Here is a 57,671-nt window from a genome sequence, read left to right as displayed (position 1 = left end):
CGCACACCGTGCGGGTCTTCGGGGCGGGACTCCTCGACCCGTTGCCGCTGGTCACGCACGAGCTGCCGCTGGAGGAGTTCCCGCAGGCCATCGAGTTGGTGGGGTCCGGCGACCCGAAGGTCGGAAAGGTCCTGCTGCGGCCATGACACACCCCTGAGCCGTACGCCGGTACGGGGTACCTGACGACTTCGTACCGGCGTACACCCAAAGCCCCGCACGACCAGAGCCGCGACCCTCGTCCGATATATCGAACATGAAGGACAGCTTGTGACCGACACCAACGCTCAGACGCCGCGCCGCCCCGGCGAGCAGGCGCTCGCCGCACTCGGTCTGGGGGCGCCCGCCCTCGACCCCTCCGACGCCTCTCCGCACACCTTCCCCGGCGGCGGCCGCTGGCGCACCGAGGTTCCCTCCGTGGAAGGCCCCGAGGCGCTCGCCGTGGTCCTCAAGGAGTCCTCGCGACTCGATGTGCCGATCCACCGGATCAGCCAGGGCAGCGGCATCTGGATGCTGACCGACGCCGAGATCACCGAGATGGTGGAGGCGACCGCCGAGCGCGACATCGAGCTCTGCCTGTTCACCGGCCCGCGCGGCACCTGGGACATCGGCGGCTCCACCCGCACCGACTCCAAGGGCGGCGGACTGCGCGCCCGGGGCCACGACGCGGTCGCCGGGTGCGTCGAGGACGCCGTACGCGCCACCGAGCTGGGCGTGAAGTGCCTCCTCGTCGCCGACGAGGGTGTGCTGTGGACGCTGCACCGGGCGCGGGCCGCGGGGGTCCTGCCGGCCGACACGACGCTGAAGGTGTCGGCGCTGATCGGTCCGGTCAACCCGATGGCGTACGCCGTGTACGAGAACCTCGGCGGCGACTCGATCAACGTGCCCAGCGACCTGACGCTGGATCACCTCACCGAGATCCGCCGCGTCTCCGCCGCCCCCATGGACATGTACATCGAGGCCCCCGACGACCTCGGCGGTTACATCCGGATGTACGAGGTCGCCGAGCTGATCCGGCGCGGCGCACCGCTCTACCTGAAGTTCGGGCTCTCCAAGGCTCCCGGGATCTACCCCTACGGCCACCACATGCGGGACCTGACGCTGGCCACCGCCAAGGAACGCGTACGGCGCGGACGCCTGGCGCTGGACCTGCTCGCACGGCACGGAGCTGACGGCGACATGGCGCCTCTCGGTTCACGGCTGCCCGGGACGCTGAAGCGTTTCGAAACTCCCGCATAACGTTCCGGACAAACCCCCTTCACAGAAGAAGACGCAGTCGAACACAATCCCACACACAGTCGGTCGACACCGTTCAACCCTCGAAGCGTCTTCGCTCCGCCAGACGGAGCCCTGCTCACACACATCAAGGATGATGACCATGCGCACTCGCAGAGCCGCACTCGCCGCCATAGCCGGAGCCGCCTCCCTCGCCCTGACCCTGTCCGCCTGCGGCCAGAGCGGCGAGGGCGGCAGCAAGCAGGAGGCCGGCGACACCAAGGGCGCGACCATCGGCATCGCGATGCCGACCAAGTCCTCCGAGCGCTGGATCGCCGACGGCAACAACGTCGTCAAGGACCTGGAGTCCAAGGGCTACAAGACCAGGCTGGTCTACGGCGAGGACGACACGGACCAGCAGGTCGGGCAGATCGAGAACCTGATCACGCAGGGCGTGAAGGCGCTGATCGTCGCGGCCATCGACAACAAGTCGATGAACAGCGTGCTCCAGCAGGCCAAGGACGCGAACATCCCGGTGATCTCCTACGACCGCCTGATCCTGGGCACGGAGAACGTCGACTACTACGCGTCGTTCGACAACGAGAAGGTCGGCGAGCTCCAGGGCAACTACATCGTCGAGAAGCTCGGTCTGAAGGACGGCTCCAAGAAGGGCCCGTTCAACATCGAGCTGTTCGCCGGCTCCAACGACGACAACAACACGCGCTACTTCTTCCAGGGCGCGATGAACGTCCTGCAGCCGTACATCGACAAGAAGCAGCTCGTCGTCCGCTCCGGCCAGACCAAGCTCAACCAGGTCACCACCCTGCGCTGGGACGGTGGCAAGGCCCAGAACCGCATGGACGAGATCCTGACCTCGGCGTACAAGAGCGAGCGCGTCGACGCGGTCCTCTCGCCGTACGACGGAATCTCCATCGGCATCCTCTCGGCGCTGAAGTCGGACAGCTACGGCACCAAGAACAAGCCGTGGCCGATCGTCACCGGCCAGGACGCCGAGGTCGCCTCGGTGAAGTCGATCATCGCCGACCAGCAGGCGATGACCGTCTACAAGGACACCCGTGAGCTCGCCAAGGTCGCCTCGAACATGGTCGACGCGGCGCTCAAGGGCAAGAAGCCCGAGGTCAACGACACCAAGACGTACGACAACGGCTCCAAGGTCGTCCCGGCCTACCTGCTCACTCCGGTCAGCGTCGACAAGACCAACTACAAGAAGGAGGTCGTCGACACCGGCTACATCAAGGAAAGCGACCTCAACTAACCGCCGGCACACTCTGATTGGAAGGCACGACCATGGCGGGACCCGTCCTGGAAATGCGCTCGATCGTCAAGACCTTTCCCGGCGTCAAGGCGCTGTCGGACGTCACACTGACCGTCCAGCAGGGCGAGGTCCACGCCATCTGCGGTGAGAACGGCGCCGGTAAGTCGACCCTGATGAAGGTCCTCTCCGGCGTCCACCCGCACGGCACCTACGAGGGAGACATCCTCTTCGAGGGGGAGGTCTGCGAGTTCAAGGACATCCGGGCGAGCGAGCACCGCGGCATCGTCATCATCCACCAGGAACTGGCGCTGTCACCGTTCCTCTCCCTCGCGGAGAACATCTTCCTCGGCAATGAGCACGCCAAGGGCGGGTTCATCGACTGGCGGGAGACCCTACGGCACGGCTCCGAGCTGCTGCGCCGGGTCGGTCTCAGCGACCACCCCGACACCCGCGTCGCCGACATCGGCGTGGGCAAGCAGCAGCTGGTGGAGATCGCGAAGGCGCTGTCGAAGAAGGTGAAGCTGCTCATCCTGGATGAGCCGACCGCGGCCCTGAACGACGAGGACAGCGGCAAACTCCTGGATCTGATCCTGGAGTTGAAGAAGCAGGGCATCACCTCGATCATCATCTCCCACAAGCTCAACGAGATCCGCAAGGTCGCCGACTCGGTGACGATCCTGCGCGACGGCAAGACCATCGAGACCCTCGATGTGAAGGCGCCGGAGACCACCGAGGACCGGATCATCAGCGGGATGGTCGGCCGCGACCTGGAGAACCGCTTCCCGGACCGCACGCCGCACGAGCCGGAGGAGGGCGCCCACCCGGCGCTTGAGATCCGCAACTGGACCGTGCACCACCCGATCGACCAACAGCGCAAGGTCGTCGACGACGTGTCGATCGAGGTGCGGCGCGGCGAGATCGTCGGCATCGCGGGCCTGATGGGCGCCGGCCGCACCGAGCTGGCGATGAGCGTCTTCGGGCGGACGTACGGCCGCCATGCGGGCGGCACGGTCCTCAAGGACGGCACGGAGATCCGTACCAAGACCGTCCCCGAGGCGGTCAAGCACGGCATCGCGTACGTCACCGAGGACCGCAAGCACTACGGCCTCAACCTCATCGACACCGTCAACCGCAACATCTCGCTCAGCGCGCTGGGCAAGGTCGCCAAGCGGGGCGTGGTCGACGAGCACGAGGAGCGGCAGGTCGCCGAGGGCTTCCGCAAGTCCATGAACATCAAGGCGCCGACCGTCTTCGAGCCGGTGGGCAAGCTGTCCGGCGGCAACCAGCAGAAGGTCGTCCTCAGCAAGTGGATCTTCGCGGGTCCCGATGTGCTGATCCTGGACGAGCCGACGCGTGGCATCGACGTCGGTGCCAAGTACGAGATCTACACGGTCATCGACCAGCTGGCCGCCCAGGGCAAGGCGGTCGTCTTCATCTCCTCCGAGCTGCCGGAACTGCTCGGCATGTGCGACCGCATCTACACGATGGCCGCGGGGCGGCTGACCGGTGAGTTCTCGCGGGCAGAGGCCTCGCAGGAATCGCTGATGCGTCAGATGACAAAGGACAAAGAGGTATCCCGATGAGCACGGATGTGACCGCCAAGACCCCGGCCCCCGCGCCGCCGGGCAAGAGCGGAGGGGCCGCGGGCGACGGTCTGCTCCAGCTGGTGCTGGACGGCATGCGCCGCAACATGCGGCAGTACGGCATGCTGATCGCCCTCGGCCTGATCGTGGCGCTGTTCGCCGTGTGGACCGACGGTGACCTGCTGCTGCCGCGCAACGTCTCCAACCTGGTGCTGCAGAACAGCTACATCCTCATCCTCGCGATGGGCATGATGCTGGTGATCATCGCGGGCCATATCGACCTGTCGGTCGGCTCGTTGACGGCGTTCATCGGATCGATGGCGGCCGTGTTCATGGTCAAGAACGACCTGCCATGGCCGGTCGCCGTCATCCTCTGCCTGGCGGTGGGCGCGATCGCGGGCGCCATCCAAGGGTTCTTCATCGCGTACGGCGGCATACCATCGTTCATCGTGACCCTCGCGGGCATGCTGATCTGGCGCGGTCTGACCGAGATCTTCCTTGAGGGCCAGACCCTCGGCCCGTTCCCGGAGGGCCTGCAGAAGGTCGCCAACGGCTTCCTGCCCGAGGTCGGTCCGAACACGAACTACCACAACCTCACACTGCTGCTCGGCTTCGCGATGATCGCGTTCGTGGTCTTCCAGGAGTTCCGTGACCGCCGCCGCCAGCAGGAGTTCCACCTCGACGTCCCGCCCCTCAACCTGTTCCTGCTGAAGCTGGTCGCGCTCGGCGCCGCCATCCTCACGCTGACGATGCTGCTGGCCAGCTACAAGGGCGCCCCGATCGTGCTGCTCATCCTGGGCGTGCTGCTCGTCGGCTTCGGCTACGTGATGCGCAACGCGATCATCGGCCGCCACATCTACGCGATCGGCGGCAACCTGCCCGCGGCCAAGCTGTCGGGTGTGAAGGACAAGAAGGTCACCTTCCTGATCTTCGTGAACATGGGCATGCTCGCGGCCCTGGCGGGTCTGGTCTTCGCCGCCCGCTTCAACGCGGCCTCGCCCAAGGCCGGCCTCAACTTCGAGCTGGAGGCGATCGCGGCCTCGTTCATCGGCGGCGCGTCGATGAGCGGCGGCGTCGGCACCGTCCTCGGCGCGATCATCGGTGGCCTGGTCCTGGGCGTGCTGAACAACGGCATGAACCTCGTCGGCATCGGCACCGACTGGCAGCAGGTCATCAAGGGCCTGGTGCTGCTGGCGGCGGTCGGGTTCGACGTGTGGAACAAGCGCAAGGTCGGTAGCTGACAGCACCGGAAAAGGGGCCTCGCCGACGGGCGGGGCCCCTTTCACGTGAGAAGGGCGGGGAGCACCCGTGAAGGAACTCTTCGGCAAGCTCGCCGACGGCACCGAGGTCCACAGCTGGTCGCTGGCCAACGGCGGCACGCGGATGAAGGTCCTCTCCTACGGCGGCATCGTGCAGTCGCTGGAGGTCCCGGACCGCCGCGGCCGGTTCGCCAACATCTCCCTGGGCTTCGACAACATCGAGGACTACGTCGCCAAGAGCCCGTACTTCGGCGCCCTGATCGGCCGGTACGGCAACCGCATCGGCAAGGGCCGGTTCACCCTCGACGGCAAGGCCTGCCAGGTCGACGTCGACGAAGGCGTGAACAGCCTGCACGGCGGTGCCAAGGGCTTCGACAAGCACGTGTGGGACATCGAGCCGTTCACCAAGGGCTCGGACGTCGGCCTGTACCTGCACTGCACGTCGGCCGACGGCGAGATGGGCTACCCGGGCACGCTCAAGGTGAAGGTGACGTACACCCTCACCAAGCACGGCGACTGGGGCATCGACTACGAGGCCACCACCGACAAGGCCACCGTCGTCAACCTCACCAGCCACATGTACTGGAACCTCGCCGGCGAGGGCAGCGGCACGATCGAGAACCACGAGCTGAAGATCGCCGCATCCCGCTACACCCCCGTCGACTCGGGCCTCATCCCCACCGGTGAGCTGGCCCCCGTCGCGGGCACCCCCTTCGACTTCCGCCGCACCAAGCGAATAGGCGAGGACCTCCGCGAGGCCCACCAGCAGCTGCTGTACGCCAAGGGCATCGACCACAACTGGGTGCTCGACAAGGGCATCTCGCCGCGCCCCGAGTGGATCGCGACCCTGAAGGACCCGTCCTCCGGCCGCACCCTGCGGATGGCGACCACCGAGCCGGGCCTGCAGTTCTACTCCGGCAACTTCCTCGACGGCACCCTCGTCGGCCCGTCCGGCCGCACCTACCGGCAGGGCGACGCGCTGTGCCTGGAGACGCAGCACTTCCCGGACTCGCCGAACAAGCCGTCGTTCCCGTCGACGGTGCTGCGACCTGGGCAGACGTACCGTTCGACGACGGTGCACTCGTTCAGCTGCTGAGCCCGTCACGACCGTCCCTGACGGTCCTTCACAGGTGGCACACAAGTTCTCACCGATTTCTCAGTGGTTGAACAGCGCCACCCCGGCCTCCGTATGTATGGGCGGCCCGTGCTCCCCCGCGCGGGCCACCCAAACACGGAGGTTCCATGGCCGACAACGTCACCTCGCTGTTCCGCAGCACCGCGGCACACAGCCCGTCGATGGCGGCGCTGACGCGTGAGGGCGGCGACGGAGCCGGTCCGGTCGACTTCTGCATTCCCTGCAACCCGTACTTCCCGACGCCGGAGATGTTCCAGGACATGGGGGCGCGGCTGCGGGACATCATCACGTACTACCCGAGCAGTGCCGACACGATCACGGCCGAGCTGTGCAGCCTGCTGCAACTCCCGCCGCAGTGCGTGGCGATGGGCAACGGCTCCACGGAGCTGATCACCTGGATCGACCACCTCCTGGTCCGTGAGTCCCTCGCCATCCCCGTCCCCACCTTCGGCCGCTGGACCGACCAGCCGATGGAGACCGGCAAGCGGGTCGACATGTTCCCGCTCCAGGAGTCCAGCGGATTCGCCCTGGACCTCGCGCAGTACGCCGAGTTCATCCGGGCCCGGGGCACGCGGGTCGCGGTGATCTGCAACCCGAACAACCCCGACGGCGGCTACCTCCACAAGCACGCGCTCGTGCAGTTCATGGACGCGATGGCCGACCTGGACCTGGTCATCGTCGACGAGTCCTTCCTGGAGTTCGCCGACGCCGAGCAGGACCCGTCGGTGGTCCAGGAGGCGATGCTGCGCCCGAACGTCATCGTCCTGCGCTCCCTCGGCAAGAACTTCGGCCTGCACGGCATCCGCTTCGGCTACCTCGTCGCCAACCCGGCACTGGCCGGGATGGTCCGCTCGATGCTGCCGAAGTGGAACCTCAACGCCTTCGCCGAGCACGTGGTGTTCATGCTCAAGAACCACGGCGCCGAGTACGCGCAGAGCCTCCACCAGGTGCGCAAGGACCGCCTCGACATGGCCAGCCAGCTCTCCGCGCTGCCCGGCCTGACGGTCTACCCCTCGCAGGGCAACTTCCTCTTCGTGCGCCTCCCCGTGGGCGCGGAAGGCACCGTGGTCCGGGACCGGCTGCTCACCGAGCACCGGATCCTGGTCCGCGAGTGCGGCAACAAGATCGGTTCGTCCAGCCGCTTCCTGCGACTCGTGGTGCGCCCCCAGGTGGACGTGCGTCGCCTGGTGTCCGGCCTGGAGCAGGTGCTCTACGGGTCCAGGAGGGGAGCCGCCGTGCCCGAGCTGGCAACAGGGAACAACTACAGCTCGGGTACGGCGGCCGTGGACCGGTTGGTCAGCTCCACGAACGGTTCGGGAATGCCGCTTGCTGCGCAGGCCATGGCCGCGGGGGTGCCTGCGGCGGCTCAGCCGCAGGCGATGCCCGGGGCCGGTATGCCGATGCCGGCACCGGCTCCGGTGGCACCGGCTCCGGTGGCACCGGCTCCGGTGGCACCGGCTCCGATGCCGGCCCCCGCGCCCGTCGCCCCCGCACCGATGCCGTTCCCGTCGCCCGTGGCGCCGGCCGCGGCGATGGCGCCCGGACCCACGCCGCCGGGGATGCCGGCCCGGGGTGGGCTCACGGCGGCGCAGGTGCGGGGTACGACTGGACCAGCTCCCGGGCTGACCCCGGCCCCGGCGACCGGGTGGCCCAACAGTCAGAGTTGGCCGAACGCTGCGGGGATGGGGCAGACCGGGTAGCGCCTAGTCGCCGTAGGGGGGACGGGTGCTTGTGCGACTGCGGGAGCGTTGTGGCTGGTCGCGCCCACGCGGCGGAGCCGCATATCGATACAGCCCCGCGCCCCTGGGTCGGCCGCATTACGCCGGCGTCAAACGCCACTGCTGGCAGTTGTTGCCCAACCAGGTCCACTGGCGTACGTCCGTGCCGTCTGTCGTGCCGCAGTTCGTCGCGTCGGCCACCTTGCCTGTGGCCTGGTTGACGATGCGGACGTGACCGCCGTCCGTGGCGATGAAGCGGAACCGCTGGCAGGTGTTGTTCAGCCATGACCACTGCCTCAGGTCGGCGCCGTCGGCGGTGGAGCAGCTCTCCGTGTCGAGGGCCTTGCCGGTGGCGACGTTGACCAGGCGGTGGGTGTCGTCGCCCAGGTCCTCCAGGCGCCACTTCTGGTTGTTGCCGCCGTTGCACGCCCACTGCTGGACGTTGGGGCCGTCGGCGGTCGAACTCCCGGCCACTTCAAGGCACTTGGCGCTGTTGCGGTTGACGACCGTGTACGTCGTGGAGGTGCTGGACGGCTCCCCGGAGGGGCCCGCGAGGGATGCGCCGAGGCGGACCGGGGTGCCGAGGTTCGGGGTGCCGTCGGAGTTCCAGGTGAACTTCTGGGCCCGGGTCGTACGGCCGTTGTCGCAGCCGTCGCTCGCGCTGTCGTTGGCGTGGTAGACGATCCAGTTCTCGGTGCCGTCGGGGGACGTGAAGAAGCCGTTGTGACCGGGGCCGTACACGCCGTTCGCGTCACTGCGCTGGAAGACCGGCGTGGACTTCTTGGTCCAGGAGGAGGCCGACAGGGGGTCGGATCCGGTCAGGGTCAGCTGGCCGAGCTTGTAGTCGGGGGTCCAGCAGCCGCTGCCCGAGTAGATGAGGAAGGTCCTGCCGCCGCGCTGGAGGATCTCCGGGCCCTCGTTGACGGTGCCGTTGCGCTCCCAGTCGTAGGTCGGCGTGGAGACGGTGGAGAAGCCGGTGGCGAGGGTGTACGGGTTCGACATCCGGGCCGCGACGATGTTCTGCGTGCCGCCGCCGGTCGCGCTGCCGAAGAGGTACAGCTGGTTGTTGATGGTCGCCACCGTCGCGTCCAGCATCCAGCCGGAGTTGAGCTGGTTCTTGTAGGTGTACGGGCCCATCGGGTCGGACCCGGCGCTCTCCAGCACATGGGTGCGCTGGGTCGGGTTGTAGTCGGAGATGTTCTGCCCGGCGACGTAGTACAGGTACCAGCGGCCGTTGAGGAAGTGGATCTCCGGCGCCCAGATGTTGCAGCAGCGGCTGGCCGCGTCCCCCTTCCACACCTGCACGCTGGGCGCGGTGGCGAGGCCGGCCAGGGTGGTGGACTTGCGCATGGTGATGACGTCGGTCCAACTCGTCGTCACCATGTAGTAGTTGCCGTTGTGGTACGAGATCCAGGGGTCGGCACCCTTGACCGACTTGACGGGGTTCGAGAACGATGCGGCACTCGCGGAGGGCTGGCCGATCGAGAGGGCCAGCAGCAGGGCTGCCAGCAGGGTCAGTAGGCGACGGGCCATCCGGTGCTCCAGTTCAAGAGGTTGATGCCCAGCTTGGGCGTGCCGTTGTCGTTGCCGTCGTAGTAGTGGTAGACGATCAGGTCGCCGTCGGCGTCGTTCATGATCGACTGGCCGCCGGGGCCGATGACGCTGCCGTGCGACTCCAGGACGGGGGTACCGCCGTTGTTCATCATCGAGACGCCGTTCTTGTCGGTGTACGGCCCGGTGATGCTGGTGGCGCGGCCGACCTTGACCTTGTAGGTGGAACTGGTGCCTTCGCAGCAGGTGTCGTAAGAGGCGAAGAGGTAGTAGTAGCTGCCGCGTTTCACGATGTACGGAGCCTCGACGGCGTTGGGACCGGTCCGGCGGGAGGCGAGCGAGTACCGCGTGGTGTTGGAGGAGAGCTGTTTCCCGGTGGACGGGTTGAGCTGGATCATCTTGATCCCGGTCCAAAAACTGCCGAAGGACAGCCACCACTTGCCGTCGCCGTCGACGAAGAGGTTCGGATCGATGGCGTTGTAGTCGCTGGAGGAGTTGGACGTGTAGACCGCGCCCTGGTCGGTCCAGCTGCCCGGCTGGCCGGTGGTGGAGGTGGCGAGGCCGATGGCGGACGTGTTCGAGCGGAACTTCGAGACGGAGTAGTACATCAGGTACTTGCCACCGTGATACGAGATGTCCGGCGCCCAGGCCTCCGGCACGGAGGAGTAGTTCGACCACCAGCCGGGACGGCCGGCGAAGGCGTCGCGGCCGTTCCTGAAGGCGCTGCGGTCACTGGAGGTCTTGTTGGCGATGCCGCCGCCGGTGGCGTAGAGCAGGTACTGACCTGACGAGGTGCGGATCATCGTCGGGTCGTGGGTGACGACGTCGCCGGTGACGCGGCCGGGGTTGGGGTACGCGGACGCGGTGGAGGGGATCAGGGCGAGCAGGGCGGCGGCGGGGAGGGTGAGCAGGGCGGTTCGCCTGCGGAGGGTGCGGGAGGTGCGGCTCATGCGGGTCCTCCTTGCGGTGGGGGGACAGGTCGGCAGATATCTGGCCGACATCTGACCGATATATCGAACAGTGCTCGCAAGTTCGAACGGACCGTAGAATCGAACCACTTGCGCGTCAATGGTCCGCGCAGCAACAGATGTTCGATCTCGATCTCTGGTTACCCTGCTGACTACATCCATGGCACGCGGACCGTGTCGGGCCGGACGACCACCGGGGGGATCGTGCGCTACTACGCGTATGTGTCCGAGGCGAAACTGGACATGCTGTTCGGGCAGATTCCGCCCAAGCTGTTGTCCGTCCTGCGGGCCGAGGTGAAGGTCGACCTGAAGGTCGTCGGCCTGACGGTCCAGAAGGACCGCACCGAGGCGGACATGTACGGCCGCTTGGCGATCGTCGAGACGTACCTGGACCGCAACCACGACATCTCGTGGATGAGCGAGCCCTCGGCCTGGTTCCGCGGCGAGTGCGAGCTGCGGACGTCGGCGTACGGGGCGTCCCCCGACGGGCCGGTCTTCATGATGGGGCAGGAGGGCGACACCGTCGTCGCCCTCATCGGCTCGGCGCGTCACCTCCACGGACAGCGGGTGTCGCCGGAGTCCTCGGTCGTGGGCCACTCCATGCTCCCCGCCCTCTTCCGCCTGGTGCAGCAGGCCGTCGACGACCGGCTGCTCACCGCCCCGGGCGGCATCCCCCGCCGCGAGTCGCCGTCGGAGACGGAGCAGATGCTGCGCCAGGTCGTGCAGCTCGGCCGGGGGCTGCGGGGGCCGGGCGAACCCAGTGAGTTCCTGGCGCGACGACTGCTGTCGGGCGTGGTCACCGACGCGCAGGGGCGACAGCTGAACGTGGTCGTGGGCACGCCGCTGTTCGTGGCGCTCGCGGGCGAGTGACGCCTGCCCGCCGGCACCGATCGACGATGTCCCCGGGGGTGGGCAGTGGACAGGTGGAAGTGGCGCCGCGGCAAGAAGACGCCCGAGCCCGCCGGGCGCGTTGATCCCCGCAGGACGGTCGCGGCGAGCTATCCCGTCCCGGACGCGGACGGAGCGGCGCCGGACGGGTCCGCGGACGACGCGAGCGCCGTGTGGTCCCCGGGCGACACCGTCGCCGGTCTGTACGAGGTGAGAGCCGTCCTCGGCCAGGGGATGATGGGCGTCGTCCACCGGGTCCGGCACCTGGCCTGGGACACCGACCTGGCCGTCAAGACCCCGCTCCCGGATGTGCTCGTGAGCCAGGCGGACAAGGAGCGGTTCGTCCGCGAGGCCGAGACGTGGGTGTCCCTCGGTCTGCACCCGCACGTGTGCAACTGCTACTACGTGCGCACCCTCGGCGGTGTCCCCCGCGTCTTCACCGAGTACCTCTACGGCGGCAGCCTGCGCGACTGGATCGACGACCGCAGGCTCTATCGCGGCAGCTCCCGCAAGGTGCTGGCCCGGGTGCTCGACATCGCGATCCAGATGGCGTGGGGCCTGGAGCACTCGCACCGCCACGGTGTGGTCCACCAGGACGTCAAGCCCGCGAACGTCATCCTCGACACCGAAGGCACCGCGCGAGTCACGGACTTCGGTCTCGCGCGGACGGGGCGGGGCGGAGCTGTGCCGTGGCCGGCCGTGCCGGGACCGGGCGCACCGGCGTCACAAGCCTCCACTCTCCTGGTCACCGTGGGCGGCCTGACCCCTGCCTACGCCTCGCCCGAGCAGGTGGCGGGCGAGGCGCTGGACCGGCGCACCGACGTGTGGAGCTTCGCGGTCACCGTGCTGGAGATGTTCCTCGGCGAGATCACCTGGTTCGCCGGCCCGGACGCCGCGGCGAAGCTGGCCGAACACCGTCGACGCGGCCGTGCCGGGGGCGGCCTGCCGGACCTGCCGGACCGGCTGGCCGAGCTGCTGGCGCACTGTCTGCTGGAGGATCCCGCGGACCGGCCGCGCGACATGTCCGAGATCGTCGCCCGGCTCTTCTTCGTCTACTCGATGGAACTGGGCCGCCCCTACCCGCGCCCCGCCCCGAAGGAGGTGCAGCTACGCGCCGACGAGCTGAACAACCGCGGTCTGTCCCTGCTCGACCTCGGCCGGTTCGAGGAAGCGGAGGCGGCGTTCGCCGAGGCGCTCGCGACGGATCCACGGCACCTGGAGGCGACCTACGACTCCGGGCTGCTGCGCTGGCGGGCGGGGCGCCTGACCGACGACGCGCTGGTCCACGGCATCGAGGGCGCTCCCGCGCGTCCGGGAGCCTCCTCACGTGCGAAGCAGCAACTGCTCGCCCAGGTGCACCTGGAACGCGGCTCCCTCGCAGAGGCCCTGCCCCTGCTGGAGGAGGCGGCGCGGGCCGAGCCGGAGAACACCGAGATCCGGACGGCACTGCTGCACGCCCGCGCCGAGGGCCTGGCTACCGGTCGCCCGCTGCACACCTTCCGGCACGCCGCACCGGTCACCGCCGATCTCAGTGCCGACGGACGCCTGGCCGTGACCGGCGACCCGGAAGGAACGATCCGGCTGTGGGACGTGGACGCCAACCGGATCCTCGTCGGGTTCCGCGCCCACGAGACCGACGTGCACTCGATCTGTCTGAGCGACGACGGGCTCCTCATCCTTTCCGCGGGGATGGACTACTCGAACCAGAACTGGCCCTACACCGTGCGCCTGTGGGACACGCAGACGGGCGAGTGCGTCTGGGAGCACGCGACGGACACGGGTGTGCAGTCCGTGCGGCTGAGCCCCGGGAGCCGGCTGCTGCTGTTCGGGAGCCACGACTCGACGGTGCGCGTGTGGGACGCCGACGGCCGCTGGGGTGCCCTCGGTCAGCCCCTGAGCCGGTTCACCCTGGGCACGTTTCCCGTCTGGCCGAGCCCGGACGGGCGCGCGGCCCTGTCCGGATTCGGGAGCAAGCCGCAGCTGTGGGACGTGGAGACCGGCGCCTGTCTGCGCACCTTCGAGGGGCACGCCCAGTCCGTCGTGGCGGTCTGCATGAGCGCCGACGGCAGCATGGCCGTCTCGGGCGGCACCGACAACACCGTACGGCTGTGGGACGTGGCCACGGGCCGCTGCCTGCGCGTGTTACAGGGGCACACCGGCTCGGTGAGGTCGGTCCGGATCAGCGATGACGCTCGTACCGTCGTCTCGGGGGGCGCGGACAACGCCGTACGGCTGTGGGACGTGGCCACGGGGCGCTGCCTGCGCACCTTCGAAGGACACACCGGTGCCGTGAACGCGATCGGCCTGACCGGGGACGGCCGACGGGTGCTGTCCGCCGGTGCGGACGGCGAGGTGCGGCTGTGGCAGCTGCAGGGGGACAGCCGCTATGTGTGTCCGCTCAGACCGAGCCGGCCGCGGTCGCACGCCGAGCTGGCCCAGCTCGACCTGCGCGTGGAAGCCCTGCTGGACGCGGCCGAACGGCACCTCTCGAAGGGGCGCACGGTGGCGGCTCGGGTACGGCTGGAGAAGGTCAGGTCGTTGCCGCGACACGACCGGTACCCACGGGCGCTCGCAGCCTGGCACACCCTGGCGCTGTCCTCGGTGCGGGTGGGAGCGAGGGCGGTCTGGCAGTCCGGCTCCCTGGAGGGGCACACCGGCAACGTGCACACCGTGTCGGTGAGTGCCGACGGACGGCTGGTGCTGTCGGGGAGCTGGGACGAGACCGTACGGCTGTGGGAGGCGCCGACCGGCCGTTGTCTACGGGTGTTCGAGGGCCCCAACGGCCTGCGGTCGAGCTGTCTGAGCGGCGACGGCCGCCTCGCCCTGATCAGAACCGAGGACGGCGTCGTACAGCTGTGGGAGACGGAGAGCGGCCGTGTCCTCCAGCGGCTGGAGACGCCCCCGGGCCGCGTCGGCACGGTGTGCATGGGGGGCGGCGACCGCCTGGCCCTCATCGGCGGATCCGGCGGCGAGAGCGCGACGACGACGGTGTGGGACCTGGAGACCGGACGCGTCCTGCACACCCTCGAAGGGGAGATGCGCGGCGGCCGCGGCTGGCTGAGTACCGACGGCCGGCTCGCTCTCACCTCGGGCCGGAGCAGAACCCTGCAGGCGTGGGATCTGGAGTCCGGCCTCAGCCTGCCCAAGCGCAAGCTGAAGTACCTTGGCTCGGTGGGCGCGGTCAGTCTGAGCGCCGACGGCCGGTCCGTCCTCGTCGGCGGCGCGGACCGCGGGCTGGCGCTGTGGAATCTGGCCACGGGACAGAGCGGGCCCTCCTTCAAGGGGCACACCGGAGAGGTCTACTCGGTGTGCCTGAGTTCGGACGGCCGCTTCGCGCTCTCCGGCAGCTGGGACAGCACGTTGCGGCTGTGGGACGTGGAGAGCGGCCGCTGCCTGCACGTCCTCAAAGGCCATACGGGCGAGGTGTCTTCGGCGGTCCTGAGCGCCGACGGCCGCTTCGCCGTCTCGGCGGGCGGGGACAGCACGGTGCGGCTGTGGGAGATCGACTGGGAACTCGACGCCCGCCGGCCCGCCGACTGGGACGAGGCGGCGCGTCCGCACCTCGAAGCGTTCCTCACTCTGCACACTCCCCCCTACGAGGACGGGAGCACGTACCGGCGTGGCACCCCGACGTGGTCCGAGGAGGACTTCGACGGCCTGTACCGGACTCTCCAGTACGCCGGTCTCGGCTGGCTCCGCCCGTCCGGCGTCAGGGCCGAACTGAGCCGGATGGCAAGCGACTGGTGGGAGCCCCCGCCTCTCTGACAGCGCCCCCGCGCCCCCTTACCAGGGCCAGCCACCCCGGCAGTTCGACCTCGGCACACACGGTCTTGCCGGGCGACCCGTCCCGCTCCACCACCTCCCACCGGTCGGCCAGCGCCTCGACCAGCACGAGACCCCGGCCGTGTTCGTCGAGGGGGTGCGGAGGCGGTACGTCGCCCGGCTTCGGGGGGCCGGATTCCGTACGGGTGTCACTGACCTCGACGCGGATGCTGCCCGTCGGCAGCGACAACCGCACCTCGAAGTCCCGCCCGGCCACACGGCCGTGGGTCACGGCGTTGGCCGCCAACTCGGCGACGATCACCGCGACGGCGTCGGAGGCGGCACTGCCGTGCGGGATGCCCCAGGCGTGCAGCTGGTTCACGACGAGGTGCCGGGCGAGGCGGGCGCCGCGCGGGGTGGCGCTGAGGCGCTGGGTGAGCGGATCTGGCATGCGCTCAATCTGGCGGCCCTGCGGGGCAGTTCACCAGGTGAGGGCCGCGTACGGTGCGGGAGCGTACGCGGTTACGGGCTGGACAGTACGCGTGACGGACCGTGACCATGTGCGCGGGAGGTGACCAATGGTGGTCGATGGTGCGGGTGCGGGCACGGGTGCGGGTACGGGTACGGGTGGCGAGCCGGAGTCGTCGGACAGTCTGCGGACGTTCGGGGCGGTTGTACAGGCCCTGCGGGAGCATGCGGGGCTGAGTCGGGAGGAGTTCGGGGATCTGGTGGGGCTGTCCAAACACACCGTGGCTTCGGTGGAGTTGGGGCGGCGGATGCCGGATCCGACGTTCGCGGCACGGGCGGAGGGGGTGACGGGGAACACGGGGGCGTTGCAGAAGTCGGTTGCGCATCTGGCTCGGCAGCAAGGGTTGGCGGCGTGGTTCCGTCAGTGGGCGCGGCTGGAGGCAACGGCAATCAGCCTCTACACCTACGAATGCCGCGTCATCCCCGGCCTGTTGCAGACCAGGGCGTACGCGCGGGCCGTGTCGCTGAGCGCGCCGCCAATCCCGAGCGACGAAGAGCTCGACCAGCGGATCAAAGCGCGCCTCGACCGGCAGGATCTGCTGTCGACGCAGCGGACACCCCCATGCGCGTTCAGCTTCATCATCGAGCAGGCAGTACTAGAGCGGCACACAGGCGGGGACGAGGTCACACGCGCCCTGCTCGATCACCTACTGGACCTGATCGACCGGCACTGGAACGTCGAAGTACAGGTCATGCCGCTGCGGCAGCCCGTACACGCAGGCTTGGACGGCCCGTTGCAGCTGCTTGAGACGCCCGAGAACAAGTGGTTCGCCTACTCCGAAGGTCAGGAGAACGGCCGTCTCATCTCCGACCCGAAAGCGATCAGCCTCCTGCACCAGCGGTATGCCAAACTGCGCTCGCAGGCCCTCACCCCCGAGGACTCCAGGAGCCTGCTGAAGCGAATGCGAGGAGCGCTATGAGCACGTCCGAACTGGCCTGGTTCAAGAGCAGCTACAGCAGCGGCAGCCAGGGCGACTGCGTCGAAGTGGCCCTCGCCTGGCACAAGTCCAGCTACAGCAGCGGCGGCTCCGGCGACTGCGTAGAGGTCGCCGCCTGCCCCCACACCATCCACATCCGCGACTCCAAGAACCCCCACGGCCCTCAACTCACCCTCTCCCCCACCACCTGGGCCGGCTTCCTCTCAAGGGTCATGCCTGAGTCGCTCGCCGAAGGCCTCCGCCCCGAGGATGCGTGAGGGGACCGGGACGTCACCCCAGAAGTCGAGTTCCAGGTCGGGCATCTCCGCCAGCTCACGGAGGTCGAGCACCGCGTTGGGGCCGCCGTCCACCAGGCCGATCTCCAGTCTTCTGAGGTGGGGAAAGACCTGGCGCAGCAGACCCATGTGCGCGTAGTCGCGCAGCCCTGTGAATCTGAGGTGCCGGATCCGCGGGTTCGGGGCGAGGGAGGCCAGGTCGGCGAGGGAGTCGATGCCCAGGACGACATCGGTGAGCAGGGGTGCGCGCAGCGCGGCGCGGAGGATTCCCGAGGCGTCCCGGTTGTAGCCGGAGACCGTCAGGGTCCGCAGGTTCGCCCAGTCCTCCAGGGTTTCGAGCCCTTCGGCGTGGTCGAACTCCACCAACAGGTCGCGGACGCTCGGTAGCGTGGGGAAGTCCCGCAGGGCCGGGCAGCCCCGCACTTGCAGTCGGGTCAGGTCCGGCCTGCTGCGGAGGAAGGCGAGGTCGTCGATCACGTCGTTGCCGTACAGGCCGAGCGACACGAGGTGCCGCGTCGGCAGGTGGGCTGCCACGTCCGCCGCCTCGTACGAGCCGGTCAGCGAGAGTTTCTCGACCGACGCCAGCAGGCCCAGTCGTACGAGCTTCTCGGGCCGGTTGACGATGAGTTGGGGCACGTGCATCCCGGCCAGCACCTCGTCGGCGTACGCCGCCAACGGACGCAGGTCCCAGGCCCTCACCACCTCGTTGCGGACGACCGGGTCGGGATGCGACGCGTACCCCTTGAGCTTCCGGTTCGCCTCGCCGCCGCGGATCAGGCCCAGGAGCCGGACCGTGTTGACGGTCCAGGGGCCGGTCGCCTGCTCGGCGTCCGGCTGCACTCCGACGGCCCATTCGCCGAGGCTCGCGAGGTCCTCGGCCTGTCCCACGTGCTCCGGCGGCATCAACGCCGCCACCCGGCTGCGGACCGCCTCCATCAGCACGGGGTCCAACTGCCGCAGACTGACCACGCACCGGGCGGCCAGTACGTGCCGGTTGTACCGCGCAAGGTCGTTGGCGTCCCCGAGATCGGTGATCTGCTTGATGAGACTCTCGGCGAAGGGACGTGTGGTGTGGCCCACGGCCAGCACGATCACGTCTCGCCATGCCTCGTTGTCCACGTGCTCCAGCAGTTCGGGGACGTAGCCGCTCTCGTGGAACTCCTTGGCCGCCAGGAAGTCCTGGAACGTACGGTGGATGAACTGGATCGCGTCGTCCCCGCGTTCCTGGAGCAGTCCGCTGCGGTCCAGCAGGAAACGCAGGATGCGCTCCGGGTTCCCCTGCTTGGCGACCTGGGGCATGTCCCGTACGGCCAGGCCGAGTTGCTGGACGGCCTGCTCGTAGGTCATCTGCTGTTGCCCGGTCCGTACCAGCCAGATGGCGAGCCGCTGGAGCAGCGCGTGCTGGTCGTCGGAGTCCAGGGTGACGGGATCGGCGTGGCGGACGCCGCGGCCCATGTCGCGCCCGCCGAGGAGCATGGCGAGGGCGGCCCTGAAGAGCGACCAGCGGGTGGTGGGCAGCAGGCCGCGGCGGCGCCGGTGCAGTGCGCAGATCACGGCGCACAGCAGCGGGGTGCGGGCGAGGTCCCGTAGCGCGTTGTTCTGCTCCAGCTGGTGCAGCAGGTCCTCTTCCAGGGAGGCGAGGAGCTGCTTCTCCTCGCCGCTGCGGCGGGTGTCGTAGAAGTGGTCGCATTCGAGGCGGGCGGCCTTGTGCCAGGCGCGTACGAAGGTGCGGATGTCCTCGTCGCTCATGGGCAACAGCGTGAGTTCGACGAAGTGCTCCGCCTTGAGCCAGTCCTTGTCGACCGCGTTGGGGCGGACGGTCGCCAGGCACCGGGTGCGCGGGTAGCGGTCGAGGAGGGTGGAGAGCCAGCGCCGGGCCTCCTCGCGCTCCGCCGCGGGTACTTCGTCGAGGCCGTCCACCAGGAGCAGTCCCCGGCCCGCCTCCATGACGCGGCGGCACCAGCCGTCGGGCGGGTCCTCCGTGAGGGACCGGCCCGCGCAGAGCAGCTCGGCGACCGACGGGTACCCCCTGCCGCGCGCGTGCACCTCGCGCAGCGGGATGACGAAGGGGACCAGCCCGTTCAGCTCGGTGAGCTCCGTGCCCAGGGTGTCGGCGGCGGCGTGTGCCGCGAGCCACCACACCAGGGTGGTCTTGCCCGCCCCGGCTTCGCCGCGCAGCAGCGCCCGGGGCCGGTTGACCAGCAGGTTCTCTATGCGCTGGACGGCGTCCCGGTCCTCCGGAGTGCCGGTCCAGGGGGCACCGGACCAGGGGTCACCGGACCACGGGTCCGGGGCGCCGGGACGCACGTTCTCCACGTACGGGGCGGCCTCGGCCCGCAGACTCAGGTAGGCGGTGTCGAGGTCCCAGCGGGACTCGCTCCTGCCGAGTTCCTCGATGCCGAAGATCTCCGTCTTGCGGTACTGGGAGCTGAGATCCTTCGCGTACTGGGCCTCGAAGCGCTCGTCCCGGGGGTGGAAGTCGGTGATCTCCTCCAGCCTGATCCTCTCCCGGAGCGGCACGAAGCGGTCCTTGTCCCGCTGCGCCACAGCCGTGACCGGTACCGCCTCGATCCTGAGGTGGTGCCGGTCCCGGGGCACCTGGGTGACCACACCGAGCAGCACCCGGCCGGCCAGGACCGGTGCGCCGGAAAGCCCGCTCAGGGGAGAGGCGGCGTGCCCGCGCTCGTCGGCCGCCGGCCGGTCGAGTTCGCAGACCAGCATGTCCCGCATCCGTCCGGCCATCGGCAGCACGGTCGCGCGGTACTGGTCGTACTCAAGGTCCTCGCCCCGCTCCCCGTACCGCTGGACCTGGGGGAAGCCGACGATCTGGCAGTGCGGCAGCGGGTCACGGGTTCTGACGTCGCCGCATCTGATGCGGCCCAGGGGCACGGCGTGCTCGGCGCCGAGCACGTCCGCCGCCAGGGTCAGCAGGGCCACGTCCAGTGTCTCGTCTACCCGGTCGACGAAGCACTGCACCGGCTTGCCCGACGCGGGGTGGATCACCTCGACGGACGGGCTGCCCGCCACCACGTGCCAGGCCGTGAGCACCTCCCGCCGGTCGAGCAGCACACCGCTGCCCTGTCCGTTCCCCCACACCACGACCACGCGGTCCAGGACGCTCCCCCCGATCACCGCGCGTCATCACCCCCGCCGAACCGCCCGACGCTCCCCCTGCTCTCGTTCCGCACCTTCCACGGTTCCCCGGTCCGCGCGTCCCGCGCCCTGAGCGTGAGCGCCACGCGATGCGTCCGGGTCGTACCGCCGCCCCGGTCGGCCCCGCCCTCCACGACCCACGCCTTCACCTTGACGCCGCCCGTGGTCTCCTTGCGCAGTTCGACACTGAACTCCAGCTCGATGTCGCCCACTTCGAAGGTCACGTCGCGGCCGGACGAACGGGCCGCCGCGGTGATCAGTTCGTCCCGTACCGCCTGCACGGCGTCGGCCAGCTCGATCCGGTTGTCGTCGGTCATGTGCCCAACGCTAGAGAGACCTCGGTGTCGACCGCCATCGGTTCACGCCAACCACCCCGGCGAGGTGGCGCGGTCCATCGTCCTTGACCGGCAACGAACTTGACGGTCGCTCACTTTGCCCAACTGACAGCCCATCAACAGCATCCCTTCCTACGGTGCCGTGCTCATGACAGACACTTCAGGCACCTCGAAGGCAACCCCCACCACGATCGGCCGCCGCACCGTGCTGATCGCCGGCGGCGCCGCGGCCGCCACCCTGGCCGTCACCGCCGCCGCGCCCGAAGCCCCCACAGCCGAGGCGGCCGGCACGGTCCCCGTCGCCGCCGCGGCCGTCTGCACCCTCACGAAGGAGATGACCGAAGGCCCCTACTACCTCGACGGACAGCTCGTCCGCGCCGACATCAGCGAGGACAAGACCGGCATCCCGCTGAAGCTCACCCTCACCGTCGTCGACGACGACACCTGCGCACCGCTGAACAACGCCCTGGTGGAGATCTGGCACTGCGACGCCCTCGGCGAGTACTCCGGCTTCGTCGGCAACAACGGCCACGACGAGCCCGACAACGGCACGTTCCTGCGCGGCGGCGTGCTCACCGGCTCGGACGGCGTCGCGCGCATCACCGCCGTGTACCCCGGCTGGTACCGCGGCCGCTGCGTCCACATCCACGTCAAGGTGCACACCGACGTCACCCTGACCGACGACGGCTCCTTCACCGGCGGCCAGGAACTCCACACCGGCCAGCTCTTCTTCGACGAGACGACCACGACCCGGGTCGCCGCGCTCGCCGCCTACGCCGCCAACACCGTCCCGCGCACCACCCTCGCCCAGGACGGCATCTACGACGACGGAGGCGCCGCGTCCGGGCTGCTGACCCTGACCGCGCTGGGCACTTCGCCCTCCGCGGGGTACGCGGGTGCGCTGACCCTCGGGGTGGAGAGCAGCTGACCCGACCGACCGCGGAAGGCCGCGCCCGGCTCCCCGCCGGGCGCGGCCTCAGCCATGTGCGGGCCTACTTCTCCGGGCACTCCTTCCACGCCAGGTGGTACACCGTGCTGATGTCGCCGTCCGTCGAGTCCATGGTCATGAAGCTGACCTTGCTCGGCGAGGACGAGCCCAGGTTCACCCGCAACTCGGTGTTGATGTTGAAGTTGCGCTGAACTCCGCAGGGCGCCCAGACCAGTTGGGCCCAGTCCGTCTCGTCGGTGGCCTGCCAGTTGTCGTTGAGGGGGCCGCTGTAGGAGTGGTTGCGGTACTGCGTGTTCGGTGAGCCCTGGAAGTAGTACGAGGCTCTCTGTATGGCGCTCGCGCCGGACTGGAGGGCGGCGAAGCCGCGGTAGTCGGCGCTGGCGATGGCGTAGGTGAAGCCGCCGGGGACGTGCACGACCAGGCTGAGCTGACAGTTCTTGCGGAACGCCGTGGGGTCGGAGTTGCCGCCGACCTGGGCGAGGTAGTCGCTGTAGGTCACCGTGAAGGCGGTGTTGTCCTCGGAGACGGCGACGGCGGTGGTGCCCTGGGGGCAGCCGGAGCCGTTCACCGTGGCGACCTTGATGACGATCTTGTCCGGCGGCGGGTTCTCGAACGCGGGGGCCGCCTGCGCGGGCAGCGTCGCGGTGAGCAGAGCGGCGAGTCCGCCGCCGGTCAGCAGGAATCGCAGGAGTCCACGTGCCATGGAGCTCTCCTTGGGGATGGGGGGTGGCTGCGCTCCCGGCCCGCACTCCACGGTTGAATCTTTGAAGAAACAGTGGGGTTTCTGTGAAGGTCGGAGGCGTTGGAATCGTAGGGAGCCACACGAGAGGCAGCCAGGGTGAACTCCAGCCATTCACAACCGAGTTGGGGGATGGGTCCCCAGGTCATTCACAGCCGCACATTCAGCTTCTCCTCAGCTGCCCCCCAATTGGCCGTGTCGCCGCGGCCGGCGGGCCGGCCGTCGCCGGGATCGCCTCGGCCGACGCCGGCACCGAGGAGAGCGAGACGTCGACCACCGCCGCGACGGAGGCCGCCGCCTCCGCCACCGTCGGCGTCCGCGTCCTCAACGCCGAGGTCACCGAGGGTCCGTACGCCCTCGAAGGCGCCCTCGTACGTGAGGACATCCGGGAGGACACGGAGGGCTTCGAGGTCCGGTACACCTTCACCGTCGCCGACACCGCGAGCGACTGCGCGGCGGCCAGATGACCGACGACAGCGGCCAGTGCGACATCACGTCCATCTGGCCGGGGCACCACGTCTCGCGCGCGGTGCACGTCCATATGCGGGTGCACACGGATGTGACGCTCACCGACGACTCGTACACAGGCGGCGAGATCGTTCACACCGGACAGCTCTTCTTCGACCCGGACATCAACACGGAGATCCAGGCGACCTCGCCGTACTCGGAAAACACCACGCGGGAGACCCAGTTGCCGGACGACGGCATCTACGACGACGGGGGCGCGTCATCCGGTCTGCTGACCCTGACGGCACCCGGTGACAGCGTGTCCGACGGCTACAAGGCGACCTTGACAGTAGGCGTCAGCACCGCCTGACACCCGGTCGGTCAGGTGCTGACGGGCTGCCGCTCCTCGACGGGCTCGGTCGCGGCCGCCTTCCCCTCCTTCAGGTGGGCGCGGATCGAGTACGTCAGGGCGGCGGCCCACAGGGCGTACAGGGCGACGTACACCGCCACGGCCGTCACCCCGGAGACCGCGAGCCAGTCGCTGTTCAGCAGGGTGCGGACGTTGGTGACGAGGATGACGCCGCCCACCGCGGAGCCCAGGACCCGGGGCGGCAGGACACGCACCAGCCAGGCGGCGACCGGGGCGGCGACCAGGCCGCCGGCGAGGAAGGCGGCGACCCATACGAAGTCGATGCCCTGCGAGCCCAGCGAGAACAGGAAGCCGAGACTCGCGGCGACCGCGACCAGGAACTCACTGGTGTCGATGGAGCCGATGACCTTGCGCGGCTCCATCCGGCCGGAGGCGAGCAGCGCGGGAGTCCCGACCGGGCCCCAGCCGCCACCGCCCGTCGCGTCCAGGAACCCGGCGACCAGACCGAGCGGGGTCAGGAACCGGCGCCGCAACGGCAGGCCCACCCGGTCCTTGGGCAGGCCGCGGAAGGTGAAGCGGGACATGACGTACACGCCGAGGCCGAGCAGGATCAGCGACATCAGCGGCGCCGCCACCTCGGTGGACAGCTTGGACAGCACGGTCGCGCCGAGGAAGGCACCGACCGCCCCGGGCACACCGATCTTCCCGACGACCTTCCAGTCGACGTTCCCGAAGCGCCAGTGCGAGGCGCCGGACATCAGCGTCGTACCGATCTCGGCGAGGTGGACGGTCGCGGAGGCGGCGGCCGGATTCGTACCCAGCGCCAGCAGCAGCGTCGTCGAGGTCACCCCGTACGCCATGCCGAGGCTGCCGTCCACCAGCTGGGCCCCCAGACCCGCGAGGGCGAGCAGTATCAGCGTGCGCATGCGGCCGGTCCCGTCTTTCCGAGGTTCCCTACCGGGTTGGTAGGGATGGACGGGACCGGACTTTAGGGCATCCGGCTGGGGGCGAGCTGTGAGTGTCCGAGGTGTGGGACGGATGTCCGAGGCGTGGACCGCGGACCTTGGCCGACCTCAGCCCAGCCGGATCACGTTCCAGGACAGCGGTTCCAGTACGGCGGTGAGGCGGCCGTCCTTCAGCTCCGTGCCCTCGACCGGGTGCGGGGCGACGCGCTCGGGGTCGTCGAGGGTGTTCCGCGCGTCCGGGTCGGCGTCCGCGAGGGCGCTGTGCTCGACGACGTTCGTCAAGTCCAGCCCGCTCAGGGCGACTTCGAGCGGGAGGGCCTCGGTACGGCTGCGGTTGACCGCGAAGACGGTGACCGTACCGTCCTCGGCGCGCACGGCCGTGGCGTGCAGGAGATCGGCCTCGCCGTACTTCTTCGTCTGGTACGTCGGGGAGTCCACGCGAACGTCCAGAACCTGGCCGCGGCCGTACTGGGCGGCCTGCGCGAAGGGGAAGAACGTCGTCTGCCGCCAGGCCGCGCCGCCGGGCTCGGTCATGATCGGGGCGATCACGTTGACCAGCTGGGCGAGGCAGGCGACGGTGACGCGGTCGGCGTGCCGCAGCAGCGCGATGAGGAGCGAGCCGAAGACGACGGCGTCCGTGACGCTGTAGTTGTCCTCCAGCAGGCGCGGTGCCTCCGGCCAGTCCTTCAGCGTCTTGGCGTGCGCCTCCCACTCCGGCAGGTACCAGACGTTCCACTCGTCGAAGGAGAGGTTGATCTTCTTCTTCGACTTCAGCCGGGCGCCCACGTGGTCCGCGGTCGCGACCACGTTCTCGATGAAGGACTCCATGTCGACGGCCGAGGCGAGGAAGGAGTCGACGTCACCGTCCTCCGGCCAGTAGTAGGCGTGCAGTGAGATGTAGTCGACCAGGTCGTACGTCTCCTGGAGGACCGTGGCCTCCCACTCGGCGAAGGTCGGCATGGACTGGCCGGAGCTGCCGCAGGCGACCAGTTCGACGTTCGGGTCCTGCTGGCGCATCGCCCGGGCCGTCTCGGCGGCGATCCGGCCGTACTCCTCGGCCGTCTTGTGGCCGGTCTGCCAGGGGCCGTCCATCTCGTTGCCGAGGCACCACAGCCTGATGCCGAAGGGGTCCTTGTCGCCGTGGGAGACACGCAGGTCGGACAGGGCGGTGCCCTCGGCGTGGTTGGCGTACTCCTGGAGCTCCAGGGCTTCGGCGACGCCGCGCGTGCCGAGGTTGACGGCCATCATCGGCTCGGCCTGCGGGCCGACCTTGCGCAGGAAGTCGATGTACTCGGAGAGGCCGAATCGGTTGGTCTCCGTCGAGTGCCAGGCGAGGTCCAGACGGCGGGGGCGGTTTTCCGCGGGGCCGACCGAGTCCTCCCACTTGTAGCCCGAGACGAAGTTGCCGCCGGGGTAGCGGATGGCGGTGACGCCGAGTTCGCGGACCAGTTCCAGGACGTCGGTGCGGATGCCTTCGGCGTCGGCTGTGGGGTGGCCGGGTTCGAAGATGCCGGTGTAGACGCAGCGGCCGAGGTGTTCGACGAAGGAGCCGAAGAGGCGGGGGTTGACCTCGCCGATGGTGAAGGCGGGGTCGAGGGTGAAGCGGGCGGTGCTCATGTTTGCCTTTCGAGGTTGCGTTTCGTCTGCGGGTCTGTGGGGGCTTGTCGCGCAGTTCCCCGCGCCCCTAAAGGACGATTGGCCAGCCGTTTTTTGTCCAGTGCAGTCTGTTCAGGCCCAGCTTCGGCGTGCCCTCGTCCGCTGCGTCGTAGTAGTGGTACGCCAGCCAATCTTGACCCCGGTCCCTGAAGACCGACTGGCCGCCTGTGCCGATGTACCTGCCGTGGCCCTCCAGCAAGAGGTCGCCGCCGCCTTCCAGCAACGGCTTGCCCGTGCTGTCGGTGTACGGGCCCGTGACGGACGTCGAGCGGCCCACCCTGATCTTGTACGTCGAGTTCACGCCCGCGCAGCACTGGTCGTAGGACGCGAAGAGGTAGTAGTGGCGGCCGTGCTTCACGATGTACGGGCCCTCTACCGCGTACGGCGCGTCGGGGCGGGTCGCCAGGTGGTGGACCGTCGCTCCCGGTACCGCCTTGCCTGTGACCGGGTTCAGCTCGACCATGCGGATGCCGGTCCAGTACGAGCCGAACGACATCCAGAGTCTGCCGTCGGCCTGGATGAGCGCGGGGTCGATGGCGTTCCAGGTGTCGGTCGTCTCGGACGTGAACACCTTGCCGTGGTCGTCCCAGGTGCCGGGGAGGCCGGAGCGGGACGTCGCGACGCCGATCGCGGAGTGGTTGGTGCCCCAGGAGGAGACGGCGTAGTAGAGCCAGTACCTGCCCTGGCGGTAGGAGATGTCGGGGGCCCAGGGATCGCCCGTGTCGTTGTACTCGTACCACCAGCTCGGGGGCTCGGCGAAGGCGTTGCCCGAGTCGGTCCAGTGCTTGCGGTCCTTGGACAGGCGGGCGCCGATCACACCGCCCGTCGAATAGGCCACGTAGCCGCCGGACTTGAGGCGGATGACGGTGGGGTCATGGATGATCTGCTGGCCGGTGACGGGCTGCGGGTCCGGGTAACTCTGCTCCGCGTGAGCCGTGTTGGGGAGGAACGCGAGGAACGCCGCCGCGATCACGGCCGTCAGCGCTCTGGGTGCTCTCACTGTCCCGCCAATCCCGTGTGGGCGACGCCCGCCACGATCTGCCGCTGGAAGAAGACGAACACGACGATCAGCGGCAGGCCCGCCATCAGGCCGCCGGCCATGAGCTGGGCCCACTGGATGCCGTACGAGTTCATGACGGTCGCGATGCCGTTCGGCATGGTCATCAGGTCGGGGTTGTTGGTCACCATGTACGGCCACAGGAAGTTGTTCCACGACGCGATGAAGGTGAAGATGCCGACCGCCGCGAGGGACGGGCGGGCGAGCGGGACCACGATGGTGAAGAAGACGCGCCAGCGGCCGGCGCCGTCGATGAACGCGGCTTCCTCAAGTTCGCGCGGGATGCCCTGGAAGAACTTGTAGAGGATGTAGACCATCGCGGCGGGCGCGCACTGCGGCAGGATCATGCCCCAGTAGGTGTCGACCATGCCCATCTGCTGGACGGTGGTGAAGAGCGGGACGCCGAGGACCGCCGGGGAGATCATCAGGCCCGCCATGACGAGGCCCAGCAGAACGTTCTTGCCGCGGAACTCGGTGCGGGCGAAGCCGTAGCCGGCGAGGGCGCTCACCAGCAGGACGACGGACGTCACGCAGACCGACACCACCAGGGAGTTCACGAACCAGTCGGTGACGTTGCCGGTCTCGTAGAGGGCCTTCCACGCCTGGCCCGTCCAGACCTCAGGCAGCCAGTGCGGCGGGATCTCGGCCGCCTCGGCCTCGGACTTGAGCGAGGTGAGCAGGGCGGCGACGATCGGTGCCAGGAAGACGGCGGAGACGGTGGCACCGCCGATCGTGAGGATGATCTGGCTGGGCGTCCAGGGCTTGCGGGACTTGGTGCGTACGGTACGTGCGGTGCGTACGGGCGTCTCGGCGGTGGTCATCGGCCGCCCTCCTCACGGTTGCGCAGCAGCCACATCCGCGCCAGGGCGACGAATGCGATGATCACGAAGAAGATGATGGACATCGCGGAGGCGTAGCCCACGCGGTAGCTGGTGAAGCCCTGTTCGAGGGTGTACTGCACGAACGACCTGGTGCTGAGCTCCGGCCCCGGGCTGAAGTCCATCATCACGACGGCCTGGTCGAAGAGCTGGAGCGAGGCGAGGATCTGGAGCGCGATCACCAGGCCGGTGATGTTGCGCAGCATCGGCAGCGTGATGTGGACCATGCGGTGCCAGGCATTGGCGCCGTCGAGCTTGGCGGCCTCGTACAGGTGGCCGGGGATGCCCTGGAGCGCGGCGAGGTAGAGCAGGAAGCTGAAGCCGACCGTCCACCACAGGGTCTGGATGACGATGGCGAGCATCGCGTACGACTTGTCGGTCAGCCAGGGCGTGTCGAGCCCGAGGGTCTCGTTGAACAGGCCGATGCCCTGGGTGAACAGCCACTGCCACATGTTGGCGGCGACGGTCGACGGCAGCAGGAACGGCACGAAGAAGCACAACCGCCACAGCCACTTCCCGCGCTCGATGTGGTGCGCGAGCATCGCGAGCAGGAAGGCGAGCACGGTGATGCACGGCACGACGAGGAGCGTGAAGTACGCGCTGTGGCCGAGGGCGTCCCACATCGCCTGGTCGCGCAGGGCCTCGCGGTAGTTGTCGAATCCGACGAAGCTCGCGCCCTCGCCGGAGATGTTGGCGTCCGTGAAGCTGAGGTAGACGCCGCGCAGCAGCGGCCAGATCACGAACAGCGCGAAGAGCAGCAGGAACGGGGCGATGAACCAGCCGCCGTGCTGGAAGCCCTGCTTGCGGCGGACGGTCAGGGCGGCGGTCGCGGTCTTCGCGCGGGCCGGCGCGACGACGGTCTGAGCACTGGTCGTCATGCGACCGCACCTCCCTGCGCGGCGGTCCTGCCGTCCATCGGGTTCTTCGAGGCGAGGAGCTTGGTGAGGCGGTTCTTCATCGTCCGCGCGACGGCGGCGGGTTTGGCGGAGCCCATCGTCGAGGAGACGACGACCGGGCCGAGATCCTGGGCGAGCACGCCGGTGGAGCCCGCGAACCACACCTTGGGCTCGGTGGCCTGGTGGTCCATGGCGCTCACGTACTCGTTCTGCGGGGTGAGCTTCCGGTACGCGGGCGTGGAGAGCGTCGGCCGGTAGGCGGGGATGTGGCCGCCGGCCGCCCACTGCTGGGCGTGCGTGACGACGTACGCGGCCAGCTCGTGCGCGGCCTCGTTGGTGGCGCCGCCGCGGCCGGCCTGGTGGGGCAGGACGAAGGCGTGCGACTCGGCGTGGGTGGCCTGTTTGCCGAAGACGGGCGGCAGGGGGGTCGCGCCGTAGTCCAGCTTGGCGCCGGAGAAGACCGGCACGGACCAGTTGCCCTCCCAGGTGAAGGGGGCGCCGTTGACGAACTGCTCGCCGGTGGGGGCACCGGGGATGACGTAGCCGTCGGTGACGTGCTGCCGGAGGAACTCCAGGACCTGGGTCGCCTTGTCGGCGTCGAAGAGGACCTCGGTGCGGGCGTCGTTGAACCACCCGCCGCCGAGCTGGGTGTAGAAGGCGACGAAGAACCACCACTGGAAGTTCTGGTCGTTGGTCCACAGACCGATCGTCTGCAGGCCCTTCTTCTGGACCTGCTTGGCCTTCTTCAGGACGTCGAACCACTCGTCGGTGGAGGTGACCGGGATCATTCGGCCGTCGTCGCCGAGCAGTTCCGCCTTCTTCAGGACGTCCTTGCGGTAGAAGCAGAGCTGGACGTGGATGTCGAGCGGGAGGGCGTAGAGCTTGCCGTCGATGACACCACGGTTCCACAGCGCGGGGTTGAAGTCCTTCTGCCGCACGCCGTACTTGGCGAGCAGGTCGACGTCCCAGGGGTCGAGGAGGCGGCCCGGCGAGAAGCCCGCGACCCGGCCCACGTGCATGACGCCGAGCTCGGGGGCGCGGTTGCCCGCGGCGGCCATGGCGAGCTTGGTGTAGAAGGGGTTGCCCCACTGGAGGGTCGAGTCCTTCACGTCGATGTCGGGGTTGGCCTTACGGAAGGCGTCCAGCATCGCGATCATGTTGGCACCGTCGCCGCCGCTGAAGAGGTTCCAGTACCGCACCCTCGTACGCGCGTTGGAGGCGAGCGCGTCGGCGCCGGTGCCCAGTGCCGCGAAGCCGAAGCTGCCGGCCACCGCCAGCCCTCCGGCGGCGGCCAGAAGGTGCCTGCGATTCAGGCCAGGTCGTCCCATTCCCTGCCCTAACTGTTCGAGATATCGAATTGTGCACGTAACTTCGAACGGACCGTAGGCGGTAAGCGCTTTCTCGTCAATGGGTCCTGCACGAAGTCGCTCCGCGGGTAGTGCCGGGGTGGGGGGGTGTGGGGTTGTGGGTGGCTGGTCGTCCGCAGGTTCGTTGTGCCTGGTCGCGCAGTTCCCCGCGCCCCTGACCGCGCGGCCGGAGTCGCATGTCGATACGGTCCCGCGTGCCTCAGGGGCGCCGCCGAAGCGGTCGTTCTCGGCTGAACAACGGTCGCTGGATCGCATGACGCGGACACGGCGTGCGGCGTAGGCTCGAACGGCCCGCCGAGCGGCGGGGGAACAGGGGGTGCGATGGACATCGCGGGCGCGCGCAAGAGGGCGGCCCGGGTCGCTTCGGTGCTGCGGCCACGGCTGCGGCGCTCTCGCTCCGCTTCCGGAATGCGCGACCTGGCCTCCGATCTGAGCGCCGCCCTGCGTGCCAGACCCCACCCCCCGGCCGACGTACGGGAGCTGTGCCGCGCGCTGTGCGCGGAGATGAGCGGCCGGCGCGGCGGACGGCCCGTCGAGCTGCGGTTCGAGCGGTTCCCCGACGAGATCGAAGTGACCGGGCTGTGGGTGGAGTTCCAGGACTTCGACCTGGTCATCGTCGAGGAGCGGGCCGAGGCGATGCAGCAACTGGTCATCCTCGGCCATGAGTTGTGGCACCTGCACGCCGGGCACGGCCACCACCACACGGACGGTACGGCCGCCGCGCGCGCACTCGTTGGCACGCCCGGCTGGAAGGACGGCGCCCTCACGGTGGCCGCCCGCAACGGCTCCCGGGAGCGGGACGAGGCCGAGGCCGACGACTTCGGACACCGGCTGGCCGCCGCGTTCCGTCCGCTGCTGTCGGAGCGGGGGGCGGATGCGCCGCTCGGGCCGGTGCAGCGTTCGCTGGGATATCGCGGCGGCAGCAGCAGCGGGCGGGCGAGCGGCAGTGGGCGGGCGAGCGGGAGCGGGCAGGTGACGCGGTGACGCTCGCGGCCGGACCGGCGACCGGGCTCGCGGCCGGACTGGCGGCCGGCCCGACCGGGCTGGCGTCGGACTCGTCGACGCTCTTCGGTGACGTCCAGGTCTCCTTCTGGATCCCGACCGTCGCCCTCACCGCCGCCCTGGCGATCAAGCTGCCCAGCATCGTCAGGCTGTGGCGGGACCCGCTGCTGCGCGCCGTCGGCGGCCTGCTGCTGTTCGCCTGCGCCGTGTTCGTCTTCGCCGCCCCGAGCACCATCGCCTGGACCAACCGCGTCACCGGCGTACCGAACATCTCGGCGCCCTGGGTGTACTCGCTCATCACCGCGCTGTGCGCGTCGTGGCTGCTGCTCATCATCGCCTGGCGCAACGGCCTGACCAACCGCTCGGCCGCCACCCGCCGTGCGACCCGCTGGGTCGTCTCCGTCTACGTGGGCGTGGTCGTCGCCCTATGGGTGCTGTTCGCACTCGCCGACGCCCCCGTGGAACGGCTCCGGGACCTGGACACGTACTACGCCACGACGCCCTTCATGCGCGAGCAGATCCTGCTCTACCTGCTCGCGCACACCGTGGCCTGCGCGATCACGGCCCGGCTGATCTGGAACTGGATCCGCACCGACGGCCTGGACGCCTGGCTGCGCTGGGGCCTGCGGTTCCTGGGCGTCGGCTATGCGACGAACCTGCTCTTCGACGCGTCCAAGCTCACCGCCGTGTTCGCCCGCTGGACGGGCCACGACCTGGACTGGCTGAGCACCGACCTGGCGCCGTCGGCGGCCTGCGTCTCCGCGTCCCTGGTCGCCGTGGGCTTCATCATCCCGCACGCGGGCCAGTACCTGCACGAGCACTGGCGGATCCGGCTGCGCCACCGCCATCTGCGTACGCTCTCCGCGCTGATGCGCTCGGTGACCGGCGGACGCGAGCCCTTCACCCTGCGCGGCACCGCGGAACTGCGGCTGATCCGCCGGGAGACCTTCATCCGTGACGCGCTCCTCCAGGTGTCCCGGCACCTCGACGAGAACCTGCGCGGACGGTCGTACGACGCGGCCCTCGCCCTGGGCGCCGAGCCCGCCCGGGCGGAGGCCCTCGCCGCGGCCGTGATGCTCCTGGACGCCATCGACACCAGGCAGCGCTCCCCGGAGGCCGACGCCTCCCCGTCCGGCCCCGACACCGCATATCTGCTGCGGGAGATCCAGGCCGTGTCCCAAGCCCTCCGTCAGCCCGACGACATCGAGGCGGTACGCGCCCGAGCGACCGCCCCCGCAGAGAGTGCCCCCGCTTGACTTCCTCCTCCTCGGCGAACGAGGGGGATTCCTACAGCTCGCGCCGTGGGGCTTTCTGCTTCGTCGCCGACTGCCCGCCCGGAGTTCTCCGTTGAGGTCTTACACCGGCTCCACAGACAGACACCGCCAGCCCGGCGGCCAGAAGGTTGTTCGCCGCGTTCACGTCCCGGTCATGGGTCATGCCACAGCTGCCGCACGTCCAGGTGCGGACTTTCAACGGCAGTGCCTCGGCGAGGGCGCCGCAGTGGGAGCACAACTTGGCGGAGGGGAAGAAGCGGTCCACCGCGATCACTTGCCGTCCGTACCAGTCGGCCTTGTACTCCAGCATGCTCCGGAAGTCCGACCACGCGGCATAGCTGATGGCGCGGGCCAGGCTCCGGTTCCTGACCATGGTGCGTACGGTCAGGTCCTCGATCACGAGCGTTTGGTTTTCACATACGAGTCGAGTGGTGTCAACTTGTGAGCACACGCTGCTAGTTGGTGATGGGCTCCGATCCGCCAGAAGGCGAATCGACTCTCCCCGCCCCGCTCCGCAGGAGTCCGTTTCCTCCCCCGCCTGAAGACGGGGGTATCCACGGAGGCATCCCGATGAACGAACGCCCCGCCCCAGACGTCAGAACCGCCGTCGTCCTGGGGGGATCCCACTCCGGCATGCTCGCGGCCCGCGCGCTCGCCGGGTTCGCCGACCGCGTGGTCGTCGTCGACCGGGACGCGCTGCCCGACGGCCCCGACCCCCGCAAGGGGCTGCCGCAGGCGCGGCACGCGCACATGCTGTGGTCGGGCGGGGCACGGGCCATCGAGGAACTGCTGCCGGGCGTCACCGAGGTGCTCCGGGAGGCCGGGGCACGCCGACTGCCGGTCACCACGGACATGGTCGCCCTGTCGGCCTGGGGCTGGTTCCGGCGCTGGCCCGAGTCGCACCATGTGATCCTGGCCGGCCGGGACCTGCTGGACGCGACGATCCGCGCGCGGGTCCTCGCCGACGAGCGGATCGAACTGGTCGAGCGGGCGGAGGCGGTCGGGCTGACCGGCACCGCCTCCGCCGTGACGGGCGTACGGATCCGGACCCGCGACGGCGCCGAACGCACCCTCCCCGCCCGCCTGGTCGTCGACGCCACCGGCCGCGGCTCCGGGACGCCCAGGTGGCTGACGGCGCTCGGTCTTCCCGCACCCGAGCGACGCGAGGTCGACTCCGGCCTGGCGTACGCCAGTCGCCTCTACCTCGCCCCCGAGCACGCCCGGGACGGCTTCCCGGTCGTCAACGTGCAGCCCGACCCGCGTGACGGCGGGCCGGGCCGGGCGGGCTTCCTGCTGCCGATCGAGAACGGCCGGTGGATCGTCACCCTCTCCGGCACCCGGGGCGGCGAACCGACCTCCGCGCCCGAGGACTTCGTCCCGTTCGCCCGCGAGAAGCTACGCCACCCGCTGATCGGCCAACTGATCGAGAACGCCGATCCCCTGTCCGCCGTGTACTGCACCCGCGCCACCGTCAACCGCCGGTTCTTCTACGAGCGGATGCCTGCCTGGCCGGACAACCTCGTCGTCCTCGGCGACGCGCTCGCCGCGTTCAACCCGGTCTACGGCCACGGTCTGGCGGTCGCCGCCCAGAGCGCCCTGATCCTGCGGGACATGACCCGACGGCACGGGCCGACGGCACCCGGCCTGGCGCGCCGCGTCCAGCGGGCGCTGGCCCGCCCGGTCGGCGCGGCCTGGGACATGGCCATAGGACAGGACGTGTTCTACCCGGGCGCGACGGAAAGCGGCCCCACGGTGCGGGAGCGGCTCGTGGCGGCGTACGTCGCCCGCCTGATGCACACCGCCACCGGCAACGGCCGGATCGCCCGCCGGGTGACGGACGTGACGTCGCTGGAGCGGGGCGCGGAGGTGCTGCTGGCCCCGTCCGTCCTGCTGGCCGCCGCGATCGGCCCGCTCAAGCCTGCGTTGAGCGGGCCGCCGTTGACGACGGAGGAGAGGAAAGCGGCGGGGCTGCCGTAGCGACGGCGGGGCTGCGGGAGCGGCGGCGGGGCTGCGGTATCGACGGTTGGGGGTGGCGCGGGTGAAGGGCTCACCCGCGGCCACTCGGTCAGCCGGCGAACGCCGGCTGCGCCATCCCCTTCCCGGCGCCCGGAACCACGAAGACCGACCCCGCCAGCGGAGGCGGCGAGGCGAGGCCCACGCGGGCCGTCGTGATGTACAGGTCGGTCAGGTCGGGTCCGGCGAACGCGCACGCCGTGACGCGGGGCACCGGAAGCGGGACCACGCGGTCCAGCTCACCGGCCGGCGTGTAGCGGCGTACCGCGGCGCCCTCCCACAGAGCCACCCACACACATCCCTCGGCGTCGACGGTGAGACCGTCGGGGAACCCGGCGCCGTCCTCGATCTCGGCGAGCGGTCGCCGGTTGACGGCCCGGCCGTCCACGAAGTCGAAGACGTCGACCCGCCGGGTCGGTGAGTCGATGTAGTACATGAGCCGGCCGTCCGGGCTCCAGCCGGTGCCGTTGCTCACCGTCACGTCGTCGAGGATCACCTCGACCGCGCCGTCACCGGTGATCCGGGACAGCGTGCCGCCGCCCTGGGCCTCGTCGTAGCGCATGGTGCCCGCCCACAGGGAGCCGTCGGGGGCGACGGCGGCGTCGTTGGCGCGGCGGCCGGGGAGGGGCTCGTGGTGCAGCCAGCGGAAGGAGTCGTCCGGGTCCAGCAGCCCCACGCCGTCCCGGAGATTCAGCACCAGACCGCCGCCGACGCGTGGCTTGACGGCGCCGATGTGCTGCGGGGCCGTACGGACCGAGCGACGCCCGGAGACGAGGTCGTACGTGTGGATGCGGGACCGCAGGATGTCGATCCAGAGGAGCCGCCCGGTCGCCGGGTCCCAGGTCGGCCCCTCGCCGAGCTCCGCCTCGGCACGCACGGCCACCTCGTACGCGGTCGCCGTCATGCCACGCTCCGGTGCCCGAGACGCTCCGACAGCTCGGCGGCCCCCTTGGCGGCGAGCTGCTCCAGCTCGACGCGCCGGTCGTCGCTCCAGCGGATCATGGGCACGGAGATGGAGAGGGCGGCGACGACCTGCCCGGTACGGTCCCGCACGGGCGCGGCGACGCAGGACACGTCCGGGTTGGACTCCCGGCTCTCCACGGCGATGCCCCGCTGCCGGATCCCGGCGAGGGCCTCGCGCAGGGCGCCGGGGTCGGTGATGCTGTTGGGTGTCATGGCGATGAGGTCGGCGTCGTCCGCGATACGGGAGGAGAGCTCCGGCTCGGAAAGGGAGGCCAGCAGCATCTTGCCGACGGACGTGCAGTGGGCGGGCAGCCGCCGCCCGGCGGCGGACACCATGCGCACCGCGTGCGTCGAGTCCACCTTGGCGATGTAGATGACGTCGGTGCCCTCGAGGATGGCCACGTGCACGGTCTCGTCACAGGTCTCGGCGACGGACCGGGCGACCTGCTGCCCCTCGGCCGCGAGGTCGAGCTGCTCGGCGTACCGGCTGCCGAGCTGGTACGGCCGTACGCCGAGGCGGTACCGTCCTGGCTGACCCGGCACCTGGACGATGTACGACCGGGCGGCGAGCGTGGTGACCAGCTCGTGCACGGTGGTGCGTGGCAGCTGGAGCTTGCGCACGATGTCGGGGGCGGACAGCGTGCCGTCCCCGTCGAGGAAGAGCTCGAGAATGTCGAGAGCCCGGGTCACGGCTGGTACGAGGCGTCCCACGTCCGGCACCCTCCCTTGGATGTCAGGCTGCGTTCGAAATTTCAACAGCCGATCGGAATAACGAACACAGGCTACTCAAAGTGCGTTTGCCCCGGCAATGGCCTTGCGCGGACCGGCTCGAAAGCTCCGCGGGCGCGATGAACGGCCAGTACCGTTTCTTGTGTGCGGCTCGTCACACTGTGCCGCACGGGCGCCGCGTGGCCCCCGTCGTGCGTCCAGTCGGTCGGCCCCGTCAGCTCAGCGGCTTCCCCGCACGCACGAACGCCGCGTCGAAGTCGGTCGTCCACTCCTCGCCGTCCGCTGCTGGGGCCAGGTGCGGTCGGTCATGCTGCCGCGACAGACGCGGGCGACGGCGCGGCCGTCGGCGTAGAGGGCGGTGAACTCGTCGGCGGTGTCGTCGTAGCCGATCACCGACATGGTGGAGGAAGGGGGCGAGGAAGGCGCCGCCCTCCAGCCAGGCGAACTCCGTCCGGAACGGGCCGACGGTGCGGCCGGCGGCCCACAGGTCCCACTCGCCGACGAACGGGTCCGGCCGACGCAGGGCGGCGTGGGGTGTCGGTTGCCGCATCGGTGCACCCTGCGCACCACCCGCCGGGTCGACTCCGGGACCTCTCCACTGGCCCACGACTCCAACGACACCGAACATCACCGCCGCCGAACTCGATCCTCAGCAAGCCGGTCGGCGTGAGCCTTGCGGCGCTTGCGGGCTTCGTACACGTCGAGGACGCGCTGGAACTGCCGGTGCGCCTCGTGGACCGAACCCGTCGCCAGGTGGGCGGTTGCCAAGCGGGTGCGGATGTCCATTTCCAGCCAGTCGTAGGCAGGCTCGGTGACACGCGACAGCGACTCGTGCAGTTCCAGAGCCAGCCGGTGGAAGGCGAGGGCTGCTCGCGGGTTTCCCTCGCCCTGTTCCACCGTGCCCAGCCGGGTCAGGTTGCGCGCGCAGAAGAAGACGTCCCCGCACTGCTCGCCCAGGTGGACCGCCTGACGCAGGCGGTGCCTCGCCTCGCCGTGCCGGCCGAGGCGGAGGTGGGCGTCGGCGGCGAGGCTCAGTACCCGGCCGAGCACATGCTGTCGGCCGCCCGCCTCGGCATGCATGCACGCGGCGGCGAAGCAGGCCAGCGCCTCCTCGTCCCGTCCCGCGATCTGGTGAGCGCGCCCCTGGACGAGGCGGGCCATCGCGGCGGCCCAGTCGTCGCCCAGGCGTCGGGACAGGAACACCCCCTCGGTGACATGGGAGATCGCCTGGTCGGCCTCACCCACACTCACGGCGACGGATCCGAGCCCGGTGAGAGCCCGGGCCTCGTCGATCGGGTGGCCGTGGTGCCGGCTCAGGCGCAGTCCCTCGGTGAACAGGGCGCGCGCCTCTTGGTATCGGCGCTGGTAGACGCTGGTGTAGGCCAGACAGCCCCGCAGCCCGGTGGTCATGTGTTCGTCATCGGCCTCGTCGACGCGTGCGAGCGCGGTCTCCAGGGCTGTCTGGGACTCGTGGTACCGGCCCTGCCGTACGAAGTAGTCGCACAGCGCGTGGGCGATCCAGCAGGCGTAGTCGATCTCCCCGAACTCCACGGCATACGCGACCACGTCCGGCAGCTCACCCCCCGCCGCGTCCAGCCACGTCTCCGCCTCCCGCCAGCCGCCGAAGCTCCCCGCCGTCGGCTGGGGCCCCGTCGGGAACGCCACCGACCCCCAGTCACTGGCCATCCTCCCCGCGTCCAGGAACAGCCGCAGCGCCGCCCTCCGCGCGGCCACCGCCGCCTCCGGCTCGGCCTCCGCCAACCGCCGCGCGTGCACCCGCACCAGGTCGTGCAGCCGATACCGCCCCGGCCGCGGCTCCTGCAGCAGACTCATGTCCACCAGGCTCTCCAGGAGACGCTCGGTGTCACGCGCCGGACGCCCCAGCATCGCCGCCGGCGTCAGCACGTCGAACTCGACCGTCGGCGCGAGCCCCAGCACCCGGAACGCCCGCTGCTGCTCGGAGGTCAGTTGGTCGTACGACAGCCGGAAGGCGGCCTCCACGCTGCGGTTCCCGACGCGCAGTTCGCCGAGCCTCCCCTCGTCGTCCGTCAGCCGACCCACCAGGTACTCCACAGTCCAGACCCGCCGGTTCTGCAGCCGGGACCCGGCGATGCGCAGGGCCAGCGGCAGCCCGTCGCACAACCCCGCCAGCCGTCGCGCGGCCTCCGGCTCCCGGCTCGCGCGCTCCTCGCCGATGAGGTGCGTGAGCAGCGATACGGCGTCCCCGCTGGCCAGCGGCTCCAGGGTGACGCGTACGTCCGCGTCGAGCTCGGCCAGCCGACGCCGGCCCGCCACCAGGACCCTGCTGCCCGCCCCCGCGGGCAGCAGCGGCCGTATCTGATCGGCGTCCAGGGCATCGTCCAGCACGAGCAGCAGCCGTAGCGAACTGGTCGCCGCCCGCCAGGCGGCGGTGAGTTCGTCGAGGTCGCTCGGCAACTCGCCCTTGGCCGCGCCGAGCGAGCGCAGCAGCCGTTGCAACGCCCGTGCCGGGGACTGGCGTTGGTGGGTGCTGTGGGCGCGCAGGTCCATGAAGAGGCAGCCATCGGGGTGGTCTGCGCTGAGCACACGGGCCGCGCGAACGACGAGCGCGCTCTTTCCCACCCCGGCCGGACCGTCGACCGTCACGATCGACACGGAGCCGGAGCCGGGCGCGGCGGGCGCGGTCAGCTGGGCCAGCTCGGCCTCCCGTCCCGTCAACTGCCCTAAGTCACCCGGAAGTTCATTGACGGCGCCGACTCGATACCGGGCCGGGGCCGCCCCGAGGAGGGAGCCGTCGTCCTGCTTCAGCACCGCCTTGTGCACCCGGCGCAGCTCCTCGCCGGGGCTGACGCCGAGCTCGTCGCGCAGCCGGATCCGCATGTCCTCGTAGGTGTTCAGTGCCTCCGCCTGGCGTTCGCAGCCGTACAGGGCCCGGATCCGAAGGGCCAGCAGCGACTCGTCGTACAGGTCGGGCCCGGAAACGTCGGCCAGGTCGTCCAGCGCCTCCCGGAACCGGCCCAGCAGAACGAGGCACTCCAGCCATGCGCGTCTGAGCGCCCGCCGCCGCTCGGTGAGCCGGTCCCGCTCGGTGCGCGCGAAGGGCCCCTCCAGACCGGCGAGCGGTTCACCCCGGAACAGTCCGAGCACTTCGCCAAACTGCTCGGTGGCCAGGGCGAGTTGGCCAGACTTCTTGGCGCGCAGCGCCACCTCGCCGCGCTCGGCCAGGTCGGTCGTGTCGAGGCGGACGCCGTCGAGGACGAAGTGGTACCAGCCCTTGCCGCTGCGGATCACCGACTCGGTGTGCGGGGTGCCTTCCGGATCGAGCGCCCTGCGCAGGGAGTTGACGTGCGTGGGCAGCACTTTGGAGGCGGGCGGCTCGTCTCCCCAGACCCCGTCGAGCAGCTGCTCGTGGCTGACCACGGCCCCCTGCCTCAGCAGCAGCGCGGCCAGCACGGCCTGCCGCTTCACCGGTCCCAGATCCAGACGGGCCTCACCCCGCCATGCCTGTAACGGTCCGAGCACCTCGATCCGCAGCCGAGAAGTCCTGCCCACCTTGAGCCTCCGCTCCGCGCTTCATCGGAAATTCATCAGCATTGCAGCACCTGTGGCCAGGCTGACGTGCGTGACATCGCACAACCCGCACAAGTGAAGGTGACCGAAGTGACCGATGCTGTTCCGAGGGGGGCCGCCGGACGTGTACGCGATAACGCCTGATCCGACGTCCCGCGTCTCCTCGTCCTGGCGGGTCGACACGACCATCGACGGCCGTTACCGGGTGGAGCAGGTGCACGATCAGGGCGCCATGGGCCTGGTGTACCGGGTGCGGCACCTGTTGTGGGACACCGACCTGGCGGTGAAGCGGCCCCGGCCGGAGTGGTTCAGGAACTCCGCGCACAAACAGAAGTTCGCCGCCGAGGCGGAGACCTGGGTGTCGCTGGGACTGCATCCGCACGTGTGCACCTGCCACTACGTGCGCACGCTCGACGGTGTCCCCTGCGTGTTCGCCGAGTACGTGCCGGGAGGCACCACCCTCGCGGACTGGATCGCGGACGGCAGGCTGTACGAGGGCGGCCCCTCGGCGGCACGGGCACGCGTCCTGGACCTGGCGATCCAGACGGCCTGGGGCCTGGCACACGCGCACGGCCGGAACCTGGTGCACCAGGACGTCAAGCCGGGCAACGTGCTCGTGACGGAGGACGGGACGGCCAAGGTCACGGACTTCGGGCTGGCCCAGGCCCGTGCCGCCGCGACCGCGCACGAGGGTGCCGCCCCCGCACCGGATCCGTCGCTTCCGCCCGGCGTCACGGTCCTGGTCCCCAACGGCGGGATGAGCCCGGCGTACGCCTCGCCGGAGCAGGCTGACGGTCGGCCGCTCGGCCGGCGCAGCGACATCTACAGCTTCGCGGTGTCGGTCTTCGAGATGTTCACCGGCGGCGTGAGCTGGCGTGTGGGGCGCGTGGTGGGGAAGGCCCTCGACGAGTACCTCGAAGCCGGCGGGACGGGCAAGCCGCATCTGCCGATCGTCCCCGCCGACCTCGCCGACCTGCTTGCCCGCTGCCTCGCCGGGGACCCCGCCGACCGGCCACGCTCGATGGCCGAGGTCGCGGCCCGTCTCAAGGACATCCACGGCGAGGTGACCGGCCTGGCCTACCCGCGCCCGGAGCCGGTCGAAGCCGACCTGCGCGCCGACGAGTTGAACAACCGCGGCGTCTCCCTGCTCGACCTGGACCGGACGCCCGAGGCGGAGAGGGCGTTCACGCAGGCCCTCGCGGCGGACCCGCGGCACCTGGGAGCGACGTACAACAGCGGACTGCTGCGGTGGCGGCGCGGCGACCTCACCGACGAGGACATGATCAGCCGGATCGAGGCGGTACGTCCCGACGCCGAGGACCCTTGGCAGGCACGGCAGTTGCTGGCCCAGGTGGCGGTGGAGCGGGGCGATCTGGAGTCGGCCCGCGAACTCCTGGAGGAGGTGGCCCAGAAGCGGTCCAGGGAGCCGGAGGTCCGGTCGGCGCTGCGCGCCATCCGCTCGGGGCGGGTCACCAGCACCCGGGAGGTACCGCGGCACGCGGAACACAAGAGCCCGAGCCATCGACTGCTACCCGTCCGGCTCGCTCCCGCCGTGCGGCTGGCCCTGACCGGTGGCTCTGACTGGATCGGGCTGTGGGACCTGGCCGACGGCCGGTGTCTGCTGGATCTCGACGGACACGGCCTCGACACAGACCGCGACGAGGGACGCTTCGCTCGCACGCACACCCTCGACCTCACCCCGGACGGCCGCTTCGCCGTCTCCGCCAGCGAAGGCGGTGAGAAGCGCAGCGTACGGTTCTGGGACCTGACCACCGGACGATGCCTGCGCACCCTCACCGCCGAGGCCGACGGCATCCGCCTGACCCCTGACGGACGCCTCGCCGTGTGGGGATGGTCCCGTGACTCCATCCAGGTCTGGGACACCCACAGCGGGCAACTCCGGGAACCGCTCGCCGGGCACACGGCCGGTGTGGAGCGCGTGGAGGTGAGCGCGGACGGCCGGCGGGTGCTGTCCAGCGGCTGGGACCGGCAGGGACAGTCGGTCAGGCTGTGGCACCTTGCCAGCGGCCGGTGCGACCAGGTCCTGACAGGTCACAAGGCGCCGGTGTTCGCCCTGGCCTTCCACCCTGACGAGCGTACGGCGGTCATCGCCTACCAGGACGACACGATCGGCCTGTGGGATCTGCGGGACGGCCGGTGCCGCCGTGTCCTGAGAGGCAGGCGGGCCAACCTCATGTCGTTCAGCGCCGACGGCCGCTTCCTGCTCGCGGGCGACGACACCAGGGGCACGGTGAGCTACTGGGACCTGGAGAGCGGCCAGTGTCTGCGCACCTATCAGGACATGCGGATCAACGCCCTCCTGCTCGACGCCGCCAGGCCGGGGACCGGACACGCCGTCTGTGCCGAAACCCGCGAGGGCGTACGGACCTGGCCGCTGGATCTGCCGGGCGACCACTCCGCCCCGCCGCAGCTGAGCCGCCCCCTCCCGCTCGCGGAACTGCGTGAGTTGGAGGACCGTGCGGGCGCGAAGGTCGCCGAGGCGGAGCAGGCCATGGCCGGGGGGCACTACGCCACTGCGCACGACCTGCTCGGCCAGGCGCGCAAGGTCGCCGGCCACGAACGCGCTCCGCGCGTGATGTCCGCCTGGTGGGAGCTGGGCCGGCACGCGATGCGGGCAGGGCTGCGCACGGCCTGGCCCGCCCGGACCCTGGACGCGTCCGACGAGCACGTGTACGCGGTCGACCTGACCGATGACGCGCGACTGGCGGTGTCCGCCGGCGCCGACTGGACCGTACGGCTCTGGGACCTGCGCAACGGCACCTGCCTGCGCGAACTGGCGGGCCACCAGAGCCCGGTCAGGTCGGTCTGCCTGAGCCCGGACGGGCGCCGGGTCCTGTCCGGCGGCCAGGACGGCACCGTACGGCTGTGGGACGTCGGAACCGGGACGTGCCGACGCATCCTGCGGACGAACAGGTTCCCACCCGCGCCGCCGGTACCGGTGCGGTTCACCGCGGACGGTCGAGGGGCCGTCGTCGGCGGCGGTGACGGCGCGATCAGGCTCTGGGATGTGGAGACCGGCGACCTCACGGGGACGCTGACCGGCCACGAAGGGCCGGTCAACTGCCTCTGGGCCGGCACGGACGGCCGCCTTCTCGCGTCGGGCGGGTCTGACGGCACCGTACGGCTGTGGGATCTGGAGCAGAGCCGGTGCGTCCATGTCCTGGAGGGGCACAAGAGCGCCGTGACGGCCCTGTGCGTCGCCGCCGACGGCACCTTCGCCCTGTCCGCCGCGAGCGGATACGACCGGACCGTCCGCATGTGGGACGTCGCCACCGGGGCCGAGGTGCGGTCCTTCGACGAGGGTTCGGCCTCCGGCGGGCTGCGGATCACCGCGGACGGACGCTACGCGATGTCCGCCGGCGCGAGCGTGGGGGTCTGGGAGGTCGACAGCGGCCGCTGTGTGCGCACGCTCGACGGGCTCGACAAAGCACCGGCCTGCCTCGCGACGACACCCGACGGGCGGGCCGTGCTCTCGGCGGACGGCGACGGCAACCTGCGGTCCTGGGCGCTCGACTGGGAGTGGCACACCCGTGAACCGGCCGACTGGGACGACGGCGCGCTGCCGCACCTGGAGGTGTTCCGGCGCCGGTTCGGTGCCCGGTGGACACCCGACGACCTCGACAGCCTGCTGCGGCGGCTCCAGGACGCGGGCTACGGCTGGCTGCGGCCCGAGGGAGTGCGGGCACGGCTCACACCATGACGGACCACGAGCGACACGGACACGAGCAACCACTGGCAGCAAGGACACGGAGGAGTGTTCATGGGGGAGTTCCTGAAGGATTTCCGGGTGGGCATCGGGCGACCCGATGTGTGGGCCAAGGGAAAGGACCCGGACGCACCGATGCCGGCCGGACTCGGAGTCCGGGCGCAGGCCGAGGAGTTGGCGCTCCGCGTCGCCGCGGCGCTCATCCGCGTCGGACCGCCCGAGTGGGAGTGCCTGAAAGCCGAGTTCGCGCTCACGGTCGGGGCCGAGTTCGCGAAGGTCTCCGTGTTCGACCACACCTGGACGACGATCGAGCCGCCGCGCTCCGTCCTCGGGCTCGTGCGCAAGCAGCGCGAGATATCGGCCGAGCTCGGCGCGGGCCCCTGGTGGCGGCTGACGCTGGACCTCGACGACACCGGTGAGCTCTCCGTCGGCTACGACTACGGCAGCGAACCCTTCCCCGACAGTCAGTTGTTCGAGCCCGAGGAGTACCGGATGGATCTCGAGGCGTACCCGCGAGGCGACCTGCCGGTGTGGCTGGCGGCGCACGTCTCCCACGACGCCCGGCAGCAGCGCACCCCGCAGCAGGCCGCCACACAGGCTCGCGCCGACCGCAGGAACAAGGTGTGGCCGACCCTCAGCGAGAACGACTTCCCGTACTTCCCGCAGATGTGGGCGCGCTGGGCGGTGATCTCGGCGGCGTTCGTCGCCGCCCGGTCCGACTGGGGGCCGAGGGTCCTGCCCGGCATGGGCTGGTTCGAGAGCTCCCGCCGCGGCGGCTCCACGCTCTACCGGCTGCCCGGTGGGCGGGCGGTGCTGTCGGGGGGAGTGTGGGACGACCCCAGGCTGGACGCCGCCTACAACGACGGCGACGACATGCCGGACCTCTACGCGGGCGCGCCCGACTGGGTCGCGAACCAGGTGCTCAACCCGCGCGCCGCCACCGGCCTGCTGTCGTTCTGCTACTGGTGGGACGCCGGGCGCTGGTACCGGGGCGACTCACCGTCGGCGGAAGCGGTGAGCACCGCTGTGCCGGGACTGTGGACGGCCGAGACCACCGCGGGCATCGTCGCGGGGCTGGTCACCGGCTCACGGGCGCCGGACGCGGAGCGGCGGGCGTCGGCGGCGGAGCTGGTGTCCGCCGCCGAGGAGGGGCATGTGACCCGCGAGACGCTGGTGAGCGTCTTCGGCGACGACGGCCGCTTCGACATCGACGGCGCCCTCTACCAGCTCTCGCTCGCCGGCCAGGTGGTCACGGTGCCGGCGCAGATGCATGAGGAGGACGCCATCGCCCGGGTCCGGGAGTACATCCTGGCCGTCTTCGGGAACAACCCCGGCTATTCGGTCTCGGACCTGGTGGCCGACAGGTTCAGCATCGGATGGATGGTCTACGTGCCCGTGCCGCGCGGCCAGATAGCCATCGGCCGGGCGATCTTCTACATCGCCGACGACGGCTTCCTGGTGCACTCGTCCTCCTCCGTCGCACCTGCGACGTTCGTCGCCGGCTTCGAGAAGAAGTTCCAGGAACGCCAGCAGGCGCAGTACTGACGCACCGCCCACGGACACCCCCCCGCGCAGGAGCCGTCACCTCATGTCCCGACCGCCCACAGTCACCCTCACCCTCGTCAGCGGCCGCCTCGACCGCGGCGCCTACGTCTTCGAGGAGCGCGGCACCTCCATAGTCGGCCGCTCCGGGGACTGCTCGCCACAGCTGCCCAATGACGAACACCACCGCACCGTCTCCCGCCACCACTGCCTGCTGGACGTCAACCCGCCCGCCATTCGCATCCGCGACCTCGGCAGCCTCAACGGCACGTACCTCAACGGCCGCAAGATCGGCCAGCGGGCGAAGGACGAGACCCCCGAGGAAGCCGCCGCCCAGACCTACCCCGAGCACGACCTCAACGATGGTGACCGGATCAGGATCGGTGACACCGTCTTCCGCGTGAACATCCACGCCGAGGACACCGTCAGCCGCGCCCGATGCGCCAGGTGCGGCCGCGACGTCGGCGACGAGGCGGGCTTCCAGCCGGGGGACTACCTCTGTGCCGCCTGCCAGGCCAGACCGGGCGCGATCCTCAGGATGCTTCTCGACCTGGCGCGCCCCGGGCACAGCGAACTCGACGTCATCGCCGGATACACCCTCCTCCAGGAACTCGGCCGTGGCGGCATGGGTGTCGTCCATCTGGCCCGTCACGAGTCGTCCGGGAAGGAGGTGGCCCTGAAGGTGATGCTGCCGAGGGTGGCGACGCGTCCCGAGGCGCGGGAGCGCTTCCTGCGCGAAGCAGCGCTCACCAAGGCGCTGCGGCATCCGAACATCGCCGCGCTGAAGGGCGCCGGATACTGCGACGGCGTCTTCTTCTTCACGACCGAGTACTGCACCGGCGGCGGCCTGGACACCCTCCTGCGGCGCAGCGGGGGGCGGCTGCCCGTGGACGAGGCCGTCGACTTCGCCGTTCAGGCACTGCGGGGGCTGGAGGCCGCGCACGGCCAGGGCGTGGTCCACCGTGACCTCAGCCCGTCCAACATCCTGCTGCACAAGGCCCCGGACGGCTCCCTGACGGCGAAGATCAGCGACTTCGGTCTCGCCAAGGCCTTCGACCGGGCCGGCCTCAGCGGTCTCACCCGTACCGGGGACGCCATGGGCAAGCCCAGGTTCATGCCGGCCCGGCAGGTGACCAACTTCAAGGACGCCAGGCCCGCAGTGGATGTGTGGGCCCTCGCCGCCTGCCTGTACAACATGCTGACCGGGGTCTTCCCCCGGGACTTCCCGCCCGGCGAGGACCCCTGGCGGATCGTCCTGGAATCCCCCGCGGTGCCGGTGCGCGAGCGTGAGCCGGAGGTGCCGCGGGCCCTCGCCGACGTGATCGACCAAGCGCTTCGGGAGGAACCTGAGTTCGGCTTCCACAGCGCGGCCGACCTGCGGCAGGCACTCCTTGAGGCGACCCACGGCTGACGTGCGGGAGCCCGGACGAAGCAGCCGGAGTGTCGTCGGGTACGCCCACGCAAGTACACGGGGTTACTCCCCCGGTAAGACGTGCCCGCCGCCCGCGCCCGGCACGGTGTTGTCCATGTCTTCCACGCCCTCTGCGAAACTGAGCCGGCCCGTCCGCCGGGCCGCCCTCGTCGTGCATGTCGTCGCCTCCGCCGGCTGGCTCGGGCTCACGGTCGGGCTGCTGGCGCTCGCGGTCACCGCGGCCACCACCGGGTCCGCGGTGACCGTGGAGGCGTCCGTGCGGGCCATGAAGCTGTTCGCCGACTGGCTCCTGCTGCCGGTCGCGTTCCTCACGCTGGTCAGCGGGCTGGTGCTGTCCCTGGGTACGCAGTGGGGGCTGGCGCGGCACCGGTGGGTCTACATCAAGTTCTGGCTGACCCTCGCCACGATCACCGCCACGGCCTTCGCCCTGCGCCCCGGCCTGGGCTCCACCGTCGCCGCCGTCGCCGCGGGCGGGCCGCTGCCCGATGCGACCGGCCTGATGATGGGGCCGATCGTGTCGCTGTCCGCCTACGTCTTCATGACGGTGATCTCGGTTCTCAAGCCCTGGGGCCTGACCCGCCGAGGCCGCCGCCTGCGCCCCGGGGCCGCCCGCACCCGTTCCGCCCGGCCGGCTCGCCGGAGTGCCACCGCACAGCCGGCAACCTCCACCGCCCCGACGGCAACCATCAGGTGAAGTCCCGCCCCCACCAAGGGAGTTCACCATGCGTAGCCGCCTTGCACGTCTCGGTGCCGTACTCGCCGCGGTGATCGCGTTGATCGCCGCGCCGGCCGTCACCGCAGCCCCCGCACAGGCCGCCGGTCAGGCGGCCGACAATTGGGCCCCGCCCGCCAACCTCGTCCAGCCCCTGGGCGAGGTCTGGAACCATGTCGAGTCGACCTACCCCGACCTGTACGGCTTCCGGAACTACGGCTGGGACCAGGTCATGGCCAACCGGGGCAGCGTCAACTACTGCGTCCGCTGGGAGTCCGACGCCCCGGTCAGCGCCGCCCTGCGCGACCAGATCCACGCCGCGCTGAAGAAGCAGTTCGGCAAGTGGATGGCCGCCATGGTCGAGAGCGACGGGACCGGTACCAATGCCTGGCCGTACACCAACGTGCCCGTCAACATCGTCGGCTGGGCCGTCAAGAACCGGTCCACCCTGCAGTGGAGCGACAACTCCGTCGACATCTACGCCGGAGTGCTCGACGGGGGCGGCGCCCCGCAATGCGCCCCCGACTGCGGCCGCTTCTTCCACCAGGACGGCAACTACTCCAAGTGCCCGGGCGGCGCCGCCCGCCACTACGACCAGTCTCTCTGGCTGACCAAGGGCTTCCAGGGCGGGGCCGGCGGCGACTGGGGGCAGCGGGTCGGGCAGGAGTACTTCACCTCCGCGCTCGGCCAGGAGAACATCCACATCTATCTGCATGAAGTCGGCCACACCTTCGGGCTCGACGACTTCTACGACTGGTCCCCGACCGGCCAGTGCTGCTTCCTCATGAAGGCCGGATCCGCAGCGCAGATCACCGAGTTCGACACATGGATGTTCCGGGACTTCTGGCGCCATCTGAAGAGCCGTTACGGCCTCTGAACAACCCGGACAACGGGCCGCGCCCCGCTAACGGGGGCTCTCCCCCAACGCCCCCTTCAACCTCTGCGCCCGTAACACCAGCTCCAACTCGAACCGCCGATCCGGGTCGTCCATCTCGTCGCCCCACAACTCCCGGATCTGCCGCAGCCGGTAGCGGACCGTCTGGGGGTGAACTCCCAGGCGGGCCGCCACCTCCGGGGCCCCGCCCCTGGTCTCCAGCCACGCCAGTAACGTCTCCGCCAGCCGTCGGCCGTGCGTGGGCCCGCAGTGCTCCAGCGGCGCCAGGCACCGCACCGCCAGGTCGTCGATCAGCTCCTCGGGCTGCAACAGCACCAGCGCCTCGGTGTGCTCGGTGCAGTAGAGGACGTCCCCGGCCGGCAGCAGCCGCCGTTCCATCAGACGTACGGCCGCCTCGGCCCAGCGCAGCGACTTCGCCGCGTCGGCGAGGGGGACCGGAGGCCCGATCGCTCCGGACCAGCCGGTCAGGGCCCGGTGCAGCAGTTCGGGGCGGCCGCCGACGTCCGGCTCGGGGACGACCATGCGTGGTTGCTCGTACTCCATGTCGAGCAGCACCCCCTGCCCCACGGCCGGTGCCATCGCCTCCCGCGCCGGGCGCAGCAACACGCCCACGGCGACCTTCTCGGGCAGCGGCCAGCCGATCCGGGCCGCCCGCTCCGTCAGGGCGTCCGCCGGGTCACCCCGGTGGTGTTCGGCCAGCAGGAGTTCCATCAGGCGGCGTTGGAGGCGTAACCGCTCGCCCGCCTGGCGTGCGGCCGCCTCCGCGTAGCCGCGCACCGACTGGTCGACCAGGCCGTCCAGGTACTCGTAACCCGCGTCCACCAGCTCGTACATCGCGGGCGGCGGAATCTCGACCCGCTGGCCGATCTCGGCGAAACGGCGCCAGGCCAGCCGTACGCCCATCCGGTAGATCGCCTGGAGCGAGTCCAGGGACCGGCCGCCCAGGCCCTCGCCCCGGCCGAACTCCTGGAAGACGCCGGGCGGGACGGTCGGGCGGCCCTCCGACGTCTCCAGGTGCTGGACGAAGACCTCGATCGCACGGCGGATGCCGACCAGGGCCATCGGTTCGCCCGACTCGTCCAGGACCAGGGGCAGATGCGGGTACTCCCGGCGGATCTCGCGCAGGATCTCCTCGGCGAGGGCCGGGGCGTCCGCCATCGCCAGCTCCGCGAAACGGCGGACCTGGAAGCGGGGTACGTCCCGCCAGGCAGAGCGCGCGGCGACCGCGGGGGAGGTCACGGAGGGAGTGGTGGAGGTGGTGGGAGTGACGGAGGTGGCGGGAGTCACTGGGGTGGCTGCCACGGTCAACTCCCCTGGCCCGCTTGCTCGTACGTGATCAAGGGTGTGTTGGGCTGGTCGGGCGTCGCTTCCAGCAGCGCGACGACGCCGAGCGCGGCACCCACCGCGAGTACGGCGGCGAGCGTGACGGTCAGCGCGGCGGCGAGCAGTCTGGACATCGCAGGGTCAGCCTCTCTGCATCCGGAGGTCGTCCCCACCCCGGTGGTGCCAGCCTGAACCCGACCCCTGCCTGTCGGGTTCAGTCTCGACAAGCCGGGACAGCCCGTCAAGACATTGACACTCCGTCAAGGGACGCCTACGGTTCCCGGCCCAAGAACGGCCAGGCAACGACCGTGCACCGAGTGTGCGCCGACCATGCGTCAATCCCCAGGAGTGCCGGATGCGCCGTACAGCCTCACCTCTCTCGTTGATCCTGCTGGGACTCGGCACGTTTCTGCTGGTACTGGCGCCGATGCTCGCCTGGTACGTGGCCCCGCGTGCCGCCGTGAACCCCATCGACATCGACACCACCGCCGAGTACAAGGGCACCGGAAGTGTCTTCGACACGGACAAGATCGAGACCGTGCCAGACCAGAGAATCACCGTCACCCAGCGGGTGCGGGGCAATGTGGCGGAAAGTGAGCGCAGCGGCAACGCCGTCTGGGACGTGATCACCACCGTCGACACCGACAAGTCGCTGCCGGCCGCGGACCCGCACGACGCGCTGGACTTCACCCCGCACCGCTGGGTGATGGACCGGAGGACGACCAGGCCCGTGCACTGCTGCGAGGAGTCGCCGTACATCGAGGGCGAGGCCTATCTGAAGTTCCCGTTCGACGTGGAGAAGCGCTCCTACCAGTGGTGGGACAACACCGGCGGCACCACGATCACCCTGCGCTACGACGGCACCGAGAAGGTCCAGGGGTACACGGGATACCGGTTCACCGGCACGGTCGCGCCCCGCAAGGTCGGCACCCGGCTCGTCCCCGGCAGCCTCGTCGACGAGCCGGACCGCCCGCAGGTACTGGCCGAGGAGTGGTACTCCAACCACGGCTTCAAACTCGTCGTGGATCAGGCCACGGGCCGGGTCGTCTACGCGCAGACCGGTCCGCGCCGCACACTGCGGGCTCCCGGCGGCGAGAAGGACGCGGCGGTCCTCCTGGACAGCGAGAAGATCGCGTTCACCACGGCCACGCAGAAGGAGGCCGTACGGCAGGCGAAGCGGGACAGCGGCCAGCTGCGGATGGTGGGCGAGACATTGCCGGTCGGGTCTGCTGGGGCAGGATTCGCCCTTGCGGTGGTGGGTGGTGTTCTGGTGGTACGAGGACGTAAGCGCCCTGAAGCTCCCGGTACGGCCGAGATGCCCCAGCCTTCACTCACGATATGACGTGACGTCAGCTCTAATTGAGCCCGAAATTGTCACGCCGGTGAGTAGCCGTGGCGAACTGCTGGGCGAAAACTGTCCACCCCCACCCGGACACAGCCTGTCCACAGCCCCCTCAGCACGACCGTAAGAAGCCCGAGAAGCCCCGAGAAGCCCCACTTCCTCCCCACAGGAACCCAACCCTCCTCCCCCCACGCCAGGTTCCGCACCCTGAGACGAGTTGGAGCACCCATGCCCCAGCACGTGCCCTCGCTGCGCGCCGATCTCCCCCCGGCGTCGCAGCACCACCCTCCGGCGCTCCCCCCACATCCGCGCCGAATCGTTTTTCTCGCCCACCGCGACCTGGGCAACGAGGCCGCCGGCGGCTCCGAGCTGCTGGTCGACCGGCTCGCCGACGGGCTGACCCGGCTCGGCCACCAGGTCACCCTGCTGTGCGGCGGGCCGGCGGCGTACCGCGACTACCGGGTCGTGTCGGCCGGCGGCTCCTACGGCCACTACCTGCGCGCCAGATCCGCCTTCGCCCGTCAGGTCGGCGACTGCGATCTGCTGGTCGAAGTCTGCAACGGGATGCCGTACTTCGCCCCGCTGTGGCATCGCGGGCCGACGTTGTGCCTGGTCAACCATGTGCACACCGATCTGTGGCAGATGCGGTTCGGTGGTGCGATGGCGCCTGCCGCCCGGCTCGGCCGAAGACTTGAGCACTGGGCGCTGACGGGTGCGCAGCGGCGGAGCCTGTTGGTCGCCGTGTCGCCGTCCACGGCACATGCGCTCCGCGGGATCGGCGTCGAGCGGGAGCGTATTCGTGTCGTGCACAACGGGGTCGAGGAGCCCGGGCCCTTGGGTGAGCGTTCGCCCGAGCCGTTGTTCGTGGCCGTCGGGCGGCTCGTCGAGTACAAGCGGATCGATCTGCTGCTGCGGTTGTGGGAGCGGGTGCGGCCCGTCACCGGCGGGCGGCTGGTCATCGTCGGGGACGGGCCCGAGCGGGCGTCTCTCGAGCAACTAGCCGGGCCCGGCGTCGAGTTCGTCGGCCATGTGTCGGAGGCGGAGAAGCACCGGCTGCTGTGTGCGGCGTGGCTGCTGCTTCATCCCTCGGCCGTGGAGGGGTGGGGGCTCGTCGTCACCGAGGCCGCGACCCGGGAGACGCCGACCGTTGCCTTTGATGTGCCTGGGCTGCGGGATTCCGTCTCGGACGGGGAGACGGGGGTGCTTGCGGCCGGTGAGTCTTCCTTTGCCGCCGCGTGGTGCACGCTGGCGTTGTCCGGGCATCGGCGGGAGTTGATGGGGAAGGCTGCGCGGGATCGGGCCGCGCGCTATCGCTGGGATCGGACGGTTCGGCAGTTCCTTGCGGTTGCGTCGGAGGCCGTGTGCCGTGACGCCTAAACGCCGTGTTGGTGAGGTTGTCTCGCGGCTGCGGGACCGTCGTGGCTTGTCGCGCAGTTCCCCGCGCCCCTCAGGGACGTCTCCGCACCGGGGTTTCAAGGATCCGTCCTTTCAGCGCTCCCTCGCCCTCTTCCGGGCCTTTCTCCGTGAGCAGGACGATCCCGAAGCCTGCTACTCGCTTCTCGCCCGTGATGCCGCCGACCAAGTCGAGGTCTACGACGGCCCGGTCGCCGGGCGTACCGTCGTGGACGTAGGCGGTGGCAGCGGGTACTTCACCGAGGAGTTCCGGCGGCGGGGGGCGCACGCCTACCTCTTCGAGCCGGACCTCGGCGAACTCGGGGCGAAGCCACCCGACGGGGCCGTCGTCGCCGACGGGTATCTCTTGCCCCTGCGGGACGCGGTCGCCGACGTCACCTTCTCCTCCAATGTGCTGGAGCATGTGGCCGATCCGCAGACGTTCCTGAGTGAGCTGGCGCGGGTGACGCGGCCCGGTGGGCTGGTCTATGTGTCGTTCACCAACTGGCTTTCCCCCTGGGGCGGCCATGAGTGGGCCCCCTGGCACTACTTCGGCGCCGAGCGGGCCCGCGCCCGCTATCGCCGCCGTACCGGACGGGCCGCCAAGCACACCCTCGGCGAGAACCTCTTCGCCGTGCACATCGGCACCACCCTGCGGCAGGTCCGCGCCCGGGACGACGTGGAGATCGTCTCGGCGCGCTCCCGCTACTGGCCGTTCCTCGCGGAGGGCGTCGTGAAGGCGCCGGGACTGCGCGAGTTCGCCACCTGGAACCTCCTCCTCATCCTCAGGCGGTGTCCACCATGACGACGACCACGGTCCAGGCTCCTCCCCCGGCAGCCGTGCCCACCTCCGCGCCCGCCTCGGGGCCGCCGGAGGGGCCGCGGTCGCGGCGCTGGCTGCTGGGCTTCTGGGCCGTGGTGTTCGTGCTGTTGCTGGCGGTGCAGCCGGGGCGGCAGACCTTCGACACCAAACTGGGGGTGACCGTCGATCCGGGGCGGTTCCTCTCCGACCTCGGGCAGTTGTGGTCCGACCAGGGCAGTTTCGGCGGGATCCAGAACCAGTACTCGGGCTATCTGTGGCCGATGCTGCCGTTCTACTGGCTGGCCGACGTCGTACGGCTGCCGGTGTGGCTGGCGGAGCGGTTGTGGCTGTCGCTGATCGTGTCGGTCGCCTTCTGGGGTGCGCTGCGGCTGGCGGAACGGTTGCGGGTGGGGTGTGGGGGGTCGCGGCTCCTCGGCGCCGTCGTCTACGCGTTGTGGCCCGTCTTCACGATCGTCGTCGGGTCCACGTCGGCCGCCGCGCTGCCCGGCGCGTTTCTGCCCTGGGTGCTGCTGCCGTTGACCGACGAGCGGCACGCCGCCCGGGTCGCCGCGCTGCGCTCGGCGCTGGTCATCCCGTTCATGGGCGGCGTCAACGCCGCCTCCACGCTGGCCTCGCTGCTGCCCGTCGGGCTGTATCTGCTCTCCCGTCCGCCCGGGCCACGGCAGCGGAAGCTGATCGGGTGGTGGGTGCCGGGGGTCGTCCTGGCGACCGCCTGGTGGGTGATCCCGCTCCTGTTGCTGGGCACCTACGGCGAGAACTTCCTTCCGTACGTGGAGAGTTCGCAGACCACCACCGAGACCATGTCGGCGACGGAGGCGCTGCGCGGCGGCGGGAACTGGGTCGCCTATCTGCACTTCGGTGAGGCCTGGCTGCCGGCCGGATGGGCCGTCGCCTCGGCCGCGGTCGTGATCGTGTGCTCGGCGCTCGCGGCCGGGCTGGGGCTCGCGGGGCTGGCCCGGCGGGACATGCCGGAGCGGCGGTGGCTGGTGCTGACCGTGGTGACGGTCGCGCTGATCCTGCTCGCCGGGTACGGCGGGACGTTCGGGGCGCCCTTCCACGGGGTCGTGCAGGACTGGCTGGACGGTGGGCTGGTTCCCTTCCGGAACATCTACAAGTTCCAGACGGGGCTCGCTCTGGCGCTGGTGCTGGGGCTCGCCCATCTGGTGGGCGTGGCGGCCGAGGCGCGCGGGGCGCGGCGGGTGCGGGGGCGGCGGTTCGCGCCGCTGGTCGCGGCCGTGCTGATTCTGCCGGGCCTGATGTGGCCGTATCTCAACGGCTCGATCCTCAACCCGGGTTCCTTCAAGGAGATCCCCAAGTACTGGCAGGCCACGGCGGACTGGATGGAGAAGTACTCCCCCGACGCCCGCGCCCTCGTCGTGCCGGCCACCGCGCACGGCATCTACACCTGGGGCTCCACCATCGACCAGCCCCTGGACGTACTCGCCGACTCGCGCTGGGCGCAGCGGGACTACGTCCCCTTCGGCACGCCCGGCAACCGGCGTGCGATGGACGCCGTCGAGCAGGCGCTGACCAGCGGGGGTGAAGTGCCGGGGCTGGCCGACTACCTGAGCCGGGCCGGTGTCTTCTACGTCGTCGTCCGCAACGACCTCGATCCCGACCAGATCGGCCAGGTGCCGACCACGACGGTGAAGCGGACCCTGGAGCAGTCCGGGTACGAGCGGGTGACGGGGCTCGGACCGGTCATGACCGGAGGGACGATCGCCCCCGGTACCCCGCTCCAGGTGGAGGGACTGTATCCGCGGCAGCGGGCGGTGGAGATCTACCAGCCGGTCGGCACGGACGTGCCGCGTCCGCACCAGGCCGGGCTGCAACCGGTCGCCGACACGGCCGTGGTGTCCGGCGGGCCGGAGGCGCTGCTGCCGCTGGCGTCCGAACTGCGCGGCCGGGCGAGCGTGTTGACCGGCGACAACCATCCCGGGCTCGGCTCACCGCCGGTGCAGGTGATCGGCGACGGGCTGCGGCGTGCGGACACCCGGTTCGGGCTGATCAACGCCAACACGTCGTACACGTACACCCGCGACGAGCGCAACGCGCCCGACGCCGCCCAGGACGCCGGCGAGAAACCGCACCAGATCCTGCCCACCACCGGCCTCGACCACCAGACGGTGGCCGAGCTGCGCGGCGCACGGTCGGTGACGGCGTCGTCGTACGGCAGCTGGCTCTTCCATCTCCCGCAGTTCGACCCGGTGAACGCCTTCGACGGCAACCCGGACACGGCGTGGACCGAGGGCTCGGAGGGCTCTCCGGAGGGTGAGTGGCTGCGGATCGGGTTCGCGGGCGGGTCGTACGACATGCCGAAGTCGTTCAAGGTGACGCCGCTGCCGCAGGAGGGCGTGCGGGAGGCGCCGACGCGGGTGCGGGTGGAGACGGAGAAAGGGGCGGTGAGTTCCTTCCTCCGGCCGGACGGCTCGGCGCAGTCGGTCAAGGCGCCTGCGGGCACGACGAGTTGGATGAAACTCACGATCACGGACTCGGTGTCCCGGCGGGCCGGGCTGACCGGGGCGGGCTTCTCCGAGATCGACCTGCCGGACGTACAGGTGACCCGGCTGCTGCGGCTGCCCGCCGACGCCGAGAACTCCGGCGCCGCCGCCGAGATCGTCTCCCTGTCCCGTACGGCCGACCCCGCAGGGCTGTCGGCTACGGGCACGGAGGCCGGTCTGCACCGGCGCTTCAGGACGTCCACGGCCGGGACGTACGAGGTGCGGGCGAGCGCGGTGCCGGTGGCGGGCGAGGAGCTGGACAAGCTGCTGTACGAGGTGGCGCCGGAGCAGCGGAACCGGATCGTCGCCACCGCCGACTCGACGGCGCGGCTGGGGGCGGGCCTCTCGCCGCGCAACCTCACCGACGGCGACCTGACCACGGCGTGGATCGCGGGCGACCGGCCCACGATCCACCTGCGCTGGCCCGGGAAGCAGGCGGTGGGAGAGATCGTGCTGGCACCCGCGGGCGGCCTCGCCACCCGCCCCACCGAGGTGCACATCAGCTCGCCGGACGGTGCGGTGATCGCCGGGGTCGACGAGAACGGCTGGGTCCGCTTCCCCGCCATCACGACCGACCGGCTGGACATCACGATCACGCAGACGGCCCCGCTGACCCTCTACAACCCGATGGTCGGCGAGGACCTACGCCTCCCGGTGGGCCTGACCGAGGCATACGTCCCGGCCCTCGACCAGTACCGGACACCGCAGCCGAAGGGCACCCGGCCGTTCTCGCTGCCGTGCGGTGAGGGGCCGGTCGTCGCGGTGGACGGTGAGCTGTACCGCACGAGCGTGCGCGGAACGGTACGGGACCTGATGGAACGGCGGCAGGTCGAGGTGACGCTCTGTCAGCAGGATCGGGGTGACGCCGAGTTGCGGCTGCCGGCCGGTGACCACCGGGTCGAGTCCGGGGACGCCGGGCCGCTCGCGCTCACCGACGTGACCCTGACGCGCGGCACGGTCGCCGAGCCCTCGACGGCCACGCGTGACCTGAAGATACGGGACTGGCTCGGCGACCGCCGCGCGGTGACGGTCGGCTCGGGAGCGGCGAGCTACCTGACCATGTACGAGAACTTCAACGACGGCTGGCACGCCACGCTGAACGGCAAGGAACTGACACCGGTACGGCTGGACGGCTGGCAGCAGGGCTGGCGGATCCCGGCGGGCGCCGGTGGCACGGTCGAGCTGTCGTACGAGCCTGCCGTGCTGTACGAGGGCGGGCTCATCGGCAGCGCGGTGGCGATCGCCCTGCTGGCCGGGCTGGCCCTGTGGCGCCGCCGGACCCCGAACCCCGACGAGCCCCAGGCCGCCCCGCCACTGCCGGGGCTGTGGCTCGGCACGGTCGCCGTGACGGTGGTGGCCGTCTTCATCGCCGGATGGTTCGCCCTGCTGGTGCCCGCCCTCGCGGTGGTGGCGTGGCGCAGGCACACGCTGCTGGTGCCGATCGCGTTCACCGCCCTCGCCGGGGCGGGGGTCGCGGCGGCGACCGGCGCCGGGGAACCGGTGGGGGCGGCTGAGGGCGCCTTCGGTCCGACGGCCCAACTGCTGGCGCTGATCGGGCTGTTCGCCGGGGTGGTGGCGGTGCGGGAGCCGGTGGGGGCGGCAGGCGGTTCGGCAGGATCGGGCGCGTCCTCGGGCGGGCCGGGCCCCGCCTCGCCGGAGACGCCGACACGGCCGTTGCCGCGGCGTCGGCGCGGGCGGAGTCCGATGGGGACCGAGCCACCCGGTTCGACGAGCGCTGCCCCCGGTGCCGGCCCGCGACCCGCGTCAGGGCCGACCATCTCCGCACGCGGCCCCGGTGGGCCGGAGCCCGAGGACACACGCAGGGGTGACACCACATGACCGCACTGCAACAGCCCCCACGCGCCGACGGCACCCCGCAGCCGCCGGTACGCGTCCCCTTCCCCGTCGTGGACGAGGTCGCCCGGCACTGCCTCCAGAAGGAGGAGCCGGAGACGGTGCACATCGAGGTGCATCTGCCGGGGCGGCTGGACGCCGGGCGACTGCGGGCGGCCTTCGCCCAGGCGCTGCGCCGGCATCCGCGCATCCTCATGCGGGAGGCGCCCGGGCGGTGGTACCGGCGCCGGTACGAGTGGGAGCTGACGGCGGAGCCGGACGTGGAGGTGGTGGGCTTTGCGGCGCCGGGGCGGGACGCGTTGCGGGATGCGCGGACGCGGGCGCTCACGGAGGCGCCGCCGCTGTCACTGTCGCCGCCGATCAGGGTGGAGGTGGTGGAGGGCGCAGGTCCGGGGGCGGGGCGGATCGAGGGGAGCGAGGCCGGCGACGCCGTGGGGGTACGGCCGCGCGGAACCGACGGTCCACGACCACGCACCGCACGGGGAACCGTCCTCTTCCTCACCATCAACCACACCGCCCTCGAGGGCCCCGCCTGCCTACGCGTCCTGGCCACCGCCGCGGAGCTGTACGGCGGCCAGGACAACTCCCCCGCCGCACCTCCCGTACGGACGTCGTCCGACGCGCCCCCACCTCCCGAGGACACCCCGTCCAACTGGTCCCACCCCGCCCGCGTGGCCCCCGGCACCCCCGAAC

General features: G+C 70.4%; 43 protein-coding genes and 3 pseudogenes (1 of these 46 running past the window's edge). 27 read left to right on the top strand and 19 right to left on the bottom strand.

What is annotated here, in order from left to right:
* The 7 genes and pseudogenes from ADK36_RS16090 to ADK36_RS16060 form a co-directional block, all read left to right on the top strand.
* Positions 1-146: the end of a zinc-dependent alcohol dehydrogenase gene (locus ADK36_RS16090; protein WP_048582373.1), read on the top strand. The gene continues 859 nt to the left of window position 1, outside the view; the window shows 146 of its 1,005 coding nt (coding positions 860-1,005); its start codon lies beyond the left edge, outside the window; the stop codon is at positions 144-146.
* A gap of 121 nt (positions 147-267) precedes the next feature.
* A complete protein-coding gene (locus ADK36_RS16085; protein ID WP_048582374.1) occupies positions 268-1,236 on the top strand; it encodes a hypothetical protein in 969 nt (322 codons plus the stop codon).
* A 139-nt stretch (positions 1,237-1,375) separates the two neighbouring features.
* On the top strand, positions 1,376-2,488 hold the full coding sequence (gene chvE, locus ADK36_RS16080; protein WP_425315305.1) for a multiple monosaccharide ABC transporter substrate-binding protein: 1,113 nt from the start codon (positions 1,376-1,378) through the stop codon (positions 2,486-2,488).
* A 32-nt stretch (positions 2,489-2,520) separates the two neighbouring features.
* The gene (gene mmsA / locus ADK36_RS16075) at positions 2,521-4,071 is read left to right on the top strand and encodes a multiple monosaccharide ABC transporter ATP-binding protein (protein ID WP_048582417.1); all 1,551 of its coding nucleotides are present in this window, start codon (positions 2,521-2,523) and stop codon (positions 4,069-4,071) included.
* Complete coding sequence (mmsB, locus tag ADK36_RS16070) at positions 4,068-5,312, top strand: multiple monosaccharide ABC transporter permease (RefSeq protein WP_048582376.1); 1,245 nt, start codon at positions 4,068-4,070, stop codon at positions 5,310-5,312. The genes mmsA and mmsB overlap by 4 nt, the downstream gene beginning before the upstream one ends.
* A 52-nt stretch (positions 5,313-5,364) precedes the next feature.
* Positions 5,365-6,426 (top strand): annotated as a pseudogene (locus tag ADK36_RS16065) (aldose epimerase family protein); the annotation flags it as partial.
* 146 nt (positions 6,427-6,572) lie between these two features.
* Positions 6,573-8,165 (top strand): pyridoxal phosphate-dependent aminotransferase, encoded by a 1,593-nt coding sequence (locus ADK36_RS16060; RefSeq protein ID WP_053198015.1) that lies wholly within the window; start codon positions 6,573-6,575, stop codon positions 8,163-8,165.
* Positions 8,166-8,282: 117 nt separating this feature from the next.
* On the opposite strand, the gene ADK36_RS16055 is transcribed toward ADK36_RS16060, so the two are convergent.
* Both ADK36_RS16055 and ADK36_RS16050 read right to left on the bottom strand, forming a co-directional pair.
* Positions 8,283-9,716, bottom strand: coding sequence for a family 43 glycosylhydrolase (locus tag ADK36_RS16055; RefSeq protein ID WP_053198014.1), 1,434 nt, complete (start codon positions 9,714-9,716; stop codon positions 8,283-8,285).
* Entirely contained in the window at positions 9,698-10,684 is a 987-nt protein-coding gene (locus ADK36_RS16050) for an arabinan endo-1,5-alpha-L-arabinosidase (protein ID WP_053198012.1), read from the bottom strand. Before ADK36_RS16050 ends, ADK36_RS16055 begins: the two co-directional genes overlap by 19 nt.
* Positions 10,685-10,906: 222 nt before the next feature.
* Between ADK36_RS16050 and ADK36_RS16045 the strand changes: the two genes are divergently transcribed.
* Both ADK36_RS16045 and ADK36_RS16040 read left to right on the top strand, forming a co-directional pair.
* On the top strand, positions 10,907-11,572 hold the full coding sequence (locus ADK36_RS16045) for a DUF7019 family protein (protein ID WP_048582418.1): 666 nt from the start codon (positions 10,907-10,909) through the stop codon (positions 11,570-11,572).
* Positions 11,573-11,617: 45 nt separating this feature from the next.
* Positions 11,618-15,355 (top strand): protein kinase domain-containing protein, encoded by a 3,738-nt coding sequence (locus ADK36_RS16040; RefSeq protein WP_053198011.1) that lies wholly within the window; start codon positions 11,618-11,620, stop codon positions 15,353-15,355.
* Here the strand turns inward: ADK36_RS16040 and ADK36_RS16035 are convergent.
* Complete coding sequence (locus tag ADK36_RS16035) at positions 15,300-15,803, bottom strand: ATP-binding protein (protein ID WP_078942652.1); 504 nt, start codon at positions 15,801-15,803, stop codon at positions 15,300-15,302. The genes ADK36_RS16040 and ADK36_RS16035 overlap by 56 nt on opposite strands.
* 127 nt (positions 15,804-15,930) lie before the next feature.
* Here ADK36_RS16035 and ADK36_RS16030 point away from each other — a divergent pair, with 127 nt between their 5' ends.
* Together ADK36_RS16030 and ADK36_RS16025 are read left to right on the top strand one after the other, a co-directional pair.
* The gene (locus tag ADK36_RS16030) at positions 15,931-16,800 is read left to right on the top strand and encodes a helix-turn-helix domain-containing protein (protein WP_053198006.1); all 870 of its coding nucleotides are present in this window, start codon (positions 15,931-15,933) and stop codon (positions 16,798-16,800) included.
* Positions 16,797-17,075 carry a DUF397 domain-containing protein gene (locus ADK36_RS16025; RefSeq protein WP_053198004.1) on the top strand — a complete coding sequence of 93 codons (279 nt, stop codon included), beginning with the start codon at positions 16,797-16,799 and terminating at the stop codon, positions 17,073-17,075. The genes ADK36_RS16030 and ADK36_RS16025 overlap by 4 nt, the downstream gene beginning before the upstream one ends.
* Here ADK36_RS16025 and ADK36_RS16020 read toward each other — a convergent pair.
* Entirely contained in the window at positions 17,022-20,225 is a 3,204-nt protein-coding gene (locus tag ADK36_RS16020) for a serine protease (protein WP_053198002.1), read from the bottom strand. The genes ADK36_RS16025 and ADK36_RS16020 overlap by 54 nt on opposite strands.
* Positions 20,222-20,563 (bottom strand): trypco2 family protein, encoded by a 342-nt coding sequence (locus ADK36_RS16015; protein WP_053198000.1) that lies wholly within the window; start codon positions 20,561-20,563, stop codon positions 20,222-20,224. Before ADK36_RS16015 ends, ADK36_RS16020 begins: the two co-directional genes overlap by 4 nt.
* A gap of 166 nt (positions 20,564-20,729) precedes the next feature.
* Between ADK36_RS16015 and ADK36_RS16010 the strand changes: the two genes are divergently transcribed.
* On the top strand, positions 20,730-21,509 hold the full coding sequence (locus tag ADK36_RS16010) for an intradiol ring-cleavage dioxygenase (protein WP_053197998.1): 780 nt from the start codon (positions 20,730-20,732) through the stop codon (positions 21,507-21,509).
* A 64-nt stretch (positions 21,510-21,573) separates the two neighbouring features.
* Here ADK36_RS16010 and ADK36_RS16005 read toward each other — a convergent pair whose 3' ends face one another.
* Complete coding sequence (locus ADK36_RS16005; RefSeq protein ID WP_048582387.1) at positions 21,574-22,233, bottom strand: DUF4360 domain-containing protein; 660 nt, start codon at positions 22,231-22,233, stop codon at positions 21,574-21,576.
* A gap of 161 nt (positions 22,234-22,394) precedes the next feature.
* Between ADK36_RS16005 and ADK36_RS50210 the strand changes: the two genes are divergently transcribed.
* Both ADK36_RS50210 and ADK36_RS50205 read left to right on the top strand, forming a co-directional pair.
* A complete protein-coding gene (locus ADK36_RS50210) occupies positions 22,395-22,736 on the top strand; it encodes a hypothetical protein (RefSeq protein ID WP_053197995.1) in 342 nt (113 codons plus the stop codon).
* On the top strand, positions 22,733-23,086 hold the full coding sequence (locus ADK36_RS50205) for a hypothetical protein (protein ID WP_053084690.1): 354 nt from the start codon (positions 22,733-22,735) through the stop codon (positions 23,084-23,086). Before ADK36_RS50210 ends, ADK36_RS50205 begins: the two co-directional genes overlap by 4 nt.
* A gap of 11 nt (positions 23,087-23,097) precedes the next feature.
* Here ADK36_RS50205 and ADK36_RS15990 read toward each other — a convergent pair whose 3' ends face one another.
* From ADK36_RS15990 to ADK36_RS15965, 6 genes are all read right to left on the bottom strand, one after another.
* On the bottom strand, positions 23,098-24,012 hold the full coding sequence (locus tag ADK36_RS15990) for a sulfite exporter TauE/SafE family protein (protein ID WP_048582388.1): 915 nt from the start codon (positions 24,010-24,012) through the stop codon (positions 23,098-23,100).
* 147 nt (positions 24,013-24,159) lie between these two features.
* A complete protein-coding gene (locus ADK36_RS15985) occupies positions 24,160-25,668 on the bottom strand; it encodes an alpha-N-arabinofuranosidase (protein WP_053197993.1) in 1,509 nt (502 codons plus the stop codon).
* A 67-nt stretch (positions 25,669-25,735) separates the two neighbouring features.
* Positions 25,736-26,707: an arabinan endo-1,5-alpha-L-arabinosidase gene (locus ADK36_RS15980; RefSeq protein WP_048582390.1), complete on the bottom strand. Its 972-nt coding sequence runs from the start codon at positions 26,705-26,707 to the stop codon at positions 25,736-25,738.
* Complete coding sequence (locus tag ADK36_RS15975; RefSeq protein ID WP_053197991.1) at positions 26,704-27,585, bottom strand: carbohydrate ABC transporter permease; 882 nt, start codon at positions 27,583-27,585, stop codon at positions 26,704-26,706. Before ADK36_RS15975 ends, ADK36_RS15980 begins: the two co-directional genes overlap by 4 nt.
* Positions 27,582-28,520 (bottom strand): carbohydrate ABC transporter permease, encoded by a 939-nt coding sequence (locus ADK36_RS15970; RefSeq protein ID WP_048582392.1) that lies wholly within the window; start codon positions 28,518-28,520, stop codon positions 27,582-27,584. Before ADK36_RS15970 ends, ADK36_RS15975 begins: the two co-directional genes overlap by 4 nt.
* Positions 28,517-29,866 (bottom strand): extracellular solute-binding protein, encoded by a 1,350-nt coding sequence (locus tag ADK36_RS15965; protein ID WP_048582393.1) that lies wholly within the window; start codon positions 29,864-29,866, stop codon positions 28,517-28,519. The genes ADK36_RS15970 and ADK36_RS15965 overlap by 4 nt, the downstream gene beginning before the upstream one ends.
* Before the next feature lie 360 nt (positions 29,867-30,226).
* On the opposite strand from ADK36_RS15965, the gene ADK36_RS15960 reads away from it, so the two are divergent.
* The gene (locus ADK36_RS15960; RefSeq protein ID WP_048582394.1) at positions 30,227-30,889 is read left to right on the top strand and encodes a hypothetical protein; all 663 of its coding nucleotides are present in this window, start codon (positions 30,227-30,229) and stop codon (positions 30,887-30,889) included.
* 59 nt (positions 30,890-30,948) lie between these two features.
* The gene (locus ADK36_RS15955) at positions 30,949-32,163 is read left to right on the top strand and encodes an MAB_1171c family putative transporter (RefSeq protein ID WP_048582420.1); all 1,215 of its coding nucleotides are present in this window, start codon (positions 30,949-30,951) and stop codon (positions 32,161-32,163) included.
* A gap of 31 nt (positions 32,164-32,194) precedes the next feature.
* Here the strand turns inward: ADK36_RS15955 and ADK36_RS15950 are convergent.
* A pseudogene (locus ADK36_RS15950) lies at positions 32,195-32,614 on the bottom strand (RNA-guided endonuclease TnpB family protein); the annotation flags it as partial.
* Between the two features lie 137 nt (positions 32,615-32,751).
* Between ADK36_RS15950 and ADK36_RS15945 the strand changes: the two are divergent.
* Positions 32,752-34,158, top strand: a complete 1,407-nt coding sequence (locus ADK36_RS15945; protein ID WP_199830192.1) for an NAD(P)/FAD-dependent oxidoreductase — start codon at positions 32,752-32,754, stop codon at positions 34,156-34,158.
* A gap of 88 nt (positions 34,159-34,246) precedes the next feature.
* Here the strand turns inward: ADK36_RS15945 and ADK36_RS15940 are convergent, their stop codons facing one another.
* The 4 genes from ADK36_RS15940 to ADK36_RS15925 form a co-directional block, all read right to left on the bottom strand.
* The gene (locus tag ADK36_RS15940; RefSeq protein ID WP_048582395.1) at positions 34,247-35,098 is read right to left on the bottom strand and encodes an SMP-30/gluconolactonase/LRE family protein; all 852 of its coding nucleotides are present in this window, start codon (positions 35,096-35,098) and stop codon (positions 34,247-34,249) included.
* Positions 35,095-35,868 carry an IclR family transcriptional regulator gene (locus tag ADK36_RS15935; RefSeq protein WP_048582396.1) on the bottom strand — a complete coding sequence of 258 codons (774 nt, stop codon included), beginning with the start codon at positions 35,866-35,868 and terminating at the stop codon, positions 35,095-35,097. Before ADK36_RS15935 ends, ADK36_RS15940 begins: the two co-directional genes overlap by 4 nt.
* A 232-nt stretch (positions 35,869-36,100) precedes the next feature.
* Positions 36,101-36,436 carry a hypothetical protein gene (locus ADK36_RS48860; protein ID WP_159029179.1) on the bottom strand — a complete coding sequence of 112 codons (336 nt, stop codon included), beginning with the start codon at positions 36,434-36,436 and terminating at the stop codon, positions 36,101-36,103.
* Between the two features lie 77 nt (positions 36,437-36,513).
* Positions 36,514-39,417 (bottom strand): AfsR/SARP family transcriptional regulator, encoded by a 2,904-nt coding sequence (locus ADK36_RS15925; RefSeq protein ID WP_234329779.1) that lies wholly within the window; start codon positions 39,415-39,417, stop codon positions 36,514-36,516.
* A 115-nt stretch (positions 39,418-39,532) separates the two neighbouring features.
* Here ADK36_RS15925 and ADK36_RS15920 point away from each other — a divergent pair, with 115 nt between their 5' ends.
* From ADK36_RS15920 to ADK36_RS15900, 5 genes are all read left to right on the top strand, one after another.
* Positions 39,533-43,156, top strand: coding sequence for a serine/threonine-protein kinase (locus ADK36_RS15920; RefSeq protein ID WP_053197987.1), 3,624 nt, complete (start codon positions 39,533-39,535; stop codon positions 43,154-43,156).
* 60 nt (positions 43,157-43,216) lie between these two features.
* The gene (locus tag ADK36_RS15915) at positions 43,217-44,707 is read left to right on the top strand and encodes a hypothetical protein (protein WP_199830191.1); all 1,491 of its coding nucleotides are present in this window, start codon (positions 43,217-43,219) and stop codon (positions 44,705-44,707) included.
* 43 nt (positions 44,708-44,750) lie between these two features.
* Positions 44,751-46,115 (top strand): protein kinase domain-containing protein, encoded by a 1,365-nt coding sequence (locus ADK36_RS15910; RefSeq protein WP_048582399.1) that lies wholly within the window; start codon positions 44,751-44,753, stop codon positions 46,113-46,115.
* Positions 46,116-46,230: 115 nt separating this feature from the next.
* Positions 46,231-46,830, top strand: a complete 600-nt coding sequence (locus ADK36_RS15905) for a hypothetical protein (protein ID WP_053197984.1) — start codon at positions 46,231-46,233, stop codon at positions 46,828-46,830.
* A gap of 28 nt (positions 46,831-46,858) precedes the next feature.
* Positions 46,859-47,725, top strand: a complete 867-nt coding sequence (locus tag ADK36_RS15900; protein ID WP_048582401.1) for a hypothetical protein — start codon at positions 46,859-46,861, stop codon at positions 47,723-47,725.
* Positions 47,726-47,752: 27 nt separating this feature from the next.
* On the opposite strand, the gene ADK36_RS15895 is transcribed toward ADK36_RS15900, so the two are convergent.
* Both ADK36_RS15895 and ADK36_RS49530 read right to left on the bottom strand, forming a co-directional pair.
* Entirely contained in the window at positions 47,753-48,982 is a 1,230-nt protein-coding gene (locus ADK36_RS15895) for a PucR family transcriptional regulator (RefSeq protein WP_048582425.1), read from the bottom strand.
* Positions 48,983-49,047: 65 nt separating this feature from the next.
* Complete coding sequence (locus ADK36_RS49530) at positions 49,048-49,200, bottom strand: hypothetical protein (protein ID WP_199830190.1); 153 nt, start codon at positions 49,198-49,200, stop codon at positions 49,048-49,050.
* Positions 49,201-49,421: 221 nt separating this feature from the next.
* Between ADK36_RS49530 and ADK36_RS15890 the strand changes: the two genes are divergently transcribed.
* The 5 genes and pseudogenes from ADK36_RS15890 to ADK36_RS15870 form a co-directional block, all read left to right on the top strand.
* Positions 49,422-50,408 (top strand): DUF3068 domain-containing protein, encoded by a 987-nt coding sequence (locus ADK36_RS15890; RefSeq protein WP_048582402.1) that lies wholly within the window; start codon positions 49,422-49,424, stop codon positions 50,406-50,408.
* Positions 50,409-50,636: 228 nt separating this feature from the next.
* Complete coding sequence (locus ADK36_RS15885; protein ID WP_053197981.1) at positions 50,637-51,785, top strand: glycosyltransferase family 4 protein; 1,149 nt, start codon at positions 50,637-50,639, stop codon at positions 51,783-51,785.
* 46 nt (positions 51,786-51,831) lie between these two features.
* Positions 51,832-52,605 carry a class I SAM-dependent methyltransferase gene (locus tag ADK36_RS15880; RefSeq protein ID WP_048582404.1) on the top strand — a complete coding sequence of 258 codons (774 nt, stop codon included), beginning with the start codon at positions 51,832-51,834 and terminating at the stop codon, positions 52,603-52,605.
* The gene (locus ADK36_RS15875) at positions 52,602-56,963 is read left to right on the top strand and encodes an alpha-(1->3)-arabinofuranosyltransferase domain-containing protein (RefSeq protein WP_053197979.1); all 4,362 of its coding nucleotides are present in this window, start codon (positions 52,602-52,604) and stop codon (positions 56,961-56,963) included. The genes ADK36_RS15880 and ADK36_RS15875 overlap by 4 nt, the downstream gene beginning before the upstream one ends.
* A pseudogene (locus ADK36_RS15870) lies at positions 56,960-57,671 on the top strand (condensation protein); the annotation flags it as partial. The gene ADK36_RS15875 and the pseudogene ADK36_RS15870, both read left to right, overlap by 4 nt.

It is taken from the genome of Streptomyces viridochromogenes (assembly GCF_001270495.1).
Lineage (GTDB): Bacteria > Actinomycetota > Actinomycetes > Streptomycetales > Streptomycetaceae > Streptomyces > Streptomyces viridochromogenes_A.
The sequence above is the reverse complement of the archived record's forward strand: the minus strand, read 5'-3'. Positions and strand labels throughout refer to the sequence as shown.

Excerpts from the sequence above, each read along its gene's own strand:
- mmsB (WP_048582376.1), top strand. The coding sequence starts at position 4,068 with ATGAGCACGGATGTGACCGCCAAGACCCCGGCCCCCGCGCCGCCGGGC.
- ADK36_RS15875 (WP_053197979.1), top strand. The coding sequence starts at position 52,602 with ATGACGACGACCACGGTCCAGGCTCCTCCCCCGGCAGCCGTGCCCACC.
- ADK36_RS16055 (WP_053198014.1), bottom strand. The coding sequence starts at position 9,716 with ATGGCCCGTCGCCTACTGACCCTGCTGGCAGCCCTGCTGCTGGCCCTC.
- ADK36_RS15940 (WP_048582395.1), bottom strand. The coding sequence starts at position 35,098 with ATGACGGCGACCGCGTACGAGGTGGCCGTGCGTGCCGAGGCGGAGCTC.
- ADK36_RS15975 (WP_053197991.1), bottom strand. The coding sequence starts at position 27,585 with ATGACCACCGCCGAGACGCCCGTACGCACCGCACGTACCGTACGCACC.
- ADK36_RS16025 (WP_053198004.1), top strand. The coding sequence starts at position 16,797 with ATGAGCACGTCCGAACTGGCCTGGTTCAAGAGCAGCTACAGCAGCGGC.
- ADK36_RS16035 (WP_078942652.1), bottom strand. The coding sequence starts at position 15,803 with ATGCCAGATCCGCTCACCCAGCGCCTCAGCGCCACCCCGCGCGGCGCC.
- ADK36_RS15920 (WP_053197987.1), top strand. The coding sequence starts at position 39,533 with ATGCTGTTCCGAGGGGGGCCGCCGGACGTGTACGCGATAACGCCTGAT.
- ADK36_RS16030 (WP_053198006.1), top strand. The coding sequence starts at position 15,931 with ATGGTGGTCGATGGTGCGGGTGCGGGCACGGGTGCGGGTACGGGTACG.
- ADK36_RS16015 (WP_053198000.1), bottom strand. The coding sequence starts at position 20,563 with ATGACCGACGACAACCGGATCGAGCTGGCCGACGCCGTGCAGGCGGTA.
- ADK36_RS15900 (WP_048582401.1), top strand. The coding sequence starts at position 46,859 with ATGCGTAGCCGCCTTGCACGTCTCGGTGCCGTACTCGCCGCGGTGATC.
- ADK36_RS15945 (WP_199830192.1), top strand. The coding sequence starts at position 32,752 with ATGAACGAACGCCCCGCCCCAGACGTCAGAACCGCCGTCGTCCTGGGG.
- ADK36_RS15965 (WP_048582393.1), bottom strand. The coding sequence starts at position 29,866 with ATGGGACGACCTGGCCTGAATCGCAGGCACCTTCTGGCCGCCGCCGGA.
- ADK36_RS16010 (WP_053197998.1), top strand. The coding sequence starts at position 20,730 with ATGACAGACACTTCAGGCACCTCGAAGGCAACCCCCACCACGATCGGC.
- ADK36_RS15985 (WP_053197993.1), bottom strand. The coding sequence starts at position 25,668 with ATGAGCACCGCCCGCTTCACCCTCGACCCCGCCTTCACCATCGGCGAG.
- ADK36_RS15915 (WP_199830191.1), top strand. The coding sequence starts at position 43,217 with ATGGGGGAGTTCCTGAAGGATTTCCGGGTGGGCATCGGGCGACCCGAT.
- ADK36_RS48860 (WP_159029179.1), bottom strand. The coding sequence starts at position 36,436 with ATGCGGCAACCGACACCCCACGCCGCCCTGCGTCGGCCGGACCCGTTC.
- ADK36_RS49530 (WP_199830190.1), bottom strand. The coding sequence starts at position 49,200 with ATGTCCAGACTGCTCGCCGCCGCGCTGACCGTCACGCTCGCCGCCGTA.
- ADK36_RS16050 (WP_053198012.1), bottom strand. The coding sequence starts at position 10,684 with ATGAGCCGCACCTCCCGCACCCTCCGCAGGCGAACCGCCCTGCTCACC.
- ADK36_RS15960 (WP_048582394.1), top strand. The coding sequence starts at position 30,227 with ATGGACATCGCGGGCGCGCGCAAGAGGGCGGCCCGGGTCGCTTCGGTG.
- ADK36_RS16060 (WP_053198015.1), top strand. The coding sequence starts at position 6,573 with ATGGCCGACAACGTCACCTCGCTGTTCCGCAGCACCGCGGCACACAGC.
- ADK36_RS15970 (WP_048582392.1), bottom strand. The coding sequence starts at position 28,520 with ATGACGACCAGTGCTCAGACCGTCGTCGCGCCGGCCCGCGCGAAGACC.
- ADK36_RS15990 (WP_048582388.1), bottom strand. The coding sequence starts at position 24,012 with ATGCGCACGCTGATACTGCTCGCCCTCGCGGGTCTGGGGGCCCAGCTG.
- ADK36_RS16005 (WP_048582387.1), bottom strand. The coding sequence starts at position 22,233 with ATGGCACGTGGACTCCTGCGATTCCTGCTGACCGGCGGCGGACTCGCC.
- ADK36_RS15885 (WP_053197981.1), top strand. The coding sequence starts at position 50,637 with ATGCCCCAGCACGTGCCCTCGCTGCGCGCCGATCTCCCCCCGGCGTCG.
- ADK36_RS15890 (WP_048582402.1), top strand. The coding sequence starts at position 49,422 with ATGCGCCGTACAGCCTCACCTCTCTCGTTGATCCTGCTGGGACTCGGC.
- ADK36_RS15905 (WP_053197984.1), top strand. The coding sequence starts at position 46,231 with ATGTCTTCCACGCCCTCTGCGAAACTGAGCCGGCCCGTCCGCCGGGCC.
- mmsA (WP_048582417.1), top strand. The coding sequence starts at position 2,521 with ATGGCGGGACCCGTCCTGGAAATGCGCTCGATCGTCAAGACCTTTCCC.
- ADK36_RS50205 (WP_053084690.1), top strand. The coding sequence starts at position 22,733 with ATGACCGACGACAGCGGCCAGTGCGACATCACGTCCATCTGGCCGGGG.
- ADK36_RS15910 (WP_048582399.1), top strand. The coding sequence starts at position 44,751 with ATGTCCCGACCGCCCACAGTCACCCTCACCCTCGTCAGCGGCCGCCTC.
- chvE (WP_425315305.1), top strand. The coding sequence starts at position 1,376 with ATGCGCACTCGCAGAGCCGCACTCGCCGCCATAGCCGGAGCCGCCTCC.